Here is a 57,671-nt window from a genome sequence, read left to right on the forward strand (position 1 = left end):
TCAGAATAGGAAAATTCCTACTCTGATTTAAGTATATTTGAAATATTAAACTAGTCAACCTTTTTCAGGACTAGTCAGTATGATTCTGTTTTAATAGTCTGGTTGACAGGGTGTTAATTTTAAATTATCTGTTTATTAAATTATCGATTTGGTTTTATTTTTCCGTTTTTTATAATTATAATATAAATAAAGTTTATTGTATTTGGTTTCGCGTTAATTTTATTTTATGATTTGAATGTAACAATATTTAGTTTTTTTCTACTAACTGTAATGAAATTTTAAATTTATTGCTTGTTTTAGTTGTGAGTATCACGGGTAAGAATGTAAAGGCTGTAAATTTTTAAATTGTTTAATTTTTTAAATTAGTAAAATGAAGAAAACTATCCTTTGTGGGGCTTTGTTACTATCCCTTTCAGTATCTGCACAGCAAAAAAAAGAGTGGTGTGACTTTGATAATGAACAGAGAGTACACCAAAAACAGAATGCGGAAATTGATGAAATGATTCGTAATATCCGTAACAAAGTTATTAGCAGTAATCAAAATACTACTGCTAAAAATGGAAGTGCGTACAAAATTGTAAATGGAGTTTATGAAATTCCTGTAGTTGTACACGTAATAGCACCTACGGGTGCGGCTATTGGTACTGCTTACAATAAGAGTGATGCACAAATTCAGGCCTGGCTGGATCATTGTAATGAAATGTATGCAGGAACTTATCAATGGGCTCAGGGAGTTCCGGCAGATTTTGGTACTGCTGCTACGATGCCGATTAAATTGGTATTGGCTAAAAGAGACCCTAACTGTAATGCTACTACAGGTATTATCAGATATAATGGAGGAGCACTTGCAGGATATGATACTTATGGAGTAAAGCGTAGTGGAGCAAATGGGGTTACTACGGATCAGGTAAAGACTATTGCGCCACACTGGCCGGAAGCGTCTTACTTTAATATCTATATCATGAATAAAGTAGATGGAGGTGGAACATATGGTATCATGGGATGGGCAGGGCTGCCTCAAAATGCCGATGCTAACTACGAATCCTTTATGAAATCTTTTGTAGTTACTTTACAGGATGATATTACTCTGGCTCACGAGTTTGGACATAGTATGGGATTACTTCATACATTTGGTAATGCTAACGCTCAGCCGCCACAAGGAACTACTTCTACGACCTACTGTCCACCAATGACTAATAATGACTGTAACAAAGACGATGATCAGGTTTGTGATACAGAAAGATCAAGAAGTTTGCTAAACGATCCTGCACCAACCAACAATGATATGAATTATTGTACAGGAACAAACTATCAGGGCGTACAGTATAATATGATGAACTATACCAATCCGATAGCATTTAAATTTACAAATGGACAGCATGACAGAGCAGCTCTTTACTTTTTCTTGATGAAAGGAGGGTTGAGTACTTCATTAGGTGCAACGGCTCCTTCTGCAGGAGCTGCAATTGGAACTCCTATTGCTGCTGCATGTAACCCAACAGGTATCACTACACCAAGTAACTATTTTGTAGGCCCTACTTTAGTAAAACTGGGAAATATTAATAATGCATCAACAGGATATTGGCAGGCTGCTGCTAATTTTTATGAAGATTATACAGGTGCAAACTGCTTAAGAGCAACATCAACTGAGCTTTCTGCAACGGGAACTCATAATCTTCAGGTGAATGTTTCAGATTCAAATAATGATGTAAGAATATGGATCGATTACAATAATAATGGTACTTTTGAAGCTTCTGAACTTGTAGGTTCAGCTGATAACATTATTGCGGATCCGGTTACCTTAATAGGTACGTACAGTACAACGATTACAGCCCCAGCCTCAGTAGTATTGAACACTCCACTAAGAATGAGAGTTCTTGTTGATGATGAGAACCCTAATATGACTCCTTGTGGGCAATTAATGTATGGGCAGGTTGAAGATTATACTGTAAAATTTGTTACCAATCTGGGAACAAGCGAAGTGAAAGCAGATAATGGTGATTTAACAGTTTATCCTAACCCGGTAGCAACCGGAGATAAAATCTTCATTAAAGCTAAAAATGGTAAAAATCTGAAGGTTTCTATTTCTGATATGTCAGGAAGATTGTTGGCAAGTCCAGCTGTGACTGAAGAAGGAAACGGTGTTTATAAAGTGGACCAGCAATTAGAAAAAGGAGTTTATATGATTCAGATTTCTAATGGAAAAGACAGTAAGTCTTCTAAATTAATCATTAAATAAACTGATCTTCATTCAGGTATATATAAATGTCTCCATTGTAATGGGGACATTTTTTATTCCATCTTCCTGTACTTAAACCTTGGCTTAATAACTTTATTAAGAAATTGCCCCTTAGATCTAGCTTTTCTAAAATTTTCAACAATATCAGGAGGTACCTTAAGATAATCATAAACTGCTCCCGACTGATATATAATTTTTAATATTTCAGTATCCGGAAAATAGATGAAATGATTGACAACACTTGAAGGCATACTTCATTTCATGCAAAAAACATTCCTTGCCATAAAATAAAAAGCTTCCGAAATTTCCGAAAGCTTCAGTAATTGATTTCTTGAAACAGAATATCATTCTATTTTTTCATGAATTTAAATTGATGTATCTGAAAATTCCGGGTATTTATTTTTAATATATATCCTCCGGGAACAAGTTGTGAAACATCAATCTTGGAATCAAACATTTCTGATTTTACCAGACGTCCGTCAATATTGTAAATCTGGATGGTTAGCCCATCGTCAATACCGGAAATAGTAATAAAATCAACCACAGGATTAGGGAAGATCTGAATTTTATTTTTTGAAAGGTCTGAAGTTCCTAATGTAGTGGTCTGTACATCACCTGTCATGGTGGAGTTTACTGCAGTAAGATTTCCTCCACATTGCCCGTTAGTCATTGCTGTATTTTCAACCCAGGTTCCGATACTGTTACCGGGAGGTATCGGAACAGAATTATTACCTGTTGAGTTATAATAAATCAGATAAGGAGTTGTAAAAGTTCCGTTTCCTTCATCACCAAGAAATTCCCATCTTGTAAGAGCATTGTTCCATTGGATTTTAAATTCACAGGTACCTAATCCACTACAATCCTGTCCGCCATCAATAGGACTGGTCATGTAGATGTTCTTACTAAAGGCATCTACTCCTGTTTTGTTAAATACATACGTATTAGGTGGGCTATCAAACAGATTGGGACATCCACTGAATGTTATTGTCTGTGTAAAAGCTGAGCTTCCTATAACAAGACATAATAAGTAAAGAATTTTCATAACGATTAGTTTTGAGATGGATAGACTCCTGCTAATGCAATGATACATTTCAGCGTAATAAACGGAGGTCTGTTTTCATGAGGCTGGCTTCCTCCTGTGCTTCCTACCATTGTGTTTTTCATGGTCGTATTTGCCGTTGCATCGGAATATTCTTTGTCAAGTGTTTTGGTGTCTGCCGGAAGATTATTGGTTGGAGAATTTTGATTTCCTTCCGTTGTTACAGCATTCACGGTATGATTATGAGCCGGCATTTGTGTTACCAATAATGTTACACTCTCAGTTCCTCCGGTTTCTCCCATGGTGTACATTGTAGGGCCGCCCGGTGCCTGTCCGTTATGAACAAGTACTCTTCCCCGCATATCAGGTAAAGCAAATGTGGTAACTCCGTTTCCTCCATAAGTGGTTCCTAACAGTGAAAAAAGTGCTTGATTTTGCGCGATGGGCAGAAGCTGCCCATTACATTCTGCCCAGTATTTTGGAGCAAAATTATAAGGTACAAAGGCTATTTGCCCTAAAAATGGTTCTGATGCCTGTGCTTTTAGAGCGGGAACAAATGCACTGCATATCAGCAGTGTACATGCAAAAATTAAGTTTTTCATGATAGCAAGAATTTTAAGTAGTATAAAATTAGAAAATATTTTACATAAAATGCTTGATTAAAAGAAAAACCTTTCGTTATATAACAAAAGGTTAGATTTTATTTATTGAAAATTGATTTATTATAGATTTTTTCTCTAATATTTAACAGCTAATAATGTATTAAATGATCATTTTAATGTTTAAGATTATCTTTAAAATCATCGATTCTGAAATCAGTCAATGCATTTCCTTTTTCAATTTTTTCTTTAGAATACAGCCTGAAATCGTTTTCTGTTTTTTCTAAAAGATAATCATAGGGTCCTATATGAGAAATCAGTTTTACCAGAACCGGAGAAATCTCAAGGCAGATAAACAATCCCATGATAAAAGTGGCTGCAAGCCCAATGATGGCAGAATTCTTACCAAGTTCGTCCAAAGCCTGAAGCCTTGCTGCAAAACCATTGAATTTATCTTCAAATGTTTCTGTAGATTTTCTTTCCGTTTCCAGATTTGTGTATACCTTCGATATTTCTTTGTCTAAATATTCCAGCCTTGGAGCCGCTTGTTTCTGATAATTTTCCAGATCAAGTCTGCGTTGCTCCTTCAGTTGCTGTTTACGTTTTGCATTGGGACCATAGCCTTCTTTTCCACTGGTAAGTCCGGATTGCTTACCCAGAATTTCTTTCTCAAGCTCTACCGAAGCCGAATCATATGCCTGCTGATACTGAGCGATTTTTCCTGAAATCTGCTGCTTTTCTGTTTCAAAAGGACCGCTCTGCTGAAGAATTCGCCCGTTCATTTCACCCTGCAGTTGTTTTTTATTTCTTTGAATAATGGTATTCAGCTGTTTGTTGACTTCTTTTTCAAAAATTTTAAGTTCTAAAGGTTTGGAAATAATAATTCCCAGGAACGTAGCAAGGATGAGACGCGGAATAGCCATCAGAATCTGATTCCACCATGTTCCTGTTTTTTTGATGGAAGAAACAATATAACGGTCAAGATTGAAGATCATCAGACCCCACAGGATTCCAAATCCTACAGCCGCCCAGATATTGTCGAATACTGTATACATTGCATAGCCTGCAGACAAAGTAGCGAATACTGCAGTGAAAAGTACGATACCCCCGATACCGGAAAACTTGTTCCATTCACTCGGAGTTTTTCTTAAAATATGGATGTTCCCGCCTGAACATACCATCAGAAACTTTTGGAACCAGTTTATTGTATGAGTCCCTTGATTTATAGTTTGTTGGTTTGTTTTCATAACTGAAAATTTATACAAAGGTAGTACTAAAAATCATACCAATGTAAAAGATAGTATTATGTTTTACCAAGTAATTGTGTTTGTTTGGGTAAAATGCTGTTTTTTAGAATGTTAAATTTTGTTTTTGAAAAATTGAAAAAAGAATGTGGAACCTATTTCAATCTGTCCGGATTTTGTTTAAGAAAGCTCTCCCATCCGGAATACGATTTCGTATCTGCTATTGTCCCGGAATTAAAATGATGACATACAGCTACGGCAAGACCATCGGAAGCATCTAAATATTTTGTAGGAAACTCCTTTAATTTAAGAAGGTTCTGAAGCATTCCTGCTACCTGTTCCTTGCTGGCATTTCCGTTTCCGGTGATCGCCATTTTGATTTTTTTTGGAGAATATTCGGTTATAGGAATATTTCTGTAAAGACTGGCTGCCATAGCAACGCCCTGAGCACGGCCAAGTTTTAGCATACTCTGAACGTTTTTCCCATAGAAAGGAGCTTCAAGAGCTACTTCATCAGGATGAAACTCATCAATAAGAGAAAGGGTTCTTTCAAAAATATACTTCAGCTTGGTTTCGTGATTGGGATATTTTTTCAGGATAAGTTCATGAATAGAAACCATCTCCATTTTTCCTTTTTTTACGGAGATGATACCAAATCCCATTACCGTTGTCCCCGGGTCAATTCCTAAAATTATTTTCTCTGAAATCATTGCTTCAAAGATAGGACTTTCTATGTTTTTTTAGTGGAAAAAGTATTGGTAATGATTTTCGTTTATGTTTAAAATTTTAATATCTTTAAATAAAAATGATCATGAAAAATGTATTTAATGTATTAATTGTTCCTGTCTTTCTCTTGTTTAGCCTTAAAGAGAGAAATAATTTAGTTCAGAATAAGCATTCAGAAGCTTTTACAGCAAAGAGCGAACGGATCATTTATTTGTTTTTCAAAGCAGATAAAGATCAGTCGGGAAATGCAAAAATTACTCTCCAGAGTACTAAAATTGCAGATGGCAGATTGAAACAGATGCCTTCATTTGAAAGAAACAACATCCGTAAGGGTGATCTTGTGATTACATTAACAGGAGCTGACGGAAAAGAAATGGGTAAACAGCTGGTGAAAGATCCTTTCAATCCTGAACTGGAAGTATATGAAAAAGAGGGAATATCCAGACATAAAGCTTCCCTTCAAAATACCGAATTCAGTGCCAGGTTTTCTTACTCTGAAAATGTACAGTCGGTAAAGATTGAAAAAGCAACTGAGGATGGTGCACAAGTAATATTCACACAAAAACTATAATCATGAAAAAAACTTTATTATCCCTTTTAATAGGAAGCAGTTGTTTTGCCCAGACTTTTGAGACCGTTCCGCTATTACAAAACGGGGACAACAGTAAGCGGATTGTTATTGCAGTGTTGGGAGACGGGTTTACCGCTGCACAGCAAACTGCTTTTACAACATCGGCTCAGAATACGATCAACTATCTTTTTACGAAAAGTCCTTATACAGAATATAAGAATTACTTTAATGCCTATGCGGTAAAAGTAATTTCCACAGAATCAGGAGTAAAGCATCCCGGAACCGCAGCAGATGTTGCAGAGCCTGTAATTCCTGTAACTAATCCCAATAACTATCTTGGGTCTACTTTCGATGTAGGAGTTCACAGGTGTATATACAGCAATACTACCAATAAAGTAGGACAGGTTCTGGCTGCCAATATCCCGGACTATGATATTACTTATGTGCTGGGTAATTCTACAGAATACGGAGGTTGTGGTGGTACCTATGCTTTTGCTTCACTCAACGGTTCTTCCAATGAAATTGTAGTGCATGAACTGGGACATTCCTTTGGAAAATTGGCCGATGAATATTGGTTTTCCGGTTCGCTGGAATCTCCCAATAAAACACAAAATTCTAATCCGGCAACGATAAAATGGAAAAACTGGGTAGGATTAAATGGGGTAGGAGTATATGCCCATGCTGAAAGCCCAAGCTGGTTCAGACCCCATCAGAGCTGTGAAATGAGATATCTTAACCAGCAGTTCTGCTCTGTGTGTAAAGAGGCAATTATTGAAAGGATTCATACTCTGGTTTCCCCTGTGGATTCCTATACTCCGGCCAATAATACAGCCGTTGATGCTACATCCAATGTTACCTTCACTGTGAATGAAATTCTTCCCATTCCGAACACGCTGGTCAATTCATGGAGCTTAAACGGAACGGCTCTGGGAGCAACGGGAAATAGCATAACGATTACTCCCGGACAACTTAACAACGGAAATAATACTTTGATATTATCGGTAGTGGATAACAATCCGCTTTTAAAAGTAGACAATCACAGCACACTCCATGTTACCAATGTTTCATGGACACTGAGCAAATCAACTCTTAAACTCTCAGAAGTCAAAGCGGAAGAGCGTCGTTTCAGTATTTACCCTAATCCTACAGATGGCGAATTTTTTATTAAGGGCAAACAGGGCTTTTCAAAAGATGTAAAAGTAGAAGTGTATGACGCTTCAGGAAAACTTATTCCATCCAGATTTGAACTGAATGATTCTGCAATACGGGTTGATATTAAAAACTATCCGGCAGGTACGTATCTGTTGAATGTAAAAGAAAATAAAAATCTGATCATTTCTCAGAAAATCATTAAAGAATAATTACACGAAACCGGCTCTGGGAGCCGGTTTTATTTTTCCAGTTTTTTCTCTGTTATGGGTACCCACCGTCCGTCATGGCGAAGAAGTATTATTTTATCTACTAAGAATTTAGTTTTGTATTCCATGTTTTCATATTTTTCCCAGGCTTTAAGATAATTTTCCCAGGTCAGATCTCTGTATCCTACAGTCATATGCGGATTAAACGAATACTTTGCGAAATTAAAACGCTCTTTTACCCTATGATAAAGTTCTATTAATTGACTACTTTCTTTGGGCTGAATATAGAGGACAGGATTTTTAGGATTGGGAAAGCTTCCAAAACCATCCAGTTCTACTTCAAAAGGTATAATTTCAGTATTGATCTTCTGAAAAGCAATATGAATATCCTCCTCCAGCTCAATTTCTCTTGAAAAGGGAGGGAAGAGTGTAATATGTGCTTCATTTTTCAAAGCCTTGGAATTGGCATAATTGGTTGCCAGATCTTTTTTAAAGACTTTTATTTCCTCAATAATCTCCTGCGGAGGATAAACTGCAATGAAATACATTTTTTTCATACGGCAATTTTTTTTTTACTTCCGGGAATTAATGTTTTATCCTGAGCTGTGTAAGCGTATTCTCAAGATGATCAGTGATCCTTTTTACTTCAATATGAGGTCTGAAGATCGCGCCTTTTCCTCTTTCTTCATCTGCAATATTAGACAGAATAATCACAGACGTTTTGGTGTCCGGATAATAAATATTTAAAGAAGGAGAACCTTTTACATAACCACTGTGGAAATAGGAATTGGGTTGGCCGATGTTAAGCATAATTCCGTAAGCATAACCCATTTTCCCAAAGATAGCATGGCGTCTTTCCGCACTTTTGGCCATGAAGAGTTTCAAGGTTTCGGGTTTTAGAATTTTCCCGCTGTACAGAGCATTATTCCATAAATGAAGATCTTCAATGGTAGACAGTATTCCTCCGGCAGGTGTTCCGATTTCCGACCCGCCTAATCTTTTCGGCATATTGGGAACCTCAGAGAATTTAGCAGGAGTACCAACATAAGCACTGGCAAAGTTATTTCCTTTGAAAATGTCTCCTGTTGAAGAATGGGACATTCCTGCTTTTTTAAAAAGTTCCAATGCATTTTCATGATAGGATTTTCCGGAGACTTTTTCCACAATTTTTCCAAGTGCATTAAAACCATCGTTGGAGTAATAGAAATCTGATCCGCTTTTAAACATCAGCTTTCCACCCATCAGGTTCAATCCTGAAGTGTGGTTTAACAGTTGGTGAATCGTAATGTTTTCATATTCTTTGATCTGAAATTCCTTCAGGTATTTTGAAGCCTTATCTGTCACATTCAGTTTTCCATGCTCCATCTGAAGTAAGATTAAAACAGCGGTAAATTGTTTGCTCACAGATCCTATCGCAAAAATGGTATTGCTGTCAATTTTAGTTTTCTTCTTAAAATCAGAATATCCGTTTTCTCTTCTGTAAAGAGGAATGGTGTCTTTAAAAACAGCAATGCTTCCATTGAAATGATACTTTTTAAAAGCAGAATCAATCTGTTGTTCCAAAAGTGTTTTCTGAAAAGCTGAGATGGTAGAGTCTATAATTGCTTTTTTATCAACCGGGGTAATTTTTGGACCCTCAGTTGTTGTACAGGAAAATAAAAAACAGAAAAAAGACAGGAATAATAAATTTTTGATCACAGGTGTTGTATTTTTAAATGATGATTATACTCTTAAAGATACTAAAATATCCTGAAGAGCATTAAGAGAAGCAAATTGCGTGCTAGGATAGGCTGCTGGAACAACTTTATATAGATTTAATCAGCTTTTGTGGAATATTTCAATGTTATGAATAAGGGTGTTGCTGAGGAAATAATACATTGAAAGAACCTGTGAAAGAAAGCTCGCAGGTTTATCTTAATATCAGGTCACTGAACCAGAAAACATATTCTCCGTCTTCTTCTTCAGGACTTGTTTTAGGCTTAGGATAAGTCTTTTTGACGGTTTCCCCGATTTTGAATTCAACAGGATTTTTGAAAATAGGTCCATCAAAAGTAAAGGTATGGAACTCTCCGTTTTCTCCGCACGGATCTACATTTTCAGGAAGGTCATCAATGAATTGCTGATCAATAATCCTTCCGGCGAAGCTTTTATCAAGATAAGATCCGTTCACACATGTTACAATCGTTTTAAAACCAAGGTCCAGAAATTCACGGATGAGGTCAGTTGTATTTTGTTTCCATAGAGGAAATAAGGCTTTCATACCGATAACATTTAATTGGTCTTCCCTGTATTTTCGCAGGTCTTCCAGAAAAATATCTCCGAAAATGGAATGGGTAATGCCCTGAGCCTGAATTTCAGTCATTGTCTTACTCATGATCTGTTGGTATTCTTCCATGGATGGTTCTTTTGGAAATTCCATTTTGATCAAAGGAATCCCAAGGCTTTCTGCCTGTTTTTCTAAAAGCGATACATGAACTCCATGCATAGAAATCCTTTGAAACTCCTGATTGATGCTGGTAAGCAGTGTAGAAATCTCATATTGATCCTCCTTTAGTATTTTATAAAGAGCAAGGGAAGAGTCTTTTCCGCTGCTCCAGTTGAATAATGCTTTTGGTTTCATTGTAAAAATAAATCTGTCAAAAATAAGGATTTAAGAAGGGTTTTGAAATTAAATCAGATGACGAAATAGTGTTCTTGGTTTTTATTACAATTAAAATAAAAACCTCAAAGAAATCCTTTGAGGTTTGATTTATAAAAATGTTTGCTGTATAGCCTTACATATTTCTTCTGTATTTACCACCCACTTCAAATAAAGCATTGGTAATTTGTCCTAAAGAACAGTATTTCACAGCATCCATCATTACTTCAAATAAGTTCTGCTGGTTGATGGCTGCATGTTGAAGTTTTCTTAAAGCTTCCTCAGACTTATTTTCATTGGCCTGCTGGAAGTTGTGAAGAGACTCAATCTGTGCCTGTTTCTCCTCTTCCGTAGAACGGATAACTTCTCCCGGTAGAACGGTTGGTGAACCATCTTTTCCTAAGAAGGTATTCACTCCGATAATAGGATATTCACCGGTATGCTTCAGCCATTCGTAATGCATAGATTCTTCCTGGATTTTTGAACGCTGATACATCGTTTCCATCGCTCCGAGAACACCACCTCTTTCTGTGATTCTGTCAAATTCAGTATATACAGCTTCCTCTACGAGATCCGTTAATTCTTCAATGATGAATGACCCCTGAAGCGGATTCTCATTTTTAGCCAATCCTAATTCTTTATTGATGATTAACTGGATTGCCATCGCTCTTCTTACAGACTGCTCGGTAGGAGTAGTGATCGCTTCATCATAAGCATTGGTATGAAGTGAATTACAGTTATCGTAGATCGCATACAGTGCCTGAAGCGTGGTTCTGATATCATTGAAATCAATTTCCTGAGCGTGCAGAGAACGTCCCGAAGTCTGGATGTGGTATTTCAGCATCTGGCTTCTTTCGTCTGCTCCGTATTTTAATTTCATCGCTTTTGCCCAGATTCTTCTTGCTACACGTCCGATTACTGAGTATTCAGGATCGATACCGTTGGAGAAGAAGAAAGATAAGTTCGGTGCAAAATCATTGATATCCATTCCACGGCTTAAATAATATTCAACATAAGTGAACCCGTTAGCCAGTGTAAATGCTAATTGGGAAACCGGATTGGCTCCAGCTTCAGCAATATGGTATCCCGAAATAGAAACAGAGTAGAAGTTTCTTACTTTTTCTCTGATGAAATATTCCTGAACATCACCCATTAATCTTAAGGCAAATTCTGTAGAGAAAATACAGGTGTTCTGTGCCTGGTCTTCTTTTAAGATGTCCGCCTGAACAGTACCACGAACCGTAGCAATTGTTTTAGCTTTAATTTCTGCGTATATATCAGCAGGAATCACTTCATCACCGGTTAATCCTAAAAGCTGTAATCCCAAACCATTGTTGGATGGAGGAAGTTCACCGTTATATTTAGGTCTTTCTAACCCTTTATCGTCAAATTTTTCCTTAAGCTTAGCTTCTACTTTAGACTCTAAACCGTTTTCTTTGATATATTTTTCAACATTCTGATCGATGGCAGCATTCATAAAGAAGGCCAACAGCATCGGTGCAGGACCGTTGATCGTCATTGAAACCGAAGTTAGTGCGTTGACAAGATCAAATCCGGAATATAATTTCTTAGCATCATCCAGTGTTGCAATAGAAACTCCCGCATTCCCGATTTTACCATAAATATCCGGTGGTAAAGCAGGATCCTGACCATATAAGGTTACAGAGTCAAATGCAGTAGATAAACGTTTTGCAGGCATTTCTGCAGAAACATAATGGAATCTTCTGTTGGTTCTTTCAGGGCCTCCTTCTCCTGCAAACATCCTTGTAGGATCTTCACCGGTTCTCTTGAACGGATAAATACCTGCCGTGTAAGGGAAGCTTCCCGGAAGGTTTTCCTGGCCTTTCCATCTGATCAGATCACCCCAGTCATTGTATTTTGGTAATGCAATTTTAGGAATTCTCAGGTGAGATAAAGACTCAGTAGAAGTTTCAACTTTAATTTCTTTTCCTCTTACGAAATAAGAATAAAACTCTGCATGGAATGCTTTTTTTGTATCATCCCAGGTCTTCAGGAAATCGATATTTTCTTGTTGCAGCTCTTTTTCCGCCTTTTGGTATTCAGCATCCAGAATATCATTGGAAATGATATTTTTTACGCCTTCAATATGATACATTTTTCTGGCCAGTTCAGCCTGTTTCTCAATATTGATGTCGTATTGTTTATTGTTTTCAACAATTTCAGAAAGGTAACGGACTCTTTTTGGAGGAATAATCGTTACTTCTTCTGTCACTTCCTGTTCTACAAAAGTTTTTAGATTCAATCCGGAGAATTTATCGTTTACTTTTGAAATTAATCTGTTGTATAATTCTGTTGTTCCATGATCATTAAACTGAGACGCCTTGGTAGCATACACCGGCATATCATCTAATGGGCTTTCCCATAGCAAATGGTTTCTCTGGAACTGTTTTCTTACGGCCTGAAGAGCATCCAGTGCTCCACGTTTGTCAGATTTATTCAATGCTACCAGATCCGCATAGTCTAACATGTCGATTTTTTCCAGCTGAGTAGAAGCTCCGTATTCAGGAGTCATTACATACATGGAAACATCTGCAAAATCAGAAACTTCTGAACCAGACTGCCCGATTCCCGAAGTTTCAAGGATGATGACATCCGGATGAGCCAGTTTTAATACATTCAGTGCAGAATGAATAAATGGAGAAACAGAAACGTTGTTTTCTCTGGTTGCCATAGAACGCATATAAACTCTTGGATCATTGATTGCATTCATACGGATTCTGTCTCCCAATAAAGCACCTCCGGTTTTCTTTTTCGAAGGGTCAATGGAAATAATAGCGATTTTTTTGTCTGTATTGGAACGTAAGAAACGTCTTACCAGTTCATCCGTTAATGAAGATTTACCTGCTCCTCCGGTACCTGTAATACCAATGATTGGAATAGTCAGATCTTTAGACTTTTCGTCAATAGCTTTTACAAGTTCAGGTTTTTCTTCTGAAAAGTTTTCTACGGCTGAGATGATTTGTGCAATACTTGATGGATTTTCAAAGCTAATATTGTCAAGATCTTTTGCGGTAACATCTTTTCCTGTTGCAAAATCTGATCGTTGTACCAGGTCATCAATCATTCCCTGAAGCCCAAGCTCACGGCCGTCATCCGGAGAATAAATCCTGTCGATACCATAAGACATAAGGTCTTTGATTTCTTCCGGAAGGATTACACCGCCTCCGCCGCCAAAAATTTTGATCTGCGGTGAGTTTTTTTCTCTCAAAAGGTCATAGATATATTTGAAATATTCATTGTGACCTCCCTGATATGAAGTTAATGCAATAGCATTGGCATCTTCCTGGATGGCTGTATTTACAACTTCCTCTGCTGATTTATCGTGTCCCAGGTGGATCACTTCGCATCCTGTTCCCTGAATCACACGACGCATAATATTGATCGCAGCATCGTGCCCATCAAATAATGAGGCAGCAGTTACGATTCTTACCTTGTTGGTTGGAGTATATTTTTGGGTTTCCATAAAAATTCTAGACAGTTTCTAAGTTCTCAAATATAGCAATAAAATAAAAACCTCGTATTGTAGAGTAAAATTCTGATTTTTAAACGTTTATGATAATTGTTTTTTGAGCTCGAAAAACTTTGTTAGAGGCTAGCTCTGTATTTTACAGATTATTACACTATTCTGTAAAAATATAAATGTCAGCAGATAATAACCCGCTGACATTTTTTCTTTTGTGTCATGAAGTTTGGTCTTTATTTCATAAAAAATGATCTGTATTATTATTTTTCTGAAAAAAGTGTTTTTCTTTTGCTGTCCAGTCCCCAGTTTAATCCTAAAAATGTAATAAGATTATTCTTGTCACCATAATTTTTTCCAAAGGCAGCATTGATATACACACTGTCAGACACTTTATAGTTGATGACTCCATTGGAACGGTAGGTATCATCCAAATCGCTGCTTCTGTAGATGAACTCATAGCCAATAGAGAATCTGTTGTATACAAGCTCTATTTTGCCACCGAAATCATAATTATCAGTCCTGCTGAATCCGCTGGCTGCATCATAAACCGTTTTATCCTGCATGTATCTCGCAACAGCATAGAAATTTAATCTTTTTTCAATCTTTGAAGCATCTGTGGTAGAGGCTTCTTTGATAATTACTTTTGATTTTTCATTATTTTGATCTTCTTTTTTCTGTGGAGTTTTTGTTCTTTCCAGATTGATCCCGGAGCTCATGGTTATCCAGAATCCCAATTTCCCGAATTGATTATTCTTAAACTGATTATCTAAAAAGAAAGTACTATAGGCCGAAGCTACATCCAGTTGAAAAGCAGGTTTTTCGTCAAGGTATTTTTTATAATTTTCAGTTTCCGCTTTGTAATACTCTGTGGCAAATTCTTCTAGCGCTTGTGCAATTTTTTTCTCTTTTTCACTTTGGGTGATATTGGAAGCATATATATCTTTATATTTCTGTGATTGATAAAACTCACTCTGAATATCAGTTAATGCCTTTGAAATATTTTTATTTGAGTCTGTAATAGCCTCTATGTTTTTTTTATTTCTTATTTTAAATACTGTGGTTCGTAATGAAAAAGATACCGAAGGATTTTCAGTGTCAAGATCTTCAATTTTATAATTTCTCAGAAAGGCAAATGAGACAGAAACGTTTTTGGCTTCACTGAAAATGTTATTTTTATACTCATAACTATTATCTGTTTTTTTAATGCTTTTAATGCCGGCATACTTTAAAGCATCCATTTCCGTCAGAGGAAATAAATGAGTAGGAGTAAGTTCTACTGCATAAGCATTGGGAAGACCGTCGTTCTCGCTGAATGAATTGACAATACTGGACATAAAAGCCTTTTTTGATTTCGGGGTCTCCAGATCAGAACTTGCCAAGCCGAGAAGCATTACACTTGGTGCATTGGAAAGCTCGAGTTTGTTTAACTCTGCACTGATTTCTTTGCTTTGAGCAAACAATAATGTCATATTAGACATCAGCACTGCTAGTAGTACTATCTTTTTCATAGCTCAACTTTTATGTATTTATAAACACCATAGATAAACTTACCGGATAAATCATCAGTTGTTTTACCTTCAAAAGGATTGAAATGAAAATTCCTGGAAGGAATCTGAGGAAATTCAAACTTTATCCTGCATGTATTGATTAAAATCTGCAGATGATTTACCTGCATATTAATATTGAAAGAAGTCGCGAAAAGTAAATGATCTGATGCTAAATCTGCTTTTGGAATGGTAAAAGAAAATTTATCATCATTTAAATTGTTATCATCTATTCTCTTTCCATTAATGATAAAATGAGGGTCGCCAAATTGTGTGTTGGCACTGATTATTACATTCACTTCAACATTATTTTCTTTAAAGTGAGTGATTTTTACTGTTTTTTGAGGGATTTTTTTCATGTCTGTTGACTTTTGGTTTGTGAATTCAGCTCTTAATTTTATTTCAAATGTATAATTTGTAATATTGGTATTCAATTACCTTTTTGGGTGATATTGTATTGCTTTAAAATATAAAAGCAGTCTTTTATTCAATAATTAAATAGCTGCGATGATTCTGTGCCACAATTAAATTTTCTATTTTTGCAGCATATTTTTACACACATGCAAAAAGCGTTGATATATTTCGCATTGGGAACTATAGTAAGCTTCCTGATTAATTATTTCCTTTTAAGTTCAGAAAACATCGGTTTGGAGTTATATTATGCCGTTGCTTTTGGTGCTGCCTGGGGTATTGCTTATTATTTGGATACTCCGGATTTTACATTGGCTAAAAAGCTGGGGCTATCTTTTGTAGTGATGGCTATACTGGTTGGGGCTGGTACTTTAATTTTTAAACTTGAACTGGCTATTCCATCTATACTGAAGTTTTCCATGGTATTTGTGGCCTATTATGTCATCGCAAGTTTCAGGGCAACAAAGTCACTGAGAAAATAAATAAAAAAGAGGCTGTCCGATACGACAGTCTCTTTTTTTTATTAATGAATCATCATGAAACTGATCAGGGCAAGACCCAGCAGTAAAAACATGAAGGCAATAAAGTTAATGGTGAATAATATCATCCCGACAATAATGCTTACCAGACCATGAGCACGATATACGCGCCGGTGAGCAATAAAGAAATAGGCCATCGTGTACAATGACAGGAGTGATATTGCTAAATACAAAATGGTATTAACCGGCCAGAGGTCTGTGAGACCTGCTAATTTGGAGAGTAAGAAAATGAGTAAGATGGTGAGCAGTAAAAATGAGAAGTAATGCAGCGTGAAAATTCCGTGATCAAAATACCACCATTTTTTCTTACTATGGAAGACCCATAAAAAGAATGCGAAAAGAGGAAGATAGATAAAAAGTGCTTTGGGAAGATTATGAAAGGACTTTTCTACCATACCGGCCATAATCTCCTTTTTCTTCACTCCTTTTTCTTTTAGTTCAAAGAATTTGTGAACAATTGGGGCTTCAATAAAACTAAGAGATGACGGATTTTTGGCTTTAGCCGAATCATAAGCCTTTCTGGTTTTGTATTCACCGAAACTAACATCCGGATCTATCTTTTTATCCATGTCAATGATATCTTCTATTTCAGAAGAGTCGGGAACTGCTTTCAGGCCTTCAATGGCAAGAGAGTCTTCCCCATTCAGGTGTTTTTTTGCTTTTATGCTGTCTATCAGCTTTTGTTTTTCAACAGGCTTCATGACTTTCAGTAGATTCGTCTTGCCATTTTCTCCGGTATTTCTCTCTTTCGAAGAACCAATATTAACCATAGGAAAAAGGGCAAACACAAAAAATGTAATAAAACTGACAAAAATATAAAGCTTTACAGGAGGTACAAACTTCTGTCTTTTCCCTTCAAGATAAGTGTTGGTCAGTTTACCAGGTTTAAATAACAGGTTTTTTACAGTTCCCCAGAACTGGCCGTCATAATGCGTAAAATCTTCAATGAAATGGGTAAAAAGAAAATAAAAGGGCTGCCGTCTTTCAGTATTTTCCTGTCCGCAGTGAGGGCAGTACCTTTCTTCAACCTGATGCCCGCAGTTCAGGCAGGTTTTGTCTTCTCTTAGTTTTCCGTGACTCATGGATATAGAATATGATTAACGCAAATATAAATATTTCAATGAAATTATAATGATATCTGGGTATTTTACGGAAATCTTTAAAGTAAAGTTAATAAAAGAAAGAGTTGAGGGAATAAACTCTTTGCTGTTTCATTGTGTTTTTAGAATCTTCGAAGTGTTTCTTTTCATCGGCACATGAGTTCACAAGATCTGTGCCAAATTATAAATAATGTTAAAATCTAATGATAGAGGGGGATGACGTACAGATTATATAGATTAAATAAAATATGTTTTTGGGTTACAAAAATAATTTGTACCTTTGCACACCCTTTTAGGGGTAAATTATGTTTAATCTTTAACTAAAACGTGTGAATACATTAAGTTACAAAACTGTTTCAGCGAACAAAGCTACTGCTAATAAAGAATGGGTTGTGGTAGACGCTGAAGGACAGCCGTTAGGTAGATTAGCTTCTACGGTTGCAAAGATTTTGAGAGGTAAGCACAAAACGAACTACACACCTCACGTAGATTGTGGTGATAACGTAATCGTTTTGAATGCTGGGAAAATTACACTTTCCGGAAACAAGTGGGCTGATAAGACTTATATCTGGCATACAGGATATCCTGGTGGACAGAAGTCTATGACTGCGGCTGAACTTCAGAAGAAAGATTCTTTAAAGGTATTAGAGAAATCTGTAAAAGGTATGTTACCTAAAAACAGATTAGGAGCTGCTATCCTTAAGAACCTTTATTTATATGAAGGAACTGAGCACAAACATGAAGCTCAACAGCCAAAAACAATTAATGTTAACGAATTTAAATAATTAATTATGTCTATAGTTCACAAAATCGGAAGAAGAAAAACTTCTGTAGCTAGAGTTTATGTAAAACCAGGTTCTGGTGTTATTACAGTAAACGGTAAAGATGCTAAAGAATATTTCTCTACAGACGTGATGGTTTACAAATTAAACCAACCGTTTATCCTTTCTGAGACTGTTGGTCAGTATGACGTTACCGTAAACGTATTCGGTGGTGGTAATACAGGTCAGGCAGAAGCTATCAGATTAGGTATTTCTAGAGCTTTATGCGAAATCAACGCTGAGTTCAGATTAGCATTGAAGCCAGCTGGTTTACTTACAAGAGACGCAAGAATGGTGGAAAGAAAGAAGCCAGGTCAGAAAAAAGCAAGAAAGAGATTCCAATTCTCAAAACGTTAAGATTTCTCGTTGGCAGATGGCTTATGGCTATTGGCTACAGGAATGTATTAAATTTTTTTTAAACTTAATCTCGGCGAAAAGCCCATTGCCAAAAGCAAAAAGCAGACCGCCAATTGCCCGTTACGTTTAGCATCCAAACGCTTCTCCCATCTAAAGAAGTTGTTGATTGTTTAAAAGACGGAAAGTAAACTAACAAAAACAGAAAACATGGCAAAAGCAAATGTAAAAGACCTTTTAGAGGCTGGCGTACACTTCGGTCACATGACCAGAAAGTGGAATCCAAATATGGCTCCATACATTTTTATGGAGAAAAACGGTATTCACATTGTAGACTTACATAAAACAGCAGTTAAATTGGATGAAGCTTGCAACGCTTTAGAAAAATTAACTTCTGCAGGTAAAAAAGTTCTTTTCGTAGCTACTAAGAAGCAAGCGAAAGAAGTAGTTGCAAAACACGCTTCTGAACTTAATATGCCTTATATTACAGAAAGATGGCCAGGTGGTATGTTAACGAACTTCGTTACTATCAGAAAGGCTGTAAAGAAGATGAATGCTATCGACAAAATGAAAAAAGACGGTACATTCGAAACTTTATCTAAAAAAGAAAGATTACAAGTTGACAGACAAAGAGCTAACCTTGAGAAGAACTTAGGTTCTATCGCTGACATGGTGAGACTTCCATCTGCTGTATTTGTAGTTGATATCTTGAGAGAACACATCGCGGTAACTGAAGCTAAGAAACTAGGTATTCCAGTTTTCGGTATCGTTGATACAAACTCTGACCCTAGAAAAGTTGACTTCGTTATCCCAGGAAACGATGATGCTTCTAAGTCTATTGATATGATCCTTAGCGTAGTTTCTGAATCTATCAAAGAAGGTCAGTCTCAAAGAAAAGCTGATAAAGAAAAATCTAAAGAAGAAGGAGAAAAAGTGTCTGCTGATACAGATGCTGATTTCGATGCAGAATAATTGAAGATTTTCTTTAATATAGGAAAAACGCTGGATTTCAATCCAGCGTTTTTTTATTTATATCAGAAATCATTTCTTTGGATTTTTATTTTTGATTTTATGTTTTTCTATGCTTAAGTCTATTGGTCTCTGCAGGCCTTAATAAAGGGTCAGAATATTCATTAAAAATAAAAACCTGCAGAATTCTGCAGGTTATATCTTAATTTGAAAGTTTTATAGAATAAGAAGTTGTGATAAACTTTGTAGACTGGTATACCGAGTTGCAAAGAATACCCGATAATCTGTAATTTTGATTTTTCGGAACCATGGTATATCCAATTTTCCCTGCCCCAATGGGGATTTTCTTGAAGAAATTACCCCCGCTTACCGTAAGCACCATATTGCATGGAGATTTGTTTTCTACAGAAATAGAAGTCCTGGGATTCTTCGGATCATCATTATTCAGAAGGTCGTTCAGAACTTCAGCTGTTTCCGGCTTGTAGGTCTTTATAAGTTCATTATATTCTCTTTCTGTATTGGCTCTGTTGCCTGTTGAATTACCGGCAGGATAGGAGGTTCTTCCCGGATAACCACCGTAATTTACATTACAACCGGCAAAGATTATTGAAACTCCGGCAAAAACTAATAGTTTTTTCATACTATTTTATTTTTTGATTTTTCTTTTGTTTGATGGCTTGTTTTTCTGAACCTCATCCTTTTTGACTGCACTGGCTTGCGTTTCGGACATTTTTGGGCTGCCCACCGTTACAAATATACTTTTTTTAATATCTTTCTGGGAGAAATATTTTATATCACAGATGTTACTACTAAGCGTGTATGAACCTTTATTGATCACAATAAAATTTTCTCCGTGGGCCGGAACAGCGAGGTTATAGAAGTCTTTTCCCTCAACTCTCAATACAATATTACAATCAGAATTATTTTTAAATAAGAGTATAGCCTCCTTGCGTGTAATATCTTCATTGAACATTGCATTCAGAAGCTTCACTGTTTTCTCTTTATGTTCAGCAGAAGTCTCTGCGATAAGTTTTTTAAACTCTTCAGCATCATCTGAATTAGGGTTTCTCATAATGCTTTTAGGGATATCGGAGATAACAGGCCTTGCTTCCATAGGTTTGGCAGTACGGGCTCCCTTTGTCCATTCAGAGTTTTTTAAAGCAATAAGCTTAGGCTTCAGCACAGTTCTTTTAGGATCATCAGGGTGTGCATTCTTTAGGTATTCTTCAATTTCTTTAATATTCGTGCTTTTTAGAATATCTTTACTGCTTTTCTGAGCCTGTGTAAAGCCGGGAATAAGAAAAGTGAAGAATAAAATCGTTAAAAAATTTTTTTTCATCAGGTTTTTATTTCATCAGCTTATCCGGAATTTGATGTAAGTTATAGTTTTCCCTTTCGCTGAGAATAACTCTTCATAATACGTTTTGATATCTCTCAAATGCTCCGTATTTGGGTCGTATTCCGGGGCGCCATAGATATCATGATGAGCAGAAATGATCTCATAACCTGCTCCCTGTAAATATCCTAGCGTATACCCATGCAGGAATTCTGAATCGGTTTTCAGGTGGATAATACCTCCTGGCTTCAGGAACTTTTTATATCGGTTTAAAAAATCCGGATGTGTTAATCTGTGTTTTGTTCTTTTGTATTTAATCTGCGGATCAGGGAATGTAATCCAGATTTCATCTACTTCATTTTCTGCAAAGAAATAATCTACAAGTTCGATCTGAGTTCTCAGAAAAGCTACATTAGTCATGTTGTTTTCTACAGCTTCTTTAGCGCCAAACCAAAATCTTGCACCTTTAATATCAACCCCGATAAAGTTTTTTTCAGGAAATGTTTTTGCGAGTCCTACAGAATATTCTCCTTTTCCGCAACCCAGCTCCAGTACAATAGGATTGTCATTTTTAAAGAAATTTTCTCTCCATTTTCCTTTAAGTTCGAAACCATTCAAAGCATCTTCTCTTGTTGGTTGAATGACATTCGGTAATATTTTGTTTTCTGCAAATCTTGCTAATTTATTCTTGCCCATTGAGTTATAAAATGAGTGCAAAAATAGTGAAAATTTATGGAGTCTGTATGTCTTTTGGTCGTAAAAGACACAGAGATCATTCGTTCCTGGTTTGTGTTAATGGCCTCCTAAAGCGACCATAATTGGCCTTTCAATTGTTTTTTGTGACGCATATTGAGCCCCGCAGACAAGGCTGGTGAAAAGATATTGCCCTTTATCTATCACAATGGAACCTTCACCCTGAGCAGGAACTGCCAGCCTGTATTTGGTAGTTCCTACACCTTCCATTCTTACAATGATATTACAGTCTGATTTATTTTGAATCAAAACGATGCATTCTTTAGTATTGGGATCATTATCAAATAAGGAATTCAGGATCTTTACAGTTCTGTTTTTATGTTCTACAGGAGACACTGCCATCAGCATGTTGAATTCTTCTGCTTCAGTATTAGGAACGGCAGTATTGGCAGCAGTATTTACAACATATGTATTTTGAGCAGTGCTGGGTGTATACACTGTAGTAGATTGTTTTGCCGCAAGCTCAGCTTTATATTTTGCAATCTGCTTTTGTTTGATGATGGCATTCATTTCATCAAAAGTAATTTTGGTAGAAGGTCTTCTCCGTAGCATAGCAAGCATTTCCTGCATATCTTTTACTTTTTGATCAGCAGGATGTGCATTTTTGATATACTCTTTCATCATTTCCATGACCCTTGGTTTAAGAACTGACCTTCGGGGATCATCAGGATGGGCATCCCGTAAAAAAGCATTGATCTCGTAAATATTCTTACTTTTCAAAATATCACTGTAGTCTTTCCCTTTTTTTTGAGAAGACATAGTAACGAAAAACATACAACAAAGAAGTAAAAGTACTTTTTTCATTAAATCATATTAAGTTAGAAATTTGGTGTTTCTCTTTTAATTTGCTTTCACGGATCGGTTAGTTTTTATTTTGATAACGAAATACCAGTGTTTTTATTTTAAACACTTGTTTGTGAGATAAATTTAAACATATTTTTGAATATTAAAGAATAATATGTTCTAAAAGTTGAATAATCCATAGCGTAGCTGCTCTAATGAAGTATCATTGCTGTTTTTCAGCCATTCAATAAAAAATACCCCATGTTAACGTACATGAGGTATAAAATATTTCAAATGATTCTTTTGAATATTAATTGCTGCCTACAACTTCCTGAAGATGTGAGCTTCTTAACCTTTTCTGATAAATAGGAAGATATTTTTCAATAGGGACTTTTATTGCTTCAAAGTTACCCGCCAAAACATAAGCCTGGATATTTTCTGAGGAATACACAAACTGAAGAAAGTTATCAATTAAGTTTTCCGGTATTTTAAATTTTGTGAAATAATCTTTACCCAGATAATTTTTAATCTGTGCTATAGAACTGTTCATTCTTTCATAAGCCTGGTAACGCTGTTTTTTCTTTCTTTCTCCGGAAAGAATATCATAGATGCTTTCCAGACTGAAGGTAAGCCCACCATCACGGAGTCCGGCAACAGGAAGTTCCGGAGGTGTTCCGTCACCTTTTGGTTCAGGAAGACCAATTACTTTTTTTAGAGCGTATGCTTTGTCTTCTTTTCTTAAGGAGTTTACATCATACCGAAGATTTCCGGTAGGTTTAAACCTGCTGAGAACGATTTCCTGAATTTCGTAATACGCAATTTTGAGCTCAACCAGATTTTTCTGCTCCATAGATTGAGGAGTCAGTTTGATGTCTTTTCTTTCGGTCACAATAGAGGTAAACCGGATCACGTCCCCGATATTGGCAGGAATATTAAAATTACCATTGTAGTCCGTGAGAACGGTTTTTTGTGTATTCAGGTTGGTGACATACACCTGATTGAGATATAAAATAGAGTTGTCTCTCAGAAATACCTCCCCGGAATATATTTGTGCATTAATTTTTGCCAGAAAAACCAATAGCAGTAGAGTAAACAGTTTCTTCATATAATGCACAAAATTACATAGAAATAAAGCAATTTTGTGTAATTAGATAAAGAATAGTGGTTAAAGTTATATTAAACTTTGGGATTTAATTGTTAAGGAGTGTTAGAAACTTGCCATATATTCAAAAATGGGAGATTTCAATAAAAAAAACCGGAAGAAAGAATTAATTAAATTTCTGGTGTCCTTTCTTCCGGCTTTGCGTATTATCTGTGTTTTACCAGCAGCCAGCTTGTATATTTTATCATAAGGTTGGAGCCGTATTCCGTCCAGGTGATAAAGTACCAGTAATTTGCTGTAGGAACATATCTGCCGCCCACTCTTCCGTCCCAGGTGTATCTGTTTTCAGGGGTTCCTCTGAAAACTTCTGCACCATATCGGTCAAAGATCCGGAATACGAGATTATCATTCTTCATTAAAGCAGAATAGTCTATTACTTCATTAAAACCATCTCCATTCGGAGTAATGGTATTGATCAGATTAATAATGGCAAATGGCTTTTTAACATCTTCACACATTTTAGAGTCTCTTACAAATACATTGTGTGCTCCTCTTGGTACATTGTAAAAAACATTAGAACTCTGCCATACCACTCCATCTAAAGAATATTCATAAGGAGGTGTACCGCCGCTTGCCCCAACTTTTACAGTTGTTCCATCAATTTCAATAGTGGTTATTATAGGCAGTGGCAGTTCCGTAACATTTACATATTGCTTGTATACACAGCCATTAAAGGTAAGCTCTACCCAATAATTTCCAGGGGCAACATTCGTAATGGAGGAAGTGGTAGCTCCTGTACTCCAGAGGTATTTTTCAAATCCTGGTCCTGCATTAAGTGTGGTAGTGGTTTTCGGGCAAATTGCTTTATCTGTTAAAATATCTGATTTTTTAGGAACTTTAATGTTGATTTTCAGAGTTCCTATTTCAGGACAAACTCCATTTTTTTCAAAACGGATATAATAAGTCTGTGAAGTAGTAATATTCACTGGGGATAAAACCGCATTTACATTATTCTGAGCATCTGCTAAAGTTGCATGAAAAGTGTAAGTTACATTGGGATCCAGGGTAAACTGAGGAATAAACTGTGTTAAATTGACACTTTTAATTCCGTCCAGATCATCATCGCAGGTACTTTCTGTAACGGTTTTTGTAATTAATGGTATTTTAGCTCCGATACTGAATTGCAAAGGTTTGATCACAGAAGCGCACCCGTCAGGAGAATCTACTCTGATGTAAATGGTAGTGGTGGCTGTATAGCTCCAGCTGTTTGGAAGGGTATTGTTGTTTCCTGCATTGGCATCTGCAAGACTGGCATAGTATCTTACATTAGTAAAGTAATTCGGATTGTTAAGTACAATTGGGGTTATATTGGAAAGTGCGACTGTAACTGTTCCATCGAGATTATCATCACAGAAAACACCATTGTAGTTATCCGGTACAATAGCTTTATTAAAAAGGGATAGTGTTATCTGTGCAATATTTTTACAGCCAATATGGTCATTAACAACTGCGTATACGATTGTTCCGTTAGTTGCGGTATAGGCGGTTGTATTAGTGATCAATGCCGCTGCATTTTCATTCTGAGCATCCAGAAGGGTAGGGTAATAAGTAATGGTAACAGGTGAATTGCTGGTCACATTTGCTGTAGTCAGATTGAAGGTTCCCTGTCCATTGATATCACAGGCAAATAATGTTGCATTCATTACTGTTAGAGCCTGAATATTCAGGGTAACAGTGACTGTTTCGCAATCCGGGAAGTCAGGATCATCTCCGCAGAATGTATAAGTGAATGTATCTGTCCCTGATGTACCCAAAGTATTTACCGTATAAGTAATGCTACCGGTAGATGGGTTTACAACAGCTGTGCCTAATGAAGGTGCTGTCGTAACAGCTACAGTGCTTGGGTTAGGAGTCTGTGATGAACTACTGAATCCAGGAGCTATGGTTTTAGCATTACATACATTATAGGATGTATTGGTAAGTTTTGTACAGTTCAGAACTTTAAATTGTTCAGTAACCAAGGGCGCGCAACTTCCCATAGTTACAGAGCATGTGTAATATCCCGGTAAAGTAGGGGTGATGGACGAAGTGGTAGCTCCCGGAACAATAACCCCGTTTCTGTACCATTGGTAGGTATCATAAATTAAAGGATCTACGGTAAGAACCATTCCTGGAATACAGCCGCCTCCAGATTGTAAAATAACTGGCTGCGTAGGAAAGCCTGCAAAAAAACCTCCGTATCCTACGGCATCACTTCCGGCAGTAATTCCAGCCATTATTGCCTTGTCTGATACTACGGTAATAGTACCTGTCACATTGGGAATACCATAGGTAACCCAATTCGTTGTGCCTGTCATATTGTAAGGACCTGTTATTGCAGGAGGATTTGTACCGTTAACTGTAACGTTAGCTCCTCTTTCTGTAATAATATTCAACTTTGTGGTGATATTCAGAATACCTCCGGGGTGGCCGTTGGAATGGACAAAATTTTCATTAATAAGCCCTAGTTCATTAATCTGCTTGGGAAGATAGCAGTTTAACGCGGGAATAAAATTGAATCCCCCGGTAAATACTTCACTTCCTGCATTTGAATCTCCAGCTAAAATCTGATAGACGTAAGCATTTTTAGATGTTTTGAGATATAAATTATAATGACCATTTCCCTGAAGGATGTATTTGGAGTCGGGAATAATGAAATATTTTCCTGCATTGATGTTTGCTACAGGAAGGATTTCATTATTGACAAAGATCTGAGTATTGTCTTCAGTAGCAATTACAATGACCCCTTCTGTACGGGTACCAATCGGTCCGCTTCCTTTTACAATGGCAAATTCATTTCCAAGTCTGTTGACAGGTACTGCCTGATCCATTAAAATATCTGAACTAACTGGATAATTTCCTGCATATTGACCGTTAAAGTTTCCATTGGTTACGTTCACAGGTCTATTCGAAGTAATCTTTGCGCCAATGAAGCCATTAAAGTTGCCTGCTATGTTGCCGATTCCGTCAATAATATAAGACTGCCCTTTATTTAAGGTAAATGTCATCGTCGGGTTGGCGGCTCCTGTCATTCCATTTGAAAATTGTACAGTAGGACTGTAGCCGGAAACAGTAACAATGGTGTTGTCTTCAGTTGCCAGTATGCTGGTCATGAAATTCAGAATGGAGTTGCTCACAGTAATAGGAGCAGCAGCAGCGTAAAACTTTAGTCCTGTGGAAGAAATTCCTTTGGAAGTAATGATTTCTGCATGATTAAATACTGAAAACCTTAAATTGGCATAAAAAGGAAATTCAGCCTTAAGATATAATCCCTTAGTTGTTGGGGTAAATAAATCTCCCTGCAGCTTGGTAATAATATAATCCCTTAATACATCAAACTTCTGGGGATTATTTTTACTGATATTTACTGTCCCGATTAAAATATTATTGTTATAAATATTTACAGGAAAAGGAGTTGTTCTGTTGGTAGATAAATACAGTTTTTGATAAGGATTGGGAGCGCCCGTTCTATCTATCATTGGAGCAAACCAATGCTCCCGGTCCAATTGGGCAAAAGCAGAGGTGAATATGCAAAGCATAAACAAAAAAGATAAAATTTTTTTCATTCAGCGGTGGTCTTTGTAGCAAATTTAGTGATAAAAAGTATTAAATTATTGAAAATAGAACAAAAAAATATGATTTTGAAATAGTGATTAAGAAGAGTTTAAGTTTGTATTATTTTTTTTCTGTTTTTAACATAATTATCAGATAAATTTACTGGGAAAGATTAATAAAAATAAGCCGTGATCAGACGATCGCGGCTTATTCAATATAGTTTTAAACTAATTATTACTCTCTGTTTTTAACCAGAATCCAACCTGTATATTTTATTGGAGTCTTTTCTTTGTTGGATTCATTCCAGCTGATATGGTACCAGTATGTTCCTGTTCCCAGCTTTTTATCAAAATGTTTTCCATCCCATCTGTAGTTGTTGAATCGGTTTCCGGTAAACACCATGTTTCCGTATCTGTCATACACTACAAAGCTCAGATTTTCCTTATAAGCCAGTTCGCTGTAATCTATATAATCATTTACATTATCTCCGTTAGGGGTAATTGCATTGAGCAGATTAGGAATTGTGACTTCTACAGCAATAGGCGTACAGTCATAAAAATCTTTTACATAGAATGTGTGCTGACCTCTTGTTAAACCTGTGAAGGTATTTGAATCCTGCCAGTTAGCAGTTCCATCAACCGCATATTTGAAAGGTGCTTTACCACCGCTTACAATGACAGTAGCTGTATTGTTGTTGATTTCAATAGTTTGGATTACCGGATCTTCCACTTTTTTAACTTTTACAGTCTGGGTAAGGAAGCATCCGTTCTTACCAAGGATTACGGTGTATTCCCCAACACCTATATCTCTGATACCTGATGTGGTAGCTCCTGTGCTCCATAGATATGAATCATATCCAGGACCAGCATCCAGGTTAGTTTTAGCATCCATACAGATGTACTGATCTACAAGGACCGGAGACTTTTTAATTGGAAGTACAATTAATTCAATTTTGGCATTTGCCGTACATCCTTCAGCAGTAGTTACTTTCACATATACAAATCCTCCTGTTGAAGGGAAATTTTCTGGTGTTGTGATTGCATTGATACCTGCAGTAAGGTCATTCAGAGTACGATAATATTTTTTTGTAACAGCATTATAATCTGTTACCTTTGCTTTGGTAAGGTCAAAATAAGCATAAGGATCTACATCATACCAGCAAGCCTTAATAGAAGTATCCGTTACAATGAATGGTACTACAGTAAGGTTTAAGGTTACCTGTTCGCAATCTGTAAACTCAACTGAGTTTCCGCAGAATTTATAAACGATTTTGTCTGGTCCCAGATATCCCGGATTAGGGGTATAAGTGATCGTTCCGTTTGGATTAACCACTGCTGTTCCTTTGGTAGGAGGAGTCAAAATTACTACTGTACTTGGAACCACAGTCTGAGTGGAAGAAGTAAACGTCGGAGTAATAATTTTAGTAGAACAAGCATTAAGAGCCTGTGTGGTTTCTTTTAAACAGTTTTGTACTTTATAAATAGGAGTCGTCACAGGAGGACATGTTCCCATGGTTACTTTTACGGTATAATTTCCAGATTGTGTAGGAGTATACGTATAACTGGTAGCACCCGGGATAGCCACTCCGTCACGGAACCACTGGTAGGTTTCATATCCATCATCTACTTCAAGAACGATTCCCGGAACACATTCACCTGTTTTTTTTGCAATAACAGGGATTGAAGAGAATCCTGCAAAGTAACCTCCGTATCCTGCAGAGCTATATCCTCCGTTGATACCTGCTGTTACAGCTTTTGTAGACGTAATCTTAATATTTCCGGTTACACTGTTGATGGCATACGTTACCCAGTTGGCATTTCCTGCAAGGGGATAAGGACCCGCTTCAGGGAGAAGAGGCGCGTCATTCAACATTACAGTAGCACCAGCCTCTGTCAGAATGTTTAATTTTACTACCAGATCACTGGGAGTAGAGCTGGCTCCTCCCACGCCAAGAGGCATTTCATTAATCTTCCCGATTTCATCAATTTTTCTTGGAAGGAAACAGTTTAATGGCGGGATATAGTTGAATCCATTGGTAGCATCACTTTGCAAAACTCCGATAAACTGGTATAAATATACATTTTTGGTGGTGGAAATGAACATATTTGAATGTCCTGATGTTCCCTGAGCAACGTAGCTGGTTTCGTTAATTCTGTACCATTCTCCGGCAGCAAGTGTTGCAACAGCAGTACCTCCGCCGTTTAGATATACTTCAGTATTATCTTCGGTAGCAACAATAAGACCTCCCTCCATATTTAATGAAGGTTGAGTAGATCTTGTTTTTACCATGGCAAAAGTATTCCCAAGTCTGTCAACCGGAACAGATTGATCGAGAACCGGATCACTTCCTGTTGTTGAAGCAGAGAAGTTGGCATTACAGCTTCCATTAGTCAACGTTACAGGCTTGTCAGAAACAATTTTAGCCCCGATAAAGCCTGTTTTATTTCCGGACTGAGAACCGGATCCTGCAAGAATGAAAGATTGTCCTTTTTGTAAAGTGAAAGTCTGAGTATTTCCAGTTGGATTTCCATTAATAAAAACAACTCCGGCAGTTGGATTCCATGATACGGTTACATTGGTATTGTCTTCGGTAGCAAGGACACCTGCTGTAAAATTTTGAATACTGCTGGTATTGGTGTTGGGAGCGGCAGCAACGAAAAATGTTTTTCCAATTCCGGCTTTTCCTTTACTGGTTATTACTTCCCCGTGAACACTCTGAGCCAGTCTTAAGCTGCAGTAAAAAGGCTTGGCTGCTTTTAAGTACAATCCCTTATTACCCACAACAAATGCGTCAGTAGTAGTGGTAGCAGAAATAAGGCTGTTGGTAACTTTATAAGTCTGCGGACTACCTTTACTGATGGTAACGGTGGTTACTGGAGCATTGTTATTGTAAATGGTTACATCAACGGGAGTTGGAGAGTCTGTGGAAAGATAGAGCATGTTGACATAGCTGTTGCCGCCAACACTGTCGTAATAGGGAGCTATCCAGTGCTCGGTATCCCTTTGTGCAAAGAGTGTATTAATTGTCAAAAAAATTAATACCAAACTGAGTAGAAATCTTTTCATGAGTATGGAATTAGGATTTCTACAAAAATAAAATAAAAAATGAAATACTTTTAATAAAATTTAAATAAATGTTAAATAAAAGTCTTCTATTTTTAATTAAAAGCCTCCTTGGGTATGAAACTGGTAATAGCTGTTGGGCTTAATGTTTCTGATTATCGTTATTTAGTTCTTTAGTAGGTGAATTATTTATATTTGTTAATTTTTTTAAATGTTTATTGTACAGATGGGTATAAATAATGTTAACAAAAAATCCCGGTGAAATTTTCACCGGGATTCTATATTTTTTGAAAAAGTCAGCTTATAAGCTTACTCTTACAAATCCTGTTACTTTTAAGTCTGCGTTTACAGATTTTACATAATCAGCAACTGAGATACTTCCGTCTTTAATGAAATCCTGGTGTACCAAAGTGTTGTCTTTGTAGAATCTCTGCATTTTACCTTTCAGAATGTTGTCGATAATGTTAGCAGGCTTACCTTCTTCAGTAAGTTTGTGTCTTTCGATTTCCAACTCTCTGTCGATAGTTTCCTGAGAAACCGCAGTTTCGTCAAGAGCGATTGGGTTCATTGCAGCAACCTGCATAGAAACAGCTTTAGCAGCTTCTTCAGCTCCGTCTACTTTTGCAGATAGAGAAGTGATTGCAGCAATTTTGTTTCCAGCGTGGATGTAAGCTCCTAAGAAAGCTCCCTGGATTCTTTCGAAAGATCCGATCTCAATTTTCTCACCGATAACTCCTGTTTGCTCAACTAATTTCTCAGCAACAGTGATTCCGTGGAAATCTGTAGCTAAAAGCTCTTCTTTAGTAGCAGCGAAGATTGCCATTTCAGCCAATTCGTAAGCTAGCTCAACGAATGCTTCGTTTTTAGCAACGAAGTCAGTCTCACAATTTAAAGAAATTACAGCACCTAAAGTGTTGTCTTCGTTTACTCTTGCGATTACTGCCCCTTCAGTAGACTCTCTGTCTGCTCTGTTAGCAGCAACTTTTTGTCCTTTTTTTCTAAGGATATCTACCGCTTTTTCGAAGTCTCCTTCAGCTTCAACTAGAGCTTTCTTGCAGTCCATCATACCTGCACCTGTTTGGTTTCTTAATTTAGCTACATCTGCAGCAACTGGTGTATAAGACATAATATCTATTATTTTTTATTTAAGATTAGTATTAATTTTTAGCTTAATTTTAGAGCAGTGCAAAGATAATGATTTTAATGATAAACTAAAAAATGACTTTTCACGTTATTAATATATTTAATACTATTTTAAAGGTTTGATTAATGAAAAAAATCTTCTTCCTTCTATTTATATGCATTTTTGCACTAGGTTTTTCTCAAAAAAAGAAAAAAACAAAATCTAAAGCAGTTGTTGAAAAAGAAACTGTAATCATCTATACCGAACAGGAAGCCGAGATCTCAAAAGAGGCAAGGGTAATTGCCGGCTTTTTGAAGCAGAATCCCGGACATGCTAAAACAGACTATTTTAAAAGAAAACTGATTGATATTATCATGGCAGGGAATTCTCCGGAAGCAAAACCTACCATAAAACCAATCAGCAAAGAAAAAATTGAAAATATCGTTAAAAATAATGAATTGAACAGCGGAAAGACGATGGCCGCAAAAAAAACATATACAGCTAATGGAAAACCTGTCTCTAATAATACAGCAGCTGCTATAGAAGCTTTAAAAGAAGAAAGAAGAACAACTACCTTTGCATCAGTGAATTCTGCAAAAAATGCCGGTAATTCTAAAGCAGGACCCAGTGAAGAAAATAAAAGAACAGCAGCAATGCTTACCCACCTTTTTAATAATGATATTAATAAAAACGAAGCATATATCAATATTAAAAACAGATCCACCTGCAATCTTATTGTAAAGATAAGTGGTAAAAAATATTATAATCTCAGTGTACCTGCCAAAGGAGAAAATTTTATTCTGGTAGATAAAGGGGAATACGTGCTGACAACAATGGTTTGTGATGCCAAATATTCTTCTTTGAAGAAAATCACCCAGGATATTGAAATTGCACTGAATGTTGCAGAATAGAAACAGAAGAAAACTAAATAAAAAAGGTTAAGAAAAAATTCTTAACCTTTTTTATTTTTTATCCTTTGAACTGGCCCATTGCAATGAATTTGTCCTGTCTCTGGGTTTCAAGCTCCTGTCCTGTAAATTTGGAAAAAGCTTTGATATTTTGTAAAATTGAATTTTTCAGGTTCAGATAGGTTGTTTCCTGATCATAATGAGCACCTCCAAGCGGTTCCTCAATGATACCATCAATGAAATTTTCTCTTAAGGCATCTGCCGGAGTAAGATTTAATGCATTGGCTGCATCTTCTTTGTGATCCCAGTTTCTCCATAAGATAGAAGAGCAGCTTTCCGGTGCAATTACTGTATACCATGTGTTTTCCAACATATATACCTTATTTCCTACACCTATTCCTAATGCTCCACCACTGGCACCTTCTCCGATGATGTACGTGAAGATTGGAGTTTTCAGCTGAACCATTTCAAAAATATTTCTTGCAATAGCTTCACCTTGTCCTCTTTCTTCAGCTTCCAGCCCTGGATAAGCTCCCGGTGTATCTACTAAAGTTACTACAGGGATATTGAACTTTTCAGCAAGCTTCATTAATCTTAAAGCTTTTCTGTATCCTTCCGGATTTGGCATCCCAAATCTTCTGTGCTGTCTTTCTTTGGTCGTTCTTCCTTTTTGAGTCCCTATGATCATTACTTTATGACCATCAAGGGTAATCAATCCTCCAATCATTGCCGGATCATCAGCGAAATTTCTGTCTCCATGAAGTTCTAAGAAACTGCCTTTGTCTGCCATTCCGTTAATATAATCCAATGTATAAGGACGATCCGGATGACGGGACAGTTGTACTCTTTGCCAAGGTGTAAGATTTCCATAGATTTCTTTTTTCTTTTCTAAAATCTTATCCTCAATCTGGCTGCATGCTAATTTTACATCAACACCACTTTCTTCTCCTACTAAAGAACACGTCTGGTATTGATCCATCAATTCTTTGATAGGAAGTTCGAAACTTAAATATTCCATTTCTTGAAGTAAATTAAATCTTTCAAATGTATGAAAAATTATGGTTATTCTATTTAAAATTATTTACAGCATTGTTTATTCTGGAGATACTTTCCTCTTTACCAAGGATTTCCAGAATATCCGGAACGTCCGGTCCTTTCAATTCTCCTACTAAAGATAATCGTAACGGCATCATTACTTTACCCATTCCTAATCCTTTGTTTTCCGCGAAATCATGCATGGTCTGCTTTAATGTCTCAGCCACAAAGTCTGTCGTTTCAAAAGCAGTCGCCAATTCACCTAAAATTGCCGATGTTTCTTCATTCCATGCTTTTTTTGATGCTTTTTCATCATACGAAGCAGGAGCTTCGAAGAAGAATTTGCCGTTTTCATAGATATCTTTCGGGAAAGTGGCTCTTTCTTTCATCAGATGAATTACTTTCAACAGTTTTTCATCAGATACACCGGAAAGATCAAGATCTGTGTTTTTCAGGATTTGAAGAAGCTCTTCATCAGACTTCATCTGAATATACTGATGGTTGAACCACTCAGATTTTTCTTTGCTGAATCTTGCGCCCGCTTTATGTACTTTATGAAGATCAAATTCCCTGATCATTTCATCCAGAGGAAGTATTTCTTTATCATCTGCAGGAGACCATCCTAATAATGCAACCATATTAATGAAAGCATCAGGAAGATATCCGTTTTCTCTGTATCCCTTAGAAATCACACCGGTAGCAGGATCTTTGAAATCAAGCGGGAACACCGGGAATCCGAATTTATCTCCGTCTCTTTTGCTTAACTTCCCTTTTCCTTCAGGTTTTAAGATTAAAGAAAGGTGGGCAAACTGTGGTGCTTCCCACTGCATTGCTTCGTATAATAAAGTGTGAAGTCCTAAAGATGGAAGCCATTCTTCTCCACGGATCACGTGGGAGATTTCCATTTCATGGTCATCAATAATATTGGCAAAATGATACGTTGGCATTCCGTCATTCTTTACCAGAACTTTATCATCTAAAGTATTGGTATTGACTGAAAATTTTCCACGAATAATATCTTCAAGATTTAATACTCTGTCAACAGGCATTTTAAACCGTACTACATAAGGCGTCTTTTCGTCTAATAACCTTTGAACCTCTTCTTCAGAAAGGGCAAGGCTGTTTCTTAAACGGTTTCTTGTTTTATTATCATAAGAGAAAACATCACCTTTCGCTTCATATTCTGCACGCATTGCATCCAGTTCTTCAGCCGTATCAAAGGCAATGTAAGCATAATCTGTTTTCAGGATCTGCTCAGTATATCTGTCGTAGATGTCTCTTCTTTCAGACTGTCTGTAAGGAGCAAATTTTCCTCCTTTCTTTGGACTTTCATCAGGAATGATTCCGCACCATTCTAAAGCTTCTTCAATATATTCTTCAGCTCCTTCTACATATCTGGCCGTGTCTGTATCTTCAATTCTCAATACAAATTCTCCCCCATGATTTTTAGCAAAAAGATAATCATATAATGCGGTTCTTACGCCTCCCAAATGTAATGGTCCTGTAGGACTTGGAGCAAAACGTACTCTTACTTTCTCCATTTCAATTTTAATTTTTGCAAATTTACTTAAAGTAACTTGAAAAATAAATTGTTTCATAGGATAAAGTTTGAATTGTGATAATAAAAAATACTATCTGAAAAACAGATAGTATTTTTATATGATGAAAGTTTTTATTTAGTAGATATCTGTAATTTCTTCTACGGCAATTTCGTGCCTTTCATAATTGTTTCCTTCAAGAATAAAAGTTGCATAATATTTAGTCCCGGTTATTGCATTGGTTTTTTTTATGATTTGAAGTTTAAATCTTGGATTTGATACTGATTCCGAATCTGTATTTGTTGCCCAGATAGCGTTTCCTGCTACATAGGGCTGCGCCTTGTATAATACCAAATTACCATCGCTTTGAGCTGATAAATAAGGTTGGTATAATCCGGTTCCAAAATCTGTATTTGAAGCCCATTTTACTGGATAAGGTACCGGTCCCCAATAATTAATGGGACTTGCATAGAGCACTAAATTAGAATCAAATTGCATATCCAAATGTAAGTTTACATTTCCATATTTTAAAACTAAGGATTGCCCGGCACTAAGGCCTGACATTCTTTGGCTTTCAGCAAGTACCTCCGTCTTCGTCAATGAAATCCTCTCCTGAACGTTCATTTTTTCGACAGTTTGTATAGGTGGTTGCTCTGTCAATGAATCGTTTTCTCGTGAACATGAGGTAATAGCTAATGTAGCGAAGGCTAAGGTAGAAATTTTTAAAAATTTTTGCATTTTTTAATTTTTTATAGAAACAAATATAAGATTTATTTCTTTTAATTGTGATTAATTTAGCATTAGTATTTTAGATATATCTTATAAATATAAGGGGTTTTCGAGTATTTTTAATTCTTAATATAGTGATTATTTGTGTTGTTAATATTATTTTAATAAAAATTTACACTATGATTATAATATCACATAAGTTTAGTTTTTAATGTAAACTATTTATTTTGTATAGATACCGCATATCTCAATTAATTATTTAATAAAATTTCCTATTTTGAGAATGGTAATTTATTTTACGAACTAAGATCTCATTTTCTGTTTATAATTAAACCCGTTTTCAGTATTATTTAAATAATTATTAAATTCACTTAATATTGATATAAATCATTAGGTGTTTATTTTTTTCACTTGATGATGAATATTATATTTGCTGAAACTTTTAAATAATCTATGAAAAAACAAATTTTATTTTGCTTCAGTAGTCTGCTGATGCTTTTTATGAGTTCATGTTCAACGGAAGAACTGAATAGCGAGACAACCCCTGAAAGCCCTGCGGTAAAAGCTAATAATCGCTTATCTGCTTCCAAATTTGCGGGAGACGGAATTTATGATGTTCTGGGACATGGTTATAATGTTACCGGTGAATATGCCAATGCAACAGCTGCGGGTTTTAAGGTAGTTGATATTGATCGCTTTAAATTAGAGCAGAGCAACAGATTAATCAGCGAAAACACAAATTCTCAGGAGTATTCCGAAGATTATGGTGAAAATGCTGAGGCTTATTCGAAAATGGTTTCAACCAAAGTGGATGCAACAGTTAATTTTCCACTGTTTAAAAAAATACTTTCTGTAGGTTTTGGCTCAGCGGTAACAACCAACAATAAGTTTGATGCAAAATATATCTACGGAAGTTATAACCTTACGATCAAACAGAAAAGAGTAAGATTCAATGCTACTACCGATATGCTGGGTGATTATATAACTCCTGAATTTGCTCAGGATTTACAGACAAAAACTCCGCAGCAGATTGTTCAGGATTATGGAACTCACGTAATGACGGATATTTATACAGGAGCAAAACTTGATATTTTATTCCAGTCTGAAACAACGAGCCAGACTCGTGATAAGGCAGCCAGAATCGGAATAAAGGCAGGAATGCTGAATATTTTTAATGTGAATGTGGATAATGATGTGAATACTTCTGAATACCACATGAATTTTTCTAAAAAGTTGACTTACAAAACCAGAGGCGGGGATCCTTCAAAAGGCTTAGTAGGAGATTTGAATCTGGATCAGACCAATACTAAAGTTAATATTTCCAATTGGCAGAACAGCTCAAATGTAAATAATTCTGTTTTGGTTGACTTTGGAAGCAACGGGTTGATTATTATTTATGACTTTGTAAAAGACCCTGTTAAAAAAGCTCAGCTTAAAGCCTATGTAGATCAATATCTGATTGATAATAAGGTGTATTTAGAATTTAACACCATTCCAATTTACAGATATTATAACGGAGTAGATCATTACTATACAAAAATTGCTGGAAGCTACAGCGGATATTCTTTTGAAGGAACAGAGTTTCACGCATTCTTGTACAAAGCTCCCAATACAGTTCCTATCTACAGATACTGGAATGGTAAAGATCATTACTATACAAAAACTCCGGGATATTATCCGGGATATGTAGATGAAGGAATCGAGTTTAATGCTTTTGCTACTCAGCAGCCTAATACAGTTCCTATCTACCAATATTGGAACGGTAAAGATCATTATTATTCAAGATCCAGCGTAACACCTTCAGGTTATATTAAGGAGGGAATTGAATTCTATGCTTATTAATTAAAAATATTGATATTCTATAACTACAAGCCGTCTCAGTTTTGAGACGGTTTTTAATGATAAATAATATGATATATTTTTTTACCATTAAAAGATAGTACTGCCTTACTGTTTGTATTCATTTTCATTGATTATAATAATGTGCTGTTAATTATTCCTTTTCCAGGGTGTACATATATGGACTTAAGCAAATGTTAAATTGATGTTAGATTTTTTCTTTTACAACTAATTTTGATGAGGTAAATAGAAGTATGATTTTTATTATTTATCTTTACATAAGGAAATAAAAAACATAAACTTATGAGAAAGCATTTATTAGCAATGTTTGGGCTATTGGCAGGAATTTGTATAATGGCTCAAAATATTACACTTGGCACTAATTTGGTAAAGGATAGAAGATACTATTCCCGAAATAATCAGCACTTTCTGATTTTTCAAAATGATGGAAATTTGGTAGTTTATAATAGCCAGAATCAGCCGGAATGGAGTTCCAGGACTCCTGGTGAAGGTTCAAGGGCTATTTTTCAGGAAGATGGTAATCTTGTCGTTTATAATTCTTCAAACAGACCCTTATTCAGTACCAACACCACCAACAAGAATGCAGCCAACCTTGAGATGCAGGATGATGGCAATCTTGTAATTTATAACAGGAGACGAAATGCTTTGTGGTCTTCTAAGGGAGGTTCTGACGGAAACAATTTCGGTGGAAACGGAGGTTCTAATACAGGAAGTTATAATAATGGTAATATTTACAAAGGATTTAGATTTGTAAAAGGACAAAAGATATTTTCTGAAAATTATAACTATTATTTAATTTTCCAGACAGATGGTAATTTGGTAATGTATAGTAACGGAACTAAAAAAGATATCTGGTCTTCGGCAACAGCAGGAAGTGGAAGAAGCGCTATTTTTCAGGAAGATGGAAATCTGGTAGTCTATGATTCTTCACATAAACCTGTTTACAGTACAGGTATAAGCTCATCAAATATTGAAAGACTTTCAGTTCAGAATGATGGAAATATTGTGATTTACAACAACAACGGTAGTGTTGTTTGGGCAAATAAAAAATAATAATTTAATAAAAAAAGTTAAGTATAAAAAAAGCTAGCCGAAAAGGTTAGCTTTTTTATGCAGTTTGTCTCGTCCTAATATAGCGTTTCTTTTGTAAAGAATATCGTACTCTAGCATTGGGAAATTATTTTTTCCCACGTACTGATCCAATCTTGTGTTTCATTTTCCAATGAATAATTTTTCATCACAAATTGTGACCCTATTTTCCCTTTTTCAGAAAAAAGAGTCGGATTCTCATGATATTCTAATGCGTGGCTTTCTATTTTTTCAACAAAATCAATAATGTTACCTTCTTCAACCAGGCAAGAAAATTCTTCTTTAAAATATTCTTTTCCTCCTTGTCCAGAGTAACCGATTACAAAACATCCACAAGACATAGCTTCTATAGGAGGAAGCCCAAAGCCTTCTCTATGATTGAAGCTTAAAAAAAATACGGATTCTTTTAAATGTTTTGCAACTTCCTGTTCATCCATATTGTCAATTGGGAAAAACTCCCAATCATCCATCTTTTTTCGTGCTTTTAAAATATTAATAACTTGTAAAGAATCCTCAGCAAGTTTCCTTGGCATAAAAGCAATTTTTTTCTTTTTTTTATTTTCAAAACTGAAAATATGGGTATCAATTCCTAAACGGACTCTATATAGACCAAGAGCAGGAAATACAACATTAAAATATTTTTGTGCATTTTCTGATGCTACAATAGTTCCTAAACAATTTTTATCTAAATAAGGATTCTTTTCATTATAATCAAATCCATACCCCTGAAAGGTGTAGTAGCAATTCTGGTTAAGTATTACATACTGATGATTGGGAATAGTTTTATGGAATGATTTTCCATATATTTCCGGAAAAACAAATAGCGCATCTTTCTCTATGGGATGTGAAAATAAATTGTTATAGAACAGTTTTAATCTTTCGTAAAAACTATTTTTATGTTCTTTAGGGTTATTACTATTTTCTATGTTTTTTAAAAGTTCATAATGATAAGATATTTTTGTGTCACGATACCATATATTATCTCTTTTTCTCTTTTTTTTTAATAAAACAGTAGCATTATAACCATGATTGTTTAAAATATTTACATATTTATAAATTTGTTTTATACCCCCAAAAGGTACAGAAACTGATGGGCAAACAAAATATATCTTTCTTTTTTTCATAATAAGATTACTGTTTTTGAATACAATGCTTCCATATATGTTTTGATTAACGGAAATCAATATCCTTTAAAGTTTTCGGTATTTATTAGGCATTAAATGATTTTGTTGATTAATCAAATCTTATAAACAGAAGTGAATTTATTGCACTCCAGGAACAAAAGATAACCAACTTATTACTCTCATAGTTTACAATAAATGCTTAATTTTGTTTTTCTAAAAAGGCAGGACAAAATAATAAATTTAAAATGGGAATTAAAAGGTTTTTTAAAAATAAAATAAAGGATCGGAATTTTATCAATAATAAGAGAAAACTAAAGATCAATCATTTTGAACTCGACTTTTTTAAAAAACATACATTTGGCTTTATTTATGAAAATGAGCCAGAAGTTTCTATCATAATTCCTGTTTACAATCAGATCAGATATACTCTTAATTGTTTATATACAATTGAACAGTATGATAAAGACGTATCAAAAGAAATTATTATTATCAATGATAACAGCTCAGATGAAACTTTAAAGTATCTGGATACAGTTCCCGGAATTACAATTATTAATAATACTGAAAATTTAGGATTTTTAAGAAATATAAATAAAGGAATTCGGAAGGCAAGAGGAAGATATATTTATTTGTTGAACAATGACGTAGAAGTTCAGGAAAACTATTTATCCAGTCTGTTGGAGGTTTTTAAGAACAATAAAAATGTAGGTGCAGTTGGCTCTAAAATGGTATTTTCAGACAATACATTGCAAGAGGCGGGCTGTCTTATTTTTAATAATACCGAAATTGTTAATCTAGGAAGAGGTGAAGCTATTGATACTCCAAAATATAACTTTTTAAGAAAAGTAGATTATTGTTCAGGATGTAGTTTGTTATTACATAGAACTGATACTGATGGAAAACTTAATCTTTTGGATGAAGCTTTTTTACCTGCCTATTATGAAGAAACAGATCTATGTCAACGCTTGAAATATGAGCAGAAGCTGGATATTTATTATCAGCCTAAATCGGAAATTGTTCATTTTGAAAATGTTTCTTATACTGGAAAAGATAATGGAAAGGAACTTTTGCTTCAGAAAAACAGAACTGTCTTTATGAATAGATGGGATTCGTATTTTACTGATTCAAGATTTCTGGATAATGAAGGAAGAAATAATATTAATAGGTTTTATAAAAAGCCCAATATTCTGATTCTGGAGGAACGTATGCCACAACCTGATAAGGATTCTGGCTCAAGAAGGTTTCTTGAAATTGTAAAGATTCTGCAAAAAAATAATCATAGAGTTATTTTAGGGATTCAGCAACCCAACCAAGAGGATGATATCTACGTTGATTTTTTTCGGAGCATTGGTGTGGAAGTTTGTAAAGACTATGTAAATGCTCAGAACAAAATTGTAAAAGTTTTGGATCAAGTGAAAGAAGCTCTTCATTATGTAGATATTGTTTGGATTTTCAGACCGATTGGATTTGATTTTTGGTATGGGAAAATTAAAAATGATATCTCCGGAAAGAAGATTATTTATGATATGGTCGATCTTCATTATCTAAGAATGGAGAGAGAAAACAAATATATTGAAGTGACAAAGTCCCGTAAAAAAGAGATGAGATTCTTTAAGGAAAAGGAATATTTTGGAATGCAAAAGTCAGATGTGGTTATTTCCATCAGTGATGAAGAAAAGAAAATTGTCTCGGGCCAAGGGATCAAAAATGAAAAGATCTTTACTGTTAGTAATATTCATGAACCTGTAGAATGCAGAGATATGGATTATTCTGTTCGGGAAGGTGTTTTATTCATTGGAGGTTTCTATCACATGCCCAATATGGATGCCGTCAAGTTTTTGTATGAAGATATAATGCCTTTAGTTTGGGCCAAAGACGATTCTATTAAAGTATATATTTTAGGACCACATTTTCCCGAAGAGATTAAAGGAAAATATAATTCTGAGAAGTTTCAGATATTAGGTTATCAGAAGAGTGTAGATTACTGGTTTGAAAATTCGAGAATATTTGTTGCTCCTCTACGATATGGAGCTGGAGTGAAAGGAAAGATAGGGCAGGCTCTGGAGTTTGGATTGCCTGTAGTCACTACATCAATTGGGGCGGAAGGAATGGATCTGGAAGATCGAAAAACAGCCCTTGTTTCCAATGAAGATCCGCAGCATTTCGCAAATAAGATATTGGAACTATATTACGATGAAAATTTGTGGAAAACTCTTCATAGTAACAGCGCACTACCACTTGCTAAGTTCTCAGTTGGGCAACAGGAAAAGAATATCAATAATATTATAAATTATTTAGGATTTAAAGATTAAATAAAGAAAGCTTTTATCAATAAAGCTTATTTTTTATGTTATGATTTTTTTGATCCAATTACTGAAACCATATTTTTTTACAATGTCATCTGATAATGTAAAATAAGGTTTTTTTAGAAACTGTTCAATATTTTTATAATTATTATTTTCCACAACAAAGATATTATCAGGATGGTAAAAATCGTATTTTTTAACCGTCACATTATCCGTAATTACTTTTTTCTTATAGTATATTCCTTCAAAGAAACGAATGGAAAGTCCGTTGTGTAATGGATCAACAAAATCCAAAAGAATGTCTGAACTTTTAACAAGATCCAGATTTTCTCGGAAACTAATTCTGTTTTGAATATATTGTATTTTATCATTTTTCGTTTCAGGTTCCTGAAAATATTGAATGAAAATAGAAAGTTCAATAGATAAACCTGAGACTTCATCAATAAATCGGTTAATTTTTTCTTCACGGCTTTTCCAATATAAACCTACAAAGTAAAGCTTAGGCTTTTCTGCATTATATTTTTTTTCAGAAGAAGGAAGGTGATCAAAATAAAAATTAGTAATAGGTTGAATATTGGGCTGAGATTCTACTCTTTCAAAACAAAAGAAGATATCAAATAAATTGAAATAGTTTCTGATCTCTGGAAATTTTTCAATACCATCCCATTGATAAGCAATTAATTTTCGGGTTTTACTTTTTAGATTCTTTATAAATGAAATTGGGAAATTATCCGGACGAATCACCAGGACATAATCCAATTCTTCCGTAATGGCAGAAAGGTTTTTATTCAGCTCATCGAGAAAATGCTTTTGAATAAGATATTGTTTATACTCTTTATTTCTAAGAATATTTTTAATGAAAAAATTTTTTATGCTTTCACAGCCCTTGTATTTAAATCCTGAAACATTGTCTGTGATTAAATAGGGTTCAAAACCTTCCTTCTCCAAGTTCTCTAAAAATAGCTTTGGAAAATCGGAATAGTCAGGCATTACCAAAAGAAATTTTCTTTTTTTCACTTTTTTAATTTAAGTTAAGTATACTGAATCTTAATATTTTGTAGTATTTTCTGAGACTGTTGACAGGATTATTGAAATATTCTTTTTTTATGGTCTCAGCATCTTTTAAACTGAGGTCATTAATATACCGGAAATATTTTTTCTCAATACTTTTCAATGAAATATTATCATTGAATTTAGGATTAACTTCTTTGAATATCGTTTCCATCTTATGAATTGCTGTATTGGAATAGTTTGAATGATGCTTGTAATTTCCAATAATAATTTTCTTTAAGTAGGCAATATAGTAGGCAATATTGCTTTGTTCAGGATATTGTAAATAGTAGTTGTTATATATCGTTTGAATAACACTTAGGTATCCTAAAAGATTTTTATCACTGTTCTTTTTAGTGATGGACTGTGCGTTGTCGATAGTGTAGAAATAAGTAATATCAGGAATAAAGACAACATTCTTTGCCTGGAACATCGTTTCAAAGAACCATAATTCATCTTCGTGATAAATTCCACTTAAAAATGTGAGATTATTTTCTTTTAAAAATGAAGATTTATATAATTTATTCTGGGCAATTGGACTTAAGTCTTCCGTTATTTTTTTAAGCAGGACTTCCGTATTTTTATTTTCTAAGCGTTGTTTTTCTTTAGGCTGAGGTAAGAATGAAACGTTTCGTTTCTCTTCCCATGAATAGGTTGATGTTTTTCCCACAATAATATCCTCTTTACCTGTATACTCAGATATGAGTGATTCCAAGGCATTAGAAGGAAGAAGATCATCACTGTCACAGAAAAAAATAAAATCTCCGGAGGCTTTTTCCAATCCGAAATTTCGAGTATCTGAAAGACCTTTGTTTTTCTGGTTGTATATATGGAATCTTTCGTCTGAAAAACAATTGATGATTTCAAGAGTATTATCTGTACTGCCATCATTAATAACAATACATTCAATATTGTAATGAGTTTGGCTCTGTATACTTTCTAGTACTTCTTTTACATAATAAGAAGCGTTGTAGCACGGAACAATAATGCTGATTAAAAAAAAAGAATTATCCATTCTTAATTAAATTTTTTTCAATGTAGAACTTACGGACTCAATGGAAAATGGTTTCAGACTGTCAATAGAATTTTGACTTAATGTATTCCAAAGCTCTTCATCATTATTTAATTGTAGAATTGCCTGAGCAAAACTATTTTCATCATTCGCTATCAATACATTTTTATGGTTGTTGAGTCTCATTCCTTCCGCTCCGATATCTGTTGTGATTACAGGCAAGAAATATTCAAATGCCTGTCCTATTTTTCCTTTTACTCCAGCTCCAAACCGTAAGGGAGCAACCATAATTCTGGAATTCATAAAATGCTCTTCAATGCTTTCCACAAAGCCTAAAAATTTAAACTTAGGAAATAGTTTAAGATCAAGTTTCTCAGCGACATTCCCAATGATGCTTACTTCCAGTTCAGGATTGGTTTTCCAGACAATAGGCATTATTTTTTCATAGAGAAACTTTACCGCATCAATATTTGGCTCGTGGATAGATCCGATGAAGGTAATTCCTTTGCTTTCACTGAAACTTTTTCTTTCAGAAATATCAATTTTGGGATAATGAATATTAGATACTGTAATGATCTTATTTTTATCTGCATACTGGCTCATAATTGCTTTCTCCTTATCAGATATGGCAATGATATAATCCAGTTGTGGTGCAACAACTGTTTCCAGGCGAAAAAAATGTTTATAATTCTTCTTTAATGAAATACGGGTAGGTTCCAGTTCTATGGCTCTTTTAAACCTTAAAAAATGAATGTCTACCATATCATAAATAAATTTGGCAGAAGATAAAACGGCTTTCATTTTTTCATAAAAAAGATTCAGAGCCAGAGGCCCGTTGAACCAAACGTAATCTATCTTTTTAAAAGAAGACAGGAAATCATAGATATTCCTGTACTTAGTGTTCTCTATGTAAACGATAACATTGCGCTGCTGATAAAACTTCACATAAGAATCGTCTTCAAACATATGGGGAGCGAATATAATGCAGTTGTATCCTAATTCTTTGTAAATAAGTATAAGTTCTTTCAGTCTGTTAGCCCCGGATTCTTTATCATGGGCTGGGAAATCTCTTGATGCAAACAGGATCGTTTTTTGGGAAGCATCATACAGATTAATGTTGACGATATCCTTAGACTGAAGATATTTAAGTTTTTCTTTTCTTTCGAAGTGCTTTTTTATTTTTTTTAAGATTCCCATTTGTCAGTTTTTAGTATCAAGTTCAAAAACTTTATTCACCCAACTATCCAAAGTGTATCTGTAATAGATTTCTTCCGGAATTTTCTCGTAGGGTGTTTCAAAAAAAGATTTGTCAAGATTACTAATATTTTTGTTTAAAATCAAAATATTATTGGGATTGTAAAAGTCATAGGTTTTAATGGCTTCGTTATCAGTAATGATTTTCTTATCCAGAGCCATGGCTTCAAAAACCCTGAAGCTGAGCCCGTATTGCCCTTCACGCATAAGGTCCAGTAAAACTTTAGAGTTTTTATAATACTTTGGAAGATCGTTATGCGGAATTTTTTTGATACTGAAAATCAGAAAAAGATTTTTCGGTACCGTCATGAAAATATTGGTCAGCTGATGCTTCCAGGATTTTTTACCAATGATCATAATCTGGAATTTTAATCCCTGTTCAATCAGCTTTTTAGCCAGTAATTTTATTAATGAAACTCTTCTGTTATCATAAGATGTAATATAGAAAAGATCCATTTCAGGCTGTTGGATTTCCTGTGAACAATGGGGAAGATAAATATAGTTTGTTAACTTTTCGAACCCGTGCTTTTTGACGTCAACATAGTCGAATGAGAATACTTTGTCAAAAAGATACAGCTTATCTTCTACAGGAACTCTTTCAAGATTATCATAAAGATAGGTCAACAGACGATCTGTATATTTTCTAATTTTTTTGAGAGTAGAAAGATCAAATGTATCCGGATTCATCACCAGAATCTGATCCTGATGGCCTAATTGTTCCAGAGAATCCAGAACATATTTCTGTCTTTTTTCAGTCTTGAGATTTTTATTTAAAAAAGTTTTGCTTAAAGCATTTACAGCTCTTTCATTGAAGTTGGAATGAGTAACGCTACTGATCTTTATATGATGAGCATCAATATCTCTTTTGCATAATGTCTCAACAATATACTTATCATAATCCCAAAAATCATAACTAATGATACAAATCTTCATTTAACTAATTTTGCTCTTTTTTTAATGATTCATAGGTTTCATAAACGCTTAAAGACTGCAGATAAGATAATTGATAGCCTTCTTTTCCGTCTAAAATACCCAGTCTCATTATATAGGCCTTAAAGAATTTAAAAGCTGTTTTAAGATATTGAACCAAAACACTGTACTTTTTCCCTTTTGCAGCCAGTTCCTTCCCCTTTAAAACTCCGTAATGAATCATCTTTTTTCTATAAGATTCATAATCTGAAACGGAGTAGTGGAGTAATTTATTTTTTAAAATACCGATGGTTCCGTTAACCTCCAGAGTTTCATGTACCTTTTTTCCCGCCATATATCTGGCCTTCGATTTTCTGAATAGCCTGAAGTTTTTATCAGACTGTGTTCCTGAAAAGTGAATCGGTTTTTGGGCAAAAAAGAATTTCCTGTAAAAATAATAGGCATCCTTTTGCCCGGGTTTGTTCAGCTCACCGATAATTTCCTGCTGCAGGGCCGGAGTAATTCTTTCATCACCATCCAAAAATAATACCCAGTCGTTGGTTGCATGATCAAGAGCTAAATTTCTCTGCTTTGTAAAGTCCTCAAATTTATTCTGAATCACTTTTACATGGGGGAATTTCTTTGCAATTTCTACAGTTTTATCCGTACTAAAAGAGTCTACCACAATTATTTCATCACAAAAATCAAAAGACTCAAGGACATCCTGTATATTTTTTTCTTCATTATATGTTATGATTAAACCACTTATATTCATCACAACGTTTTGTTTAATAAGGAAATATGTACTATCTCTCTTAAGGTCATTCTAAATAGTTTTAATCTTTCAAAGATAAGTCTAAATTTGAATTTTATAGACCAATCTTTGTCATTTATCTCTATTATGCAAATTTCGAAAAAATGCCGCCTTTGAAGAATATACATTATTGTATTCGGATGTATATAGCAAATACAATTCCTAAATTTTTAAAAAGTGAAAAAATATGATTTTTTTATGCTTTTTTGAAGTCATTGCTGACGGTATGTCTAGGGAAATACATGTATTGATGAGATACATTAAGGGTATGGTTTTTAACTACCATACCCATTAATCTTTTCCGGAAATCAACAGTTCAAATAGTGTTGATCATATTAAAATATCCGATGAATATCAGTTTATTTATACTCGAGAATAGTCTTTTCAATAATCTTCACGCAATCCAGCAATTGTTCTTCAGTAATGACCAATGGTGGTGCAAGTCTGATAATGTTACCATGTGTAGGTTTTGCCAGCAATCCGTTTTCTTTCAGCTGCAGGCAAAGATTCCATGCGGTAGAGCTATCAGGTGTATCATTGATCAGAATAGCGTTTAAAAGGCCTTTTCCTCTTACTTTGGTAATAAGGTTTGTCTTTTCAATAAGCTTCTCTATTTCAGCTCTGAAAAGCTTTCCTAATTCTTCTGCTCTTTCAGACAGTTTTTCGTCAGCTACTACATCCAATGCGGCTACTGCTACGGCACACGCAATAGGGTTTCCTCCGAACGTGGAGCCATGCTGTCCCGGTTTGATAACATTCATAATGTTGTCATTCGCTAAAACAGCAGATACGGGATACATACCTCCGGAAAGTGCTTTCCCTAAGATCAGGATATCCGGTTGTACATCTTCATGGTGGCAGGCAATCAGTTTTCCTGTTCTTGCAATACCTGTCTGAACTTCATCAGCAATGAAAAGGACATTATATTTTTTACATATTTCAGAAGCATTTTTAAGGAAGTTTTCATCAGGAACATACACTCCGGCCTCTCCCTGAATTGGTTCTACTAAGAACGCAGCAATATTTCCGGCTTCTCTGCTTAATACTTCTTCCAATGCAGTGATATCGTTATAAGGAATTTTGATAAATCCTGGTGTAAAAGGTCCGTAATTCTGGTTGGCATCAGGATCATTAGAGAAAGAAACAATTGTTGTTGTTCTTCCATGGAAATTGTTTTCGCAAACGATAATTTTCGCTGCATTTTCTGCAATTCCTTTTACTTCATAACTCCATTTTCTGGCTAATTTTACCGCTGTTTCCACAGCTTCAGCTCCGGAATTCATTGGTAAAACCTTGTCAAATCCAAAAAGAGTGGTTATTTTCTGTTCATATTCTCCTAATTTGGAGTTGTAGAATGCTCTTGAAGTTAAAGCCAGCTTTTGTGCCTGCTCTACCAGTGCTCCAACAATTTTAGGATGAGAATGTCCTTGGTTTACAGCAGAATATGCTGAAAGAAAATCATAGTACCTTTTGCCCTCCACATCCCAGACGAAAACACCTTCTCCGCGATCCAGAACTACTGGAAGGGGGTGATAGTTGTGCGCTCCATGTTTGTCTTCAAGGTCAATAAAATACTGTGAGTTTTTTGTTTGTTCTGCTGTTGACATATTGTTGTTTTTTACAAATTTACACAATATTAATGATACCCATAAACAAAAATAGAATTGAGTATAAGGCTGTGATTAGAGTATATTTTGAGGGAAAATGAATCCCTAATGGAAAATATTTTCTTAACGGATAACAGTTGCAGGTATTCTATCTTTAAGAATAAGAAATTTATACTGAGAAGATTATTCTACATTTTAATCATTCCGGTATTGATTTGCTGTTCTATCAGGGCTATAATATTTTTAAATGCTGTTCCCTAAACAGCTTTTGATTGGGGTTTATCTTATAAATTACTATTGTACGAAATATCAAAAACTTTTTCCATTTGTCTTTCGTTAGTAGTTCTAGGGGTTGCCTTTAATAAAGTATTACGGAGCCAAACTGCCGCACTGTTTTCATAATGAGAAATTTTACCAATAGCAGCGCTTGTATTGACGATATAATGTGCTTTTTTCATGCGCAGTTTTTCGTATTGAGTGAAAGCTTCATCCACCTTTTTACCTTCACCAAAAAGCTTTCCAATGATGTATGCATCTTCAATGGCCTGGCATGCACCTTGTCCCATATTAGGTGTTGTTGCATGGGCTGCATCACCAATCAGGCAAACACGGTCTTTTTGCCATTGGTAAATCGGTTCTAAATCGATAATGTCACTGACAAATATTTTCTCTTTGGGTGTTTCGGAAATCATGCTGAGAATTTCGGGATTAAATTCAGCAAAAAGCTCAGCAAGATTATTGGGATTTTTAACCAGGTGCTCGTTAACCACAGCGTACCAGTAAACTTTGTTATCACTAATTTTCACGAAGCCGAAGCGCCTGCCTTTTCCCCAGGCTTCATAAACATGGTGATTATATTTTTCTGTCCAATCAGATTCGATGACGCCACGCCAGCATTTTTGCTTGGAAGATCTGAGTTTTCCAATATTTAAAATTTGACGACGTACTACTGATTTAATTCCATCTGCTCCAATAACAGCATCTGCATTAGCGATAGTTCCGTCTTCAAAAGTGAGTTGATAACCGTTTTCCTGTTCGATTTTGGATAAACGTTTAGAAAGTTTAATGTTTTCAAAACCAATTTCTTCAGCCAGAATCATTTGTAAATCGGCACGATGAATGGCAATATTGCTTACTCCGTATTTACTTTCGAATGTATTTAATTGTACATCCGATAAGGTTTTGAGCTGTGGATTAGTAATGTTAATAGTTGAAATTTTATGACCTGCCATTTCGATTTTGTGGCGAATGCTTAGTTTGTCAAAAATCTGCATGGCATTATTAGCCATAATGATTCCGGCGCCCACAGGCTTTATTTCGGGTGCACTTTCGTAAACGGTAACGTCCAGATTATTTTTTTGTAAGGCTAAAGCTGTTGTCAAACCACCAATTCCGCCACCGATAATTGCTATTTTCATTGTGATTGCATTTATATTATGAGGCAAAATTAATGGCTGGAAAAACCAAAAACGTTCACTTAAGTTAATTTTCTGAAATTAGCAAATTCTTTTCCGGATTCTGCTCAGCGATTGTGGCGTAATTCCTAAATATGAAGAAATATATTTCTGTGGAATTTTGTTCAGAATTTCGGGTGACTTTTTCAAAAGATTGAGATAGCGTTCTTCCGGTGTATAAAAAAACAGTTCGTCAAGCCTTTGTTTTGCATCCAGAAAAGCTAAATCCGATATGCGTTTTGCCAGCCCAAGCCAGAAAATATCTTTCTGAATTAACATCCCAACAGCTTTTTTATCAAAATATAAAACTTCAGTTTTTAGAAGAGCCTGTATAACAGCGATTGATTTTTTTCCGGTAATATAGCTTGCGTAATCACCAATTACGTCATTATTCACCTGTAAAAGATAGCTGATATCTTCGCCTTTTTCATTGATGTAATAAATCCGGACAGCGCCATTCAAAATGATTCCTAAACGATCAAATACTCCATTTTTAGGTTCTATCATTTTGCTTTTATCATAAGTTACGATATAGCAAATATCCAAAAATTCCTTCGCACGCACCATAGAAATCTGAAGTGTCTTTGCTAATTTCTCCTGTATTGCTGATGTCATCGCTCCTATGTTGGTTTTAATTGATACTACAAAAATAATTTTTCCTGTTTTATTAGAACGAAATAGAGTATAAAACTAAAGAAGGCGCCTTTTTGGACGCCTTCTTTTTATATGAATGATAATTCTTTTTAGTGATTATCGTATTTTCTATCCATTACAAAATCTTCCATGAATTTTGTAGTATAGTTCCCTGAAAGATAATCTTCATTATCCATCAGCTGTCTGTGGAAAGGAATCGTTGTTTTTACTCCTTCAATATAGAATTCTTCAAGAGCCCGTCTCATTTTTGCAATGGCTTCCTCACGGGTCTGAGCCGTAGTAATAAGCTTAGCAATCATTGAATCATAGTTGGAAGGAATTGTATATCCGGAATACACGTGAGTGTCTACTCTGATTCCGTGTCCTCCAGGGATATTTAATCCTGTGATTTTCCCCGGAGACGGTCTGAAGTCTGCGTAAGGGTCTTCTGCGTTGATTCTACATTCGATTGAATGTAATTTAGGATAATAGTTAATTCCTGAAATAGGAGTTCCAGCAGCAAGAAGAATTTGTTCTCTGATCAGGTCATAATCAATTACCTGTTCAGTAATAGGGTGTTCTACCTGGATTCTTGTATTCATTTCCATGAAATAGAAATTTCTGTGCTTGTCTACAAGGAATTCGATAGTTCCTACCCCTTCATATCCAATGAATTCGGCAGCTTTTACGGCAGCTTCTCCCATTTTCTCACGAAGTTCATCTGTCATGAAAGGAGAAGGCGTTTCTTCAGTTAATTTCTGATTTCTTCTCTGTACAGAACAGTCTCTTTCAGAAAGATGGCACGCTTTTCCGAATTGGTCACCAGCAACTTGAATTTCGATGTGTCTTGGCTCTTCAATCAGTTTTTCCATATACATACCTCCATTTCCAAAGGCAGCTACAGCTTCCTGAATAGCAGATTCCCAGTGATCTTTAAGGTCTTCAGCTTTCCAAACAGCTCTCATTCCTTTTCCACCACCACCTGCGGTAGCTTTGATCATTACCGGATATCCTGTTTCTTCAGCTATCTTTACAGCGTGTTCATAAGATTCGATCAATCCGTCAGAACCTGGTACACAAGGTACACCTGCTGCTTTCATAGTAGCCTTAGCGTTTGCTTTATCTCCCATTTTTTCAATCTGTTCAGGAGAAGCACCAATAAATTTGATACCGTTCTTTTGGCAGATTCTTGAGAAGTTAGCATTTTCAGATAAAAATCCGTACCCTGGGTGAATAGCATCAGCATTGGTAATTTCCGCTGCAGCAATAATGTTAGGGATTTTAAGATAAGAGTCTTTACTCATTGCAGGGCCAATACATACTGCTTCATCAGCAAATCTTACGTGAAGACTGTCTTTGTCAGCAGTAGAGTATACTGCAACGGTTTTGATCCCCATTTCTTTACAAGTACGTAAAATACGCATTGCAATTTCGCCACGATTGGCTATTAATATTTTTTTGAACATCTTAATACGATTTGAAATTTGAAAATTTGAAATTTGAAATTGATTTTATAATCAATCATCAATCATCATTAATCAATATTTAATTAAGATGGATCTACTAAGAATAAAGGTTGGTCGTACTCTACTGGCGTAGCGTCGTCAACTAAAATTTTAACAATTTTTCCGCTGATTTCAGATTCAATCTGGTTGAATAGCTTCATTGCTTCAATAACACAAACTACTTTACCAACAGAAACTTCGTCCCCTACATTTACAAATACATCTTTATCAGGAGATGGTTTTCTATAGAAAGTACCAATCATTGGAGATTTGATTGTTACATATTTGCTGTCATCAGATGCAGCTTCAGCTTTTTCAGCAGCAGGAGCGGCCGGAGTTGCAACAGGTGCCGGAGCAGCTACCGCTTGCGGTGCAGTGTGGTATACTGCAGGTTGTGCATAAACAGCATCGCTTCCAGCTAATGGAGTTTTAATAGTGATTTCGAAATCTTTAGTTTTGTACTTCACTTCTGAAACTTCAGCCTTAGATACAAACTTGATAAGATTTTGTATGTCTTTAATGTCCATAAATTTGATATTTGATTTGATGCCAAAGATACCAAAAAAACGTAAAAAACAACAAAAAACCGCCAAATTTTATCAAAATTGGGCGGTTTTTGTATTAAAATGAGGCTTTTTCAGCGAAAAGCGACTCTTAGTTTTCTTCAGTAGCAGCTACTTCTTTTTCCAATACTACTTTACCTCTGTAGTATAATTTTCCTTCATGCCAGTGAGCTCTGTGGTATAGGTGAAGCTCTCCTGTTGTTGCATCTTTAGCTAATTGAGGAACTACAGCTTTGTAGTGAGTTCTTCTCTTATCTCTTCTTGTAGACGACTGTCTTCTCTTTGGATGTGCCATTTTCTAATAACTTTTTTAATTGATGAGCGATGAGATTCATCATCTCATCATATTTAAATTATTCTATTTAATTATTGTCTTTTAATTTTCTTAAAGCATCCCATCTTGGGTCACTTTCATGTTCTTCTTCTTCAGTTACCTCAATATCTTTAGGACTGAACTGGTCAAGAATTTTAAGATCTTCATCACTTACATTCGGTGAAATCTTTTTCATTGGGATAGAAAGCATTACATTTTCATAAATCAAATGTGCTACATTGAAAGCATGCTCTCCGGTAGGAATGGTAATCACATCTTCATTGCTGTCATCATATTCTTCCCCGAAATTCACCAAAATTTTGATTTCATTCTCAATAGGATAGTCGAAATTTTCATTGGTGATATCACAAACCAATTCAACTAATCCATTAATTTTAATCTCAAATTCCAGAAAAGTAGTGTGTTTATCAAGTGATACATTCACTTCTATTCTAGGATTTGTAAATTCCTGCTCAGTGTCAAATAATTGAAAGAACGTTTTATCTATCTCAAACTTGAACTCGTGTTTTCCGTTTTTAAGTCCGGAAAAGCTTACGTCATAGTTTCTTAACTTGTCCATAAAATGAGTGTGCAAAAATATGCATTTTTTTTATAATAACAAATAAAATCTGAAACAAATTAATTTAAAATTTGTTTTAAAGATTTATGCTTCAGTTTCCTCCGGCAGATCTTCATCTATTCCGTTGTCTACAGCCATTTTTCTAGGCTGCAGGCGGTCGCTCATCAGTTCGCTGTATTCACTTCTGTTTTTGAAAACCTTAATAGCAGTGAAGATTGCTTCTGTAAAACTTTGCTCATCAGCCATATTTTTTCCTGCAATATCATAAGCAACTCCATGATCCGGAGATGTTCTGATGAAAGGAAGTCCCGCCGTATAATTTACTCCTTCTTCATACGCTAATGTTTTGAAAGGAGCCAGCCCCTGGTCGTGATACATTGCTAAAACAGCATCGAAATTTTTGTATTTGCCCGGCTGGAAGAAACTGTCTGCAGGAAAAGGCCCGAATGCCAGTATTCCGTTGTCAGAAAGTTCTTTAATAGCTGGACTGATGATCTCGATTTCTTCATTTCCGATAACACCGCCATCTCCTGCGTGAGGATTTAATCCCAGCACCGCAATTTTAGGCTTTTGAATGCAGAAATCTTCTATCAGCGTCTGGTTTAAAACTCTGATCTGTTTCTTTATTTTTTCCTTGGAAATATTTTCAGCCACCTTTGCAATTGGGATATGATGTGTGGAAACAGCCACTTTAAGATCTTCGGTAACAAGGAACATCAATCCTTTTTTATTGAATTTCTCTTCAAAATATCCTGTGTGTCCTGCATGTTTGAAGCCCATCTTTACCATTTCATCCTTGTTGATCGGAGCGGTTACCAGAACGTCAATATCTCCTCTCATCAAAGCTTCAGTCGCTGCTTCCAGGGAATCAATGGCCATCTTTGTAGATTCTTCAGTAGGAACTCCCAGTTCTACATTCACGTTTTCTTTGGTTAGGTTCACCATATTGAGTTTCCCTGCCTGTGCCTGCGACGGTTCATTAACATAGTTGAAATTAAGATTCAGCTTAAAAATATTTTTCTGATAAGTGAATAATTTTCCCGAACCAAAAATTACAGGAGTGAAAAAATCTGTAATAGTTTTGTCTTTCAGAGACTTCATAATGATCTCCGGGCCGATGCCGTTGAAATCACCGATTGAAATTCCTACTCGTACTTTATGGTTTTTTGGGCTCATTTTGATTATCTTTGAAGATTATAATTTACAAATTTAGCAAAAAATAATATGTTCACAGGAATTATTGAAGCAGTTGGTGTTATTGAGAAGATTGAAGAAAAAGGAAGCAATATAGATTTTACCCTGACTTGCCCTTTTACAAATGAACTGAAAATTGATCAAAGCCTTGCGCACAACGGCTGTTGTCTTACAGTTGTTGAAATAAAAGACAATCATTATGTGGTGACGGCAATCAATGAAACATTGGAAAAAACCAACCTTGGAAAATGGGAATTGGGAACCGTTGTCAACCTTGAACGCTGTATGAAAATGGATGGAAGACTGGATGGTCATATTGTTCAGGGACATGTTGATAAAACCGGTGAAGTGGTGAGTATCGAAAATAAAGACGGAAGTTATTTTATTACCATGAAGTATGATAATGACGGAAGTTTTGTAACGGTACCTCAGGGATCCATTACTGTAAACGGAATCAGTCTTACTGTTGCTAAAAGTGAAGATAATCAGTTTTCCGTAGCTATTATTCCTTATACCTGGGAATTTACGAATATGAAACATTTGAAAATTGGTGACAAAGTAAACCTGGAATTTGATATCATTGGTAAGTATATTGCTAGGTTAATTAAAAAGTAGAATGTCAATAAATAAGTATAAAGGATATAGCTTAAGGAATCGTGTGTTTTTCGGTTTCCTGCTGGTATGTTTTTTAAGTGTGGTTGCTACATCACTTGTTCCTTACTTTGTATTGAGAAATCATTCTTTACAGCAGAGTAATATCGATATGCAGGATAAAACCAATGCTGTAATGCGATATCTGGACTATGCGGTAAGCCAGAAACTTATTGAGACAAAAGATCTTCCGGAGGTTTTGGGGAATAAAATCTTCGAGATAGCGGATATCAACCAGCATGACATTTTTATTTATGATCTGAAAGGAAACTATTTGCTTTCCAACAAAGACGAAGGATTAATTGAGCAGAAAACAATTCCTATAGAAATCATCAATAAGATTCTGTCTACTGATGCAAGAGTAGATATGGTGAATTATGATGCAGCTAAGGATGCAAAGCTTACCTCTTCCTATCTTTTGCTGAAAAACAATGAACTTGAGCCTATCGGAATTGTTTATATTCCTTTATACCATAATGAATCTGCTTATCTTGAAGTTCTTCATCAGTATGTAAAATATATTCTTTTAGTAGATATCTTCCTTATTCTTTTCAGTATCTGGATCAGTTGGGTGACTTCTAATAGCCTGGCGAAAACCATTACGAAATTCTCTGATATGATTACCCGTATTACCTTGTTTGAAAATGAAATGCGTCCTATCAGATATTATAAGAATGATGAGCTTAATGCTTTGGCAAGGGCCTATAACAGGATGATTTTACAGATTCAGGATCAGAAAGAAAGACTTAGATTCAAAGCATCGGAAGAAGCATGGAGAGAAATGGCCAAGCAGGTGGCTCATGAGGTAAAAAATCCGCTGACGCCAATGAAGCTGACGATTCAGAATTTTGAAAGAAAATTTGATCCTGAAGATCCGAATATCAGAGAAAGGGTAAAGCAAATGAGTAAAACTATTGTGGATCAGATTGATCTGATTGCTACCGTAGCTTCGGCATTCTCGGAATTTGCAAAGCTTCCTGAAAAAAATAATGAAGTGATCAATCTGAATACCGAAGTTGAAGATATTCTCCGTGTATTCAATGATGACAGTATTTTCATGCATGCCAACAAGACGAATATTATGATCAATATGGACAGAATTTATCTTTCCAGAATTATCACAAACCTTGTTACCAACGCAAAGCAGGCAGAAAGTGATAAGAGAAAACTGATCATCAATGTAGATGTCGAACAGCACCAGAGAAGAGTCATTATCTCTGTTCAGGATAACGGAGTCGGGATTCCTGAAAATATGTACGAAAGAATCTTTGAGCCGAATTTTACTTCTAAAAGCAGTGGAATGGGGCTTGGTCTGTCTATGGTGAGAAAAATGATTGAGGATTATAAAGGTGAGATCTCTGTAAAATCAGAAGTAGGGAAGGGATCTACATTCATTATTACACTGCCTACCAATTTATAGTGAAGCCATTTACATTTAAACAATTTCAAATTCAGCAGTCTAAAGATGTCTTCCGTGTAGGAACAGACGGTGTTCTGCTTGGAGCTTTGGCAAATGTTGAAAATGCTTCCAGTGTTTTGGAAGTAGGAACAGGTACGGGACTAATTTCTCTTATGCTGGCGCAAAGAAATCTTCAGGCCGGCTTTTTGGGATTAGATATTAATGAAGAGGCAGCAAAACTTACCCAGCTCAATTTTGAAAATTCTCCTTTTCATGCCAGGTTGAAAAACAGTCATCAGGACTTTAAAACTTTTGAAACGGAAGACCGGTTTGATCTTATTGTGTCCAATCCTCCGTATTTTGAAGAATCAGGATCTGAAAAAGATAAGGTTGCACGTCAGACCGTAGAATTGAACTTCATGCAGTTGATCAGTAAGGCGGCAGAATTATTGTCAGAAAAAGGGATATTTTCTGTAATCATACCTGTGGAAGCAGGAGAAGTTTTTATTTCAATTGGTAAAGAAAATAACCTGCATCTGAACAGAAAAGTGAATATCAGAGGAATTGAAAATGCAAAGGCAAAAAGATTGATTCTGGAGTTTTCGTTACAAGAAAAAGAAATCAACGAATCTGATTTTATCATAGAAAAAAGTCCGAGACAATACTCGGACCAATATCTTGAACTCACCAAAGAGTTTCATGTTTTTAAGTAAAGAAGCTAGAAATTAGATTTTAGAAGTTAGTTATTTCTGAC

General features: G+C 35.5%; 51 protein-coding genes. 14 read left to right on the forward strand and 37 right to left on the reverse strand.

Translation table 11 applies throughout. From position 1 onward, the window contains the following. Positions 1-370 precede the first annotated feature (370 nt). A complete protein-coding gene (locus AC59HC_RS20960) occupies positions 371-2,239 on the forward strand; it encodes a GEVED domain-containing protein (protein ID WP_202841600.1) in 1,869 nt (622 codons plus the stop codon). A gap of 53 nt (positions 2,240-2,292) precedes the next feature. Here AC59HC_RS20960 and AC59HC_RS20965 read toward each other — a convergent pair whose 3' ends face one another. The 5 genes from AC59HC_RS20965 to ruvC form a co-directional block, all read right to left on the reverse strand. Next, positions 2,293-2,490 carry a KTSC domain-containing protein gene (locus AC59HC_RS20965; protein WP_110011496.1) on the reverse strand — a complete coding sequence of 66 codons (198 nt, stop codon included), beginning with the start codon at positions 2,488-2,490 and terminating at the stop codon, positions 2,293-2,295. Between the two features lie 98 nt (positions 2,491-2,588). Continuing rightward, positions 2,589-3,281, reverse strand: coding sequence for a T9SS type A sorting domain-containing protein (locus tag AC59HC_RS20970; RefSeq protein WP_110011495.1), 693 nt, complete (start codon positions 3,279-3,281; stop codon positions 2,589-2,591). Positions 3,282-3,286: 5 nt separating this feature from the next. Further along, positions 3,287-3,880 carry a phage tail protein gene (locus AC59HC_RS20975; RefSeq protein ID WP_496559296.1) on the reverse strand — a complete coding sequence of 198 codons (594 nt, stop codon included), beginning with the start codon at positions 3,878-3,880 and terminating at the stop codon, positions 3,287-3,289. A 173-nt stretch (positions 3,881-4,053) separates the two neighbouring features. Continuing rightward, positions 4,054-5,124 (reverse strand): DUF4407 domain-containing protein, encoded by a 1,071-nt coding sequence (locus AC59HC_RS20980; protein ID WP_202841599.1) that lies wholly within the window; start codon positions 5,122-5,124, stop codon positions 4,054-4,056. A gap of 152 nt (positions 5,125-5,276) precedes the next feature. Further along, the gene (ruvC, locus tag AC59HC_RS20985) at positions 5,277-5,831 is read right to left on the reverse strand and encodes a crossover junction endodeoxyribonuclease RuvC (protein ID WP_034692903.1); all 555 of its coding nucleotides are present in this window, start codon (positions 5,829-5,831) and stop codon (positions 5,277-5,279) included. Positions 5,832-5,932: 101 nt separating this feature from the next. Between ruvC and AC59HC_RS20990 the strand changes: the two genes are divergently transcribed. Next, entirely contained in the window at positions 5,933-6,418 is a 486-nt protein-coding gene (locus AC59HC_RS20990; RefSeq protein WP_137905656.1) for a hypothetical protein, read from the forward strand. A 2-nt stretch (positions 6,419-6,420) separates the two neighbouring features. Beyond that, positions 6,421-7,779, forward strand: coding sequence for a T9SS type A sorting domain-containing protein (locus AC59HC_RS20995; protein ID WP_110011491.1), 1,359 nt, complete (start codon positions 6,421-6,423; stop codon positions 7,777-7,779). 29 nt (positions 7,780-7,808) lie between these two features. Here the strand turns inward: AC59HC_RS20995 and AC59HC_RS21000 are convergent, their stop codons facing one another. The 6 genes from AC59HC_RS21000 to AC59HC_RS21025 all read right to left on the reverse strand — a co-directional run bounded on the left by AC59HC_RS21000 (position 7,809) and on the right by AC59HC_RS21025 (position 15,801). After that, positions 7,809-8,333: a 2'-5' RNA ligase family protein gene (locus AC59HC_RS21000; protein ID WP_496559297.1), complete on the reverse strand. Its 525-nt coding sequence runs from the start codon at positions 8,331-8,333 to the stop codon at positions 7,809-7,811. Positions 8,334-8,361: 28 nt separating this feature from the next. Next, positions 8,362-9,474 carry a serine hydrolase domain-containing protein gene (locus AC59HC_RS21005; protein WP_496559298.1) on the reverse strand — a complete coding sequence of 371 codons (1,113 nt, stop codon included), beginning with the start codon at positions 9,472-9,474 and terminating at the stop codon, positions 8,362-8,364. A 211-nt stretch (positions 9,475-9,685) separates the two neighbouring features. Then, entirely contained in the window at positions 9,686-10,396 is a 711-nt protein-coding gene (locus AC59HC_RS21010; protein ID WP_496559299.1) for a Dph6-related ATP pyrophosphatase, read from the reverse strand. A 154-nt stretch (positions 10,397-10,550) separates the two neighbouring features. Further along, entirely contained in the window at positions 10,551-13,898 is a 3,348-nt protein-coding gene (locus tag AC59HC_RS21015) for a methylmalonyl-CoA mutase family protein (RefSeq protein WP_202841592.1), read from the reverse strand. 260 nt (positions 13,899-14,158) lie between these two features. Beyond that, positions 14,159-15,406, reverse strand: a complete 1,248-nt coding sequence (locus tag AC59HC_RS21020; protein ID WP_343642430.1) for a hypothetical protein — start codon at positions 15,404-15,406, stop codon at positions 14,159-14,161. Further along, positions 15,403-15,801, reverse strand: coding sequence for a hypothetical protein (locus AC59HC_RS21025; protein ID WP_047435683.1), 399 nt, complete (start codon positions 15,799-15,801; stop codon positions 15,403-15,405). The genes AC59HC_RS21020 and AC59HC_RS21025 overlap by 4 nt, the downstream gene beginning before the upstream one ends. A 201-nt stretch (positions 15,802-16,002) precedes the next feature. Between AC59HC_RS21025 and AC59HC_RS21030 the strand changes: the two genes are divergently transcribed. Then, positions 16,003-16,335, forward strand: coding sequence for a hypothetical protein (locus AC59HC_RS21030; RefSeq protein WP_202841590.1), 333 nt, complete (start codon positions 16,003-16,005; stop codon positions 16,333-16,335). Between the two features lie 41 nt (positions 16,336-16,376). Here AC59HC_RS21030 and AC59HC_RS21035 read toward each other — a convergent pair whose 3' ends face one another. Further along, a complete protein-coding gene (locus AC59HC_RS21035) occupies positions 16,377-17,474 on the reverse strand; it encodes a DUF3667 domain-containing protein (RefSeq protein WP_202841589.1) in 1,098 nt (365 codons plus the stop codon). A 347-nt stretch (positions 17,475-17,821) separates the two neighbouring features. Here AC59HC_RS21035 and rplM point away from each other — a divergent pair, with 347 nt between their 5' ends. The 3 genes from rplM (at position 17,822) to rpsB (ending at position 19,639) form a co-directional block, all read left to right on the forward strand. Beyond that, entirely contained in the window at positions 17,822-18,277 is a 456-nt protein-coding gene (gene rplM, locus AC59HC_RS21040) for a 50S ribosomal protein L13 (protein ID WP_002976217.1), read from the forward strand. 6 nt (positions 18,278-18,283) lie between these two features. After that, positions 18,284-18,670 (forward strand): 30S ribosomal protein S9, encoded by a 387-nt coding sequence (gene rpsI / locus AC59HC_RS21045; protein WP_002976218.1) that lies wholly within the window; start codon positions 18,284-18,286, stop codon positions 18,668-18,670. Between the two features lie 207 nt (positions 18,671-18,877). Beyond that, positions 18,878-19,639 carry a 30S ribosomal protein S2 gene (rpsB, locus tag AC59HC_RS21050; protein ID WP_002976219.1) on the forward strand — a complete coding sequence of 254 codons (762 nt, stop codon included), beginning with the start codon at positions 18,878-18,880 and terminating at the stop codon, positions 19,637-19,639. A gap of 199 nt (positions 19,640-19,838) precedes the next feature. Here rpsB and AC59HC_RS21055 read toward each other — a convergent pair whose 3' ends face one another. From AC59HC_RS21055 to tsf, 8 genes are all read right to left on the reverse strand, one after another. Next, entirely contained in the window at positions 19,839-20,276 is a 438-nt protein-coding gene (locus AC59HC_RS21055; RefSeq protein ID WP_202841588.1) for a DUF6759 domain-containing protein, read from the reverse strand. Positions 20,277-20,282: 6 nt separating this feature from the next. Next, a complete protein-coding gene (locus tag AC59HC_RS21060) occupies positions 20,283-20,975 on the reverse strand; it encodes a DUF6759 domain-containing protein (protein ID WP_496559300.1) in 693 nt (230 codons plus the stop codon). Between the two features lie 15 nt (positions 20,976-20,990). Further along, positions 20,991-21,668 (reverse strand): tRNA (guanosine(46)-N7)-methyltransferase TrmB, encoded by a 678-nt coding sequence (trmB, locus tag AC59HC_RS21065; protein WP_110011480.1) that lies wholly within the window; start codon positions 21,666-21,668, stop codon positions 20,991-20,993. Positions 21,669-21,764: 96 nt separating this feature from the next. Further along, entirely contained in the window at positions 21,765-22,529 is a 765-nt protein-coding gene (locus tag AC59HC_RS21070; protein WP_202841584.1) for a DUF6759 domain-containing protein, read from the reverse strand. Positions 22,530-22,818: 289 nt separating this feature from the next. Then, on the reverse strand, positions 22,819-23,613 hold the full coding sequence (locus AC59HC_RS21075; protein WP_110011478.1) for a hypothetical protein: 795 nt from the start codon (positions 23,611-23,613) through the stop codon (positions 22,819-22,821). 203 nt (positions 23,614-23,816) lie between these two features. Beyond that, positions 23,817-27,215 carry an FIDD domain-containing protein gene (locus tag AC59HC_RS21080; RefSeq protein WP_496559301.1) on the reverse strand — a complete coding sequence of 1,133 codons (3,399 nt, stop codon included), beginning with the start codon at positions 27,213-27,215 and terminating at the stop codon, positions 23,817-23,819. Positions 27,216-27,438: 223 nt separating this feature from the next. Further along, positions 27,439-30,270, reverse strand: a complete 2,832-nt coding sequence (locus AC59HC_RS21085; RefSeq protein WP_411413347.1) for a T9SS type B sorting domain-containing protein — start codon at positions 30,268-30,270, stop codon at positions 27,439-27,441. 298 nt (positions 30,271-30,568) lie between these two features. Continuing rightward, positions 30,569-31,393, reverse strand: a complete 825-nt coding sequence (gene tsf / locus AC59HC_RS21090) for a translation elongation factor Ts (protein WP_110011476.1) — start codon at positions 31,391-31,393, stop codon at positions 30,569-30,571. A 143-nt stretch (positions 31,394-31,536) separates the two neighbouring features. Between tsf and AC59HC_RS21095 the strand changes: the two genes are divergently transcribed. Further along, positions 31,537-32,301 (forward strand): DUF6759 domain-containing protein, encoded by a 765-nt coding sequence (locus AC59HC_RS21095; protein WP_202841581.1) that lies wholly within the window; start codon positions 31,537-31,539, stop codon positions 32,299-32,301. 58 nt (positions 32,302-32,359) lie between these two features. Here the strand turns inward: AC59HC_RS21095 and AC59HC_RS21100 are convergent, their stop codons facing one another. The 3 genes from AC59HC_RS21100 to AC59HC_RS21110 form a co-directional block, all read right to left on the reverse strand. After that, positions 32,360-33,316, reverse strand: a complete 957-nt coding sequence (locus AC59HC_RS21100) for an acetyl-CoA carboxylase carboxyltransferase subunit alpha (protein WP_343643381.1) — start codon at positions 33,314-33,316, stop codon at positions 32,360-32,362. 49 nt (positions 33,317-33,365) lie between these two features. Next, positions 33,366-34,874, reverse strand: coding sequence for a glutamate--tRNA ligase (gene gltX, locus AC59HC_RS21105; protein ID WP_496559309.1), 1,509 nt, complete (start codon positions 34,872-34,874; stop codon positions 33,366-33,368). Between the two features lie 135 nt (positions 34,875-35,009). Beyond that, entirely contained in the window at positions 35,010-35,609 is a 600-nt protein-coding gene (locus tag AC59HC_RS21110) for a hypothetical protein (RefSeq protein ID WP_202841580.1), read from the reverse strand. Between the two features lie 444 nt (positions 35,610-36,053). On the opposite strand from AC59HC_RS21110, the gene AC59HC_RS21115 reads away from it, so the two are divergent. After that, on the forward strand, positions 36,054-37,442 hold the full coding sequence (locus tag AC59HC_RS21115) for an MAC/perforin domain-containing protein (RefSeq protein WP_496559302.1): 1,389 nt from the start codon (positions 36,054-36,056) through the stop codon (positions 37,440-37,442). A gap of 300 nt (positions 37,443-37,742) precedes the next feature. Continuing rightward, complete coding sequence (locus tag AC59HC_RS21120; RefSeq protein ID WP_202841576.1) at positions 37,743-38,513, forward strand: hypothetical protein; 771 nt, start codon at positions 37,743-37,745, stop codon at positions 38,511-38,513. Positions 38,514-38,623: 110 nt separating this feature from the next. Here AC59HC_RS21120 and AC59HC_RS21125 read toward each other — a convergent pair whose 3' ends face one another. Then, positions 38,624-39,673 carry a glycosyltransferase gene (locus AC59HC_RS21125; protein ID WP_110011470.1) on the reverse strand — a complete coding sequence of 350 codons (1,050 nt, stop codon included), beginning with the start codon at positions 39,671-39,673 and terminating at the stop codon, positions 38,624-38,626. A 245-nt stretch (positions 39,674-39,918) separates the two neighbouring features. On the opposite strand from AC59HC_RS21125, the gene AC59HC_RS21130 reads away from it, so the two are divergent. Beyond that, positions 39,919-41,985, forward strand: coding sequence for a glycosyltransferase (locus AC59HC_RS21130; protein WP_202841575.1), 2,067 nt, complete (start codon positions 39,919-39,921; stop codon positions 41,983-41,985). 33 nt (positions 41,986-42,018) lie between these two features. On the opposite strand, the gene AC59HC_RS21135 is transcribed toward AC59HC_RS21130, so the two are convergent. The 13 genes from AC59HC_RS21135 to pdxA all read right to left on the reverse strand — a co-directional run bounded on the left by AC59HC_RS21135 (position 42,019) and on the right by pdxA (position 54,849). Then, entirely contained in the window at positions 42,019-42,996 is a 978-nt protein-coding gene (locus tag AC59HC_RS21135) for a WaaS/CpsH family glycosyltransferase (RefSeq protein WP_496559303.1), read from the reverse strand. A 4-nt stretch (positions 42,997-43,000) separates the two neighbouring features. Beyond that, complete coding sequence (locus AC59HC_RS21140; protein WP_496559304.1) at positions 43,001-44,044, reverse strand: glycosyltransferase family 2 protein; 1,044 nt, start codon at positions 44,042-44,044, stop codon at positions 43,001-43,003. 6 nt (positions 44,045-44,050) lie between these two features. Continuing rightward, positions 44,051-45,238, reverse strand: coding sequence for a glycosyltransferase (locus AC59HC_RS21145; protein ID WP_496559305.1), 1,188 nt, complete (start codon positions 45,236-45,238; stop codon positions 44,051-44,053). A gap of 3 nt (positions 45,239-45,241) precedes the next feature. Next, a complete protein-coding gene (locus tag AC59HC_RS21150) occupies positions 45,242-46,228 on the reverse strand; it encodes a WaaS/CpsH family glycosyltransferase (protein ID WP_110011465.1) in 987 nt (328 codons plus the stop codon). 4 nt (positions 46,229-46,232) lie between these two features. Continuing rightward, complete coding sequence (locus AC59HC_RS21155; RefSeq protein ID WP_202844176.1) at positions 46,233-46,979, reverse strand: glycosyltransferase family 2 protein; 747 nt, start codon at positions 46,977-46,979, stop codon at positions 46,233-46,235. Between the two features lie 398 nt (positions 46,980-47,377). Then, positions 47,378-48,625, reverse strand: a complete 1,248-nt coding sequence (gene rocD / locus AC59HC_RS21160; protein ID WP_395971811.1) for an ornithine--oxo-acid transaminase — start codon at positions 48,623-48,625, stop codon at positions 47,378-47,380. Positions 48,626-48,909: 284 nt separating this feature from the next. Further along, positions 48,910-50,043 carry an FAD-dependent oxidoreductase gene (locus tag AC59HC_RS21165; protein WP_202841568.1) on the reverse strand — a complete coding sequence of 378 codons (1,134 nt, stop codon included), beginning with the start codon at positions 50,041-50,043 and terminating at the stop codon, positions 48,910-48,912. A gap of 78 nt (positions 50,044-50,121) precedes the next feature. Next, a complete protein-coding gene (locus tag AC59HC_RS21170; RefSeq protein ID WP_238349655.1) occupies positions 50,122-50,694 on the reverse strand; it encodes a Crp/Fnr family transcriptional regulator in 573 nt (190 codons plus the stop codon). Positions 50,695-50,822: 128 nt separating this feature from the next. After that, on the reverse strand, positions 50,823-52,178 hold the full coding sequence (gene accC / locus AC59HC_RS21175; RefSeq protein ID WP_110011462.1) for an acetyl-CoA carboxylase biotin carboxylase subunit: 1,356 nt from the start codon (positions 52,176-52,178) through the stop codon (positions 50,823-50,825). A gap of 83 nt (positions 52,179-52,261) precedes the next feature. Continuing rightward, positions 52,262-52,744 carry an acetyl-CoA carboxylase biotin carboxyl carrier protein gene (gene accB / locus AC59HC_RS21180; protein WP_047385964.1) on the reverse strand — a complete coding sequence of 161 codons (483 nt, stop codon included), beginning with the start codon at positions 52,742-52,744 and terminating at the stop codon, positions 52,262-52,264. A 127-nt stretch (positions 52,745-52,871) separates the two neighbouring features. Beyond that, positions 52,872-53,075, reverse strand: coding sequence for a 50S ribosomal protein L32 (gene rpmF / locus AC59HC_RS21185; protein ID WP_002976251.1), 204 nt, complete (start codon positions 53,073-53,075; stop codon positions 52,872-52,874). 67 nt (positions 53,076-53,142) lie between these two features. Further along, positions 53,143-53,673 (reverse strand): YceD family protein, encoded by a 531-nt coding sequence (locus AC59HC_RS21190; protein ID WP_137906077.1) that lies wholly within the window; start codon positions 53,671-53,673, stop codon positions 53,143-53,145. Between the two features lie 84 nt (positions 53,674-53,757). After that, positions 53,758-54,849, reverse strand: coding sequence for a 4-hydroxythreonine-4-phosphate dehydrogenase PdxA (gene pdxA, locus AC59HC_RS21195; RefSeq protein WP_496559306.1), 1,092 nt, complete (start codon positions 54,847-54,849; stop codon positions 53,758-53,760). A gap of 48 nt (positions 54,850-54,897) precedes the next feature. Between pdxA and AC59HC_RS21200 the strand changes: the two genes are divergently transcribed. The 3 genes from AC59HC_RS21200 to AC59HC_RS21210 are packed head-to-tail and all read left to right on the forward strand — an operon-like array spanning position 54,898 to position 57,630. Then, positions 54,898-55,482: a riboflavin synthase gene (locus tag AC59HC_RS21200; protein WP_110011459.1), complete on the forward strand. Its 585-nt coding sequence runs from the start codon at positions 54,898-54,900 to the stop codon at positions 55,480-55,482. A 1-nt stretch (position 55,483) separates the two neighbouring features. After that, entirely contained in the window at positions 55,484-56,938 is a 1,455-nt protein-coding gene (locus AC59HC_RS21205) for a sensor histidine kinase (protein WP_227943343.1), read from the forward strand. Continuing rightward, positions 56,938-57,630, forward strand: a complete 693-nt coding sequence (locus AC59HC_RS21210) for a tRNA1(Val) (adenine(37)-N6)-methyltransferase (RefSeq protein WP_496559307.1) — start codon at positions 56,938-56,940, stop codon at positions 57,628-57,630. Before AC59HC_RS21205 ends, AC59HC_RS21210 begins: the two co-directional genes overlap by 1 nt. Positions 57,631-57,671 lie beyond the last annotated feature (41 nt).

It is taken from the genome of Chryseobacterium sp. DZ-32 (assembly GCF_059587025.1).

Excerpts from the sequence above, each read along its gene's own strand:
- AC59HC_RS20960 (WP_202841600.1), top strand. The coding sequence starts at position 371 with ATGAAGAAAACTATCCTTTGTGGGGCTTTGTTACTATCCCTTTCAGTA.
- AC59HC_RS20965 (WP_110011496.1), bottom strand. The coding sequence starts at position 2,490 with ATGCCTTCAAGTGTTGTCAATCATTTCATCTATTTTCCGGATACTGAA.
- AC59HC_RS20970 (WP_110011495.1), bottom strand. The coding sequence starts at position 3,281 with ATGAAAATTCTTTACTTATTATGTCTTGTTATAGGAAGCTCAGCTTTT.
- AC59HC_RS20975 (WP_496559296.1), bottom strand. The coding sequence starts at position 3,880 with ATGAAAAACTTAATTTTTGCATGTACACTGCTGATATGCAGTGCATTT.
- AC59HC_RS20980 (WP_202841599.1), bottom strand. The coding sequence starts at position 5,124 with ATGAAAACAAACCAACAAACTATAAATCAAGGGACTCATACAATAAAC.
- ruvC (WP_034692903.1), bottom strand. The coding sequence starts at position 5,831 with ATGATTTCAGAGAAAATAATTTTAGGAATTGACCCGGGGACAACGGTA.
- AC59HC_RS20990 (WP_137905656.1), top strand. The coding sequence starts at position 5,933 with ATGAAAAATGTATTTAATGTATTAATTGTTCCTGTCTTTCTCTTGTTT.
- AC59HC_RS20995 (WP_110011491.1), top strand. The coding sequence starts at position 6,421 with ATGAAAAAAACTTTATTATCCCTTTTAATAGGAAGCAGTTGTTTTGCC.
- AC59HC_RS21000 (WP_496559297.1), bottom strand. The coding sequence starts at position 8,333 with ATGAAAAAAATGTATTTCATTGCAGTTTATCCTCCGCAGGAGATTATT.
- AC59HC_RS21010 (WP_496559299.1), bottom strand. The coding sequence starts at position 10,396 with ATGAAACCAAAAGCATTATTCAACTGGAGCAGCGGAAAAGACTCTTCC.
- AC59HC_RS21015 (WP_202841592.1), bottom strand. The coding sequence starts at position 13,898 with ATGGAAACCCAAAAATATACTCCAACCAACAAGGTAAGAATCGTAACT.
- AC59HC_RS21020 (WP_343642430.1), bottom strand. The coding sequence starts at position 15,406 with ATGAAAAAGATAGTACTACTAGCAGTGCTGATGTCTAATATGACATTA.
- AC59HC_RS21025 (WP_047435683.1), bottom strand. The coding sequence starts at position 15,801 with ATGAAAAAAATCCCTCAAAAAACAGTAAAAATCACTCACTTTAAAGAA.
- AC59HC_RS21030 (WP_202841590.1), top strand. The coding sequence starts at position 16,003 with ATGCAAAAAGCGTTGATATATTTCGCATTGGGAACTATAGTAAGCTTC.
- AC59HC_RS21035 (WP_202841589.1), bottom strand. The coding sequence starts at position 17,474 with ATGAGTCACGGAAAACTAAGAGAAGACAAAACCTGCCTGAACTGCGGG.
- rpsI (WP_002976218.1), top strand. The coding sequence starts at position 18,284 with ATGTCTATAGTTCACAAAATCGGAAGAAGAAAAACTTCTGTAGCTAGA.
- rpsB (WP_002976219.1), top strand. The coding sequence starts at position 18,878 with ATGGCAAAAGCAAATGTAAAAGACCTTTTAGAGGCTGGCGTACACTTC.
- AC59HC_RS21055 (WP_202841588.1), bottom strand. The coding sequence starts at position 20,276 with ATGAAAAAACTATTAGTTTTTGCCGGAGTTTCAATAATCTTTGCCGGT.
- AC59HC_RS21060 (WP_496559300.1), bottom strand. The coding sequence starts at position 20,975 with ATGAAAAAAAATTTTTTAACGATTTTATTCTTCACTTTTCTTATTCCC.
- trmB (WP_110011480.1), bottom strand. The coding sequence starts at position 21,668 with ATGGGCAAGAATAAATTAGCAAGATTTGCAGAAAACAAAATATTACCG.
- AC59HC_RS21070 (WP_202841584.1), bottom strand. The coding sequence starts at position 22,529 with ATGAAAAAAGTACTTTTACTTCTTTGTTGTATGTTTTTCGTTACTATG.
- AC59HC_RS21075 (WP_110011478.1), bottom strand. The coding sequence starts at position 23,613 with ATGAAGAAACTGTTTACTCTACTGCTATTGGTTTTTCTGGCAAAAATT.
- AC59HC_RS21080 (WP_496559301.1), bottom strand. The coding sequence starts at position 27,215 with ATGAAAAAAATTTTATCTTTTTTGTTTATGCTTTGCATATTCACCTCT.
- AC59HC_RS21085 (WP_411413347.1), bottom strand. The coding sequence starts at position 30,270 with ATGAAAAGATTTCTACTCAGTTTGGTATTAATTTTTTTGACAATTAAT.
- tsf (WP_110011476.1), bottom strand. The coding sequence starts at position 31,393 with ATGTCTTATACACCAGTTGCTGCAGATGTAGCTAAATTAAGAAACCAA.
- AC59HC_RS21095 (WP_202841581.1), top strand. The coding sequence starts at position 31,537 with ATGAAAAAAATCTTCTTCCTTCTATTTATATGCATTTTTGCACTAGGT.
- AC59HC_RS21100 (WP_343643381.1), bottom strand. The coding sequence starts at position 33,316 with ATGGAATATTTAAGTTTCGAACTTCCTATCAAAGAATTGATGGATCAA.
- gltX (WP_496559309.1), bottom strand. The coding sequence starts at position 34,874 with ATGGAGAAAGTAAGAGTACGTTTTGCTCCAAGTCCTACAGGACCATTA.
- AC59HC_RS21110 (WP_202841580.1), bottom strand. The coding sequence starts at position 35,609 with ATGCAAAAATTTTTAAAAATTTCTACCTTAGCCTTCGCTACATTAGCT.
- AC59HC_RS21115 (WP_496559302.1), top strand. The coding sequence starts at position 36,054 with ATGAAAAAACAAATTTTATTTTGCTTCAGTAGTCTGCTGATGCTTTTT.
- AC59HC_RS21120 (WP_202841576.1), top strand. The coding sequence starts at position 37,743 with ATGAGAAAGCATTTATTAGCAATGTTTGGGCTATTGGCAGGAATTTGT.
- AC59HC_RS21125 (WP_110011470.1), bottom strand. The coding sequence starts at position 39,673 with ATGAAAAAAAGAAAGATATATTTTGTTTGCCCATCAGTTTCTGTACCT.
- AC59HC_RS21130 (WP_202841575.1), top strand. The coding sequence starts at position 39,919 with ATGGGAATTAAAAGGTTTTTTAAAAATAAAATAAAGGATCGGAATTTT.
- AC59HC_RS21140 (WP_496559304.1), bottom strand. The coding sequence starts at position 44,044 with ATGGATAATTCTTTTTTTTTAATCAGCATTATTGTTCCGTGCTACAAC.
- AC59HC_RS21145 (WP_496559305.1), bottom strand. The coding sequence starts at position 45,238 with ATGGGAATCTTAAAAAAAATAAAAAAGCACTTCGAAAGAAAAGAAAAA.
- AC59HC_RS21150 (WP_110011465.1), bottom strand. The coding sequence starts at position 46,228 with ATGAAGATTTGTATCATTAGTTATGATTTTTGGGATTATGATAAGTAT.
- AC59HC_RS21155 (WP_202844176.1), bottom strand. The coding sequence starts at position 46,979 with ATGAATATAAGTGGTTTAATCATAACATATAATGAAGAAAAAAATATA.
- rocD (WP_395971811.1), bottom strand. The coding sequence starts at position 48,625 with ATGTCAACAGCAGAACAAACAAAAAACTCACAGTATTTTATTGACCTT.
- AC59HC_RS21165 (WP_202841568.1), bottom strand. The coding sequence starts at position 50,043 with ATGAAAATAGCAATTATCGGTGGCGGAATTGGTGGTTTGACAACAGCT.
- AC59HC_RS21170 (WP_238349655.1), bottom strand. The coding sequence starts at position 50,694 with ATGACATCAGCAATACAGGAGAAATTAGCAAAGACACTTCAGATTTCT.
- accC (WP_110011462.1), bottom strand. The coding sequence starts at position 52,178 with ATGTTCAAAAAAATATTAATAGCCAATCGTGGCGAAATTGCAATGCGT.
- accB (WP_047385964.1), bottom strand. The coding sequence starts at position 52,744 with ATGGACATTAAAGACATACAAAATCTTATCAAGTTTGTATCTAAGGCT.
- rpmF (WP_002976251.1), bottom strand. The coding sequence starts at position 53,075 with ATGGCACATCCAAAGAGAAGACAGTCGTCTACAAGAAGAGATAAGAGA.
- AC59HC_RS21190 (WP_137906077.1), bottom strand. The coding sequence starts at position 53,673 with ATGGACAAGTTAAGAAACTATGACGTAAGCTTTTCCGGACTTAAAAAC.
- pdxA (WP_496559306.1), bottom strand. The coding sequence starts at position 54,849 with ATGAGCCCAAAAAACCATAAAGTACGAGTAGGAATTTCAATCGGTGAT.
- AC59HC_RS21200 (WP_110011459.1), top strand. The coding sequence starts at position 54,898 with ATGTTCACAGGAATTATTGAAGCAGTTGGTGTTATTGAGAAGATTGAA.
- AC59HC_RS21205 (WP_227943343.1), top strand. The coding sequence starts at position 55,484 with ATGTCAATAAATAAGTATAAAGGATATAGCTTAAGGAATCGTGTGTTT.